Genomic DNA, 56,712 nt, shown 5'->3' with positions numbered 1-56,712 from the left:
CGCAGGCCGTGAAGGTTCTCGACACCTATTGCGGCCAGGGCGGGTTTCACATGAACCTCAATGTCCTCAACCGCGATACCCTGCTCGACGCGATGGCGCATCCGGACAAATACCCGCAACTGACGATCCGGGTTTCGGGCTATGCGGTCAATTTCGTCCGTTTGACGCGAGAACAGCAGATGGACGTGATCAGCCGGACGTTCCACGGTGAGTGAGGTCTGACGTCATGGCCGACGAGCCCTGGGCCCACAGCCGGTACGATTTACAGCAGGCGCGATCTCCGGACGCGCCTGAGACGGCAGCCTTCAAAGACCCTCGGGGCGACTTCGGATGGATTCACTCGTACGAGACGGGTTCAACTGTCGACGGGCCTGGTATTCGTGTGACCATCTTCATGAGCGGATGCCTGCTGCGGTGCCTCTATTGCCACAACCCGGATACATGGCACCTCAAGGACGGCACCCGCGTCTCGTTCGAGCGTGCCAGGACTGCGCTCGAGGCCTACGCCGCGCCGCTGCGTGCCATGGACGGCGGACTGACGATCTCCGGTGGAGAACCGCTAGTTCAGGTGCATTTCACCAAACGGCTTTTTGAGGCTGCCAAGGGGATGGGACTTCACACGGCTTTGGATACGTCGGGCTTTCTCGGTGACCGCGCTGACGACGACTATTTGCGCCAGGTCGATCTCGTGGTGCTCGACATCAAATCCTGGGATCCGGAAACCTATCGGCGAACCACCGGGCAGGATATCCGTCCGACCATTCAGTTCGCGGAACGGCTGGCCGCCCTCGGCAAGCCTGTCTGGGTACGATTCGTCCTGGTCCCCGGCCTGACCGACGATCCGGCCAATGTGGAGGGGATCGCTCGCTTCGTCGCGCCGATGCGCAACGTGGAATGGGTTGAGGTCCTGCCGTTCCATCAGATGGGCGTCTTCAAATGGAAGGCGTTGGGCCTCAACTACGAGCTTTCCGAGACTCTATCCCCTTCACCTGACCTTGTGGCGCGCGTCTTAGGTCAATTTCGTGAGGCCGGCTGTCGCGCAAGATGAGGTGAAACCATGCTCGATATCGTTCGTACGTTGCTTGAAGCCTCACCCCTGCTGGCGTTGTTCCTTGCCATCGCCACCGGCTATGCGGTCGGACAGATCTCGATTGCCGGCGTTTCCTTCGGCGCAGGCGCCGTGCTGTTCACCGGCCTGATCATCGGCGCCATTGCGCCGAAGGCGGCACCGCCCGGATTGGTCGGTACGCTCGGCCTCGTGATGTTCGTTTATGGCGTCGGCATCCAATATGGGCCGCAGTTCTTCGCGAGCCTGAAAGGGCCCGGCCTCAAGTATATCGCCCTTTCAACTGTGGCCGTGATCGCTTCGCTTCTCGTCGCGATGTCGCTTGCTTCTCCCCTCGGAATCTCGATGGCGACGGCGGCTGGGTTGTTCGCGGGTTCCGGCACGAGCACGCCGACCTTGCAGGCGGCACTAGGGGCGGCGGGCAACCAGGATCCCGCCATCGGCTACTCAGTGTCCTATCCCTTCGGCGTCATCGGCCCGATTGTCCTGATGACCATCATGACCGCCATGATCAAACCTACGTTCAAGACACCGTCCCAGAACGTGCGAGTGGCGGAGTTGACGCTCGAGTCGAATTGCGAGGATCGAACGGTCGAGCAAGTCGCTGCGATCCTGCCAGCCGATATCAAGATCGTCGCCGTTCGCCAGCACCATGTGAATGCGCCGCCCCTGGCGGACACGCAATTGCACGGAGGAGATGGGTTGCTGCTCGTCGGTAGTCCAACCAGCATCGAGCAGGCCAAGATCGCCGTGGGGCGCGAGGATCCCGGGCGTATAAGCCGTGACCGCTCCAATTTCGACGTGGTGCGGGTCTATGTTTCGAAGGCCACTTTCGTCGGCAAGACGATTCAGGAGATCCCGCTTCCTGATTTTCCTGTCGTCATCTCGCATATCCGCCGGGGAGACGCCGATATCATCGCATCGTCCGACCTGACGCTCGAATTCGGCGATTTGCTGGTAGCGGCCGTGCCATCCGACCGGAAGGCTGACGTCCAGCGTCATTTCGGCGACAGCATCAAGGGCAATGCCGAGTTATCCTTCGTCTCGATCGGCGTCGGGATCGCGTTTGGCCTTCTGCTCGGCATGATCCCGGTTCCCCTGCCGGGGGGCGGCAGCTTCAGCCTGGGCGTTGCCGGCGGGCCCCTCGCCATGGCTCTTGTCCTCGGTTGGCTCGGCCGGACAGGCCCCTTGGGCTGGCGGATACCGGTGGTCGCCAACCTGGTTCTGCGAAATCTCGGCCTGGCGGTGTTCATCGGCTCGGTCGCCATTGGGGCAGGCAGCCCCTTCGTTCAGACCGTCGCCACCAATGGGGTTCAGATCCTCCTCGGCGGCGCCGCCGTTCTTCTCACCCTGGTCCTGGTCGTGCTGGCGGTCGGATATCTGCTGCGTATCCCGTTCGACGACCTGCTCGGTGTCTGTGCGGGTTCGACCGGCAACCCTGCTATTGCCGTTGCTGCCGGGCGTCTGGCTCCAACCGAGAGAACGGATGTCGGTTATGCAATCTGCTTTCCAAGCATGACCGTCGTCAAAATCATCGCCGTTCAGGTTCTGCTGAGTTGAGAATCCTTTACATGATGCTGCCCGGCAACACCCTGTAAGATTTCAAGCATATCGACCATCCGTCTGTTAGGGGCTGCTTGACCGTTATCCGCTGGTCTGCACATTCTTTCATCAACACGGCTGGGATTTGTCTTGGAGTTTGTACCATGGCGTCTGTCCGAATTCTGTTGCTGGGATGTGCGGCGATCATCGCCAGTGGAGCACAGGCCGCCGACCTGCCAGCCAAGACCGCAAGCCCGGTCGATTATGTCCGGATCTGCTCTACACACGGAAACGGCTTCTTCTACATCCCCGGCACCGAGACCTGCCTCCGGGTCAGCGGCCGCGTTCGCGCCGAATACCTCTATCTCGAACCGGTGGACCGCTCGCAGGACTCGATCGGGTTCCGTGCACGTGGTCGCATCAACCTCGACGCGCGCACTGCCACCGCATACGGCTTGCTGCGGACCTATATCCGCATGGAAATGACCCGCAACACCGGGGCCTACGGCTTCAGCTCCACGACGCCTGAGATCTCTCAGGCCTTTGTCCAGTTCGGCGGACTGACCGCCGGTCGCGCAGTGTCCTTTTTCACGAGCCCGGACTTGCCGGCCCCGAATTTCGGCGACCTGCGCTTCGACGACCCCGCGAACGCCGAGGTGAACCTCTTCGCCTATACCTTCTCGTTCGGCAACGGGTTCTCCGCGACCCTGTCGTTCGAGGATGGCACGGAGCGCCAGATCAACAACGATCTCGACTTTCCTCTTTTCGGAGTGGGGAGTCCCACCGCGGTTTTTGCGCCGATTGCCTCCACCTATGGCGGCGAGCGCATGCCTGATGTCGTCGCTAACATCCGGTACAAAGGCACCTGGGGCGAGGTGCAGTTGTCCGGCGCCCTGCACCAGATCCGCGACGTTGCCGCAGGGCTCACGACCGTCAACGGTGTGACAGTCCCGGTGCTCAACCCAATCACGGGCCTGCCCAATCCAGCCTACGCAGATACAGATTACGGTTTTGCCGTTGCCGCCCTCGGCTATGCCAATGTGCCCGCTCTCGGGGTTGGCGATACCGTATGGATGATGGCGACCTATACGGACGGCGCGATCGGATACCTCAATGCCGGCCAAGCGGGCCCGATCAGCAACGGGTTCATCGGCGCCGGTGCGCTCTCCATGCCCTTCACTGATGCTTTCGTCGATCCCTTCACCGGTGAGTTCAAGACGAACAAAGCCTATTCCATTGCGGGCGGCCTCAATCACAATTGGACGTCTGAGATCCAGACGAATGTCTTCGGCTCCTGGATGCGCTTCGATGCTCCGGGCATTGCCCAGTACACGGTACCCGCAACGGCCGCGACGATTGCGGCCGGGACGGCAGGGACGACCACGGGCCTCGTCAACTTCGACGAAGTTCGCGTCGGCGCCAACGTCATCTGGACGCCGGTGAAGGATTTCCTCATCGGTGTCGAGGCGCTCTATATCAGGGTGGACCCGCGCGAGCGCGTCGCCGTTCCGCTCACGACAGCAAACGGCGATCCGACCGGCGCCTTCCGGTCAAAGGGCTCGGAAGATACATGGGAAGGCCGCCTGCGCGTCCAGCGTGACTTCTGAATGGCCTGAGAGGGCCGCAGGAGCGTTAACGCCGCCCCCCGCCTCTGGAGCCTCCGCCACGCCCGCCTCCACCCCCACCGAAGCCTCCGCGTGCGCCCATGCCCTGCGAAGGCGCGAAGGATCCCGAGCGGGAGAATTGGGCCGGAGGCCGAATGGACTGCCGGCTTGCCATCTGCCGCTGATTGCCGATATGGCGGGCTTGGGCGTCGCGCATGACGTTCGACGGAAGCTGCTGACTAGGAGCCGGACGCTGCGCGGCAGGCCGTTGCGGCTGAGTTGGGCGTTGTCGTGTTGCCGGCCGCTCCTGCGAGGATTGTCGTTGCTGGGCAGCCGGGCGATCCTGTGCCGCAGGGCGCTGTTGCGAGACTTGACGCTGCTGCGTTGCAGGACGCTGCTGAGGCGTTTGGCGCTGCTGCGACCGTTCACGGCTGGCATTGCGATCGGCAACGTCCCGCTGGGCCTGCTCACCGCCGCTCAGGCGTTGGCCGAGCGCCGCGCCTGCAGCGCCCGCAGCACCGGCCCCGGCGAGACCTTTGAGCGCCTCGCCGTCGCCCCGCTGCTGCAACCGCTCCCGTGCATCGGGTGAGAGGCCTTCGCCACGCTGGAGCAGATCTCCGGCCTCCGGACGTCTCACGTCCTGCCAGCCGCCCTCGAAGCGCTGCCAGCCTTCACCGGTGTTGCGGTAGGCGTTACCGTCGCGACCGGCGTAGATGTCTCCGCGCCGGCCCTCGCGGATAAAGCCCTGTCCGTTCGACGTATTCCACCGAAGTGCTGCCCCGCCGCCGGCGGTGTCGCGCCCTGTCACCCGCGCCCATTCGGATCCTCGCTTGACTCCGGCCGATGTCCACGCGCCGTAGACGTTGCGCCCGCCCGCAAGGTAGCCGCCCGCATCCCTGCGCGGATTGTAGGCCCCGACAAAGCCAGCCGTTCCGCGGAGCCCCCAAGCTGCGCCTGCTCGGCCATAGGTGCCGGTCGCCGGGTTCCAGGTCCGCGCCCCGGCGATGCCGCGAAAAGGCCCGTACGCGTAGCCATAGCGGCCGTACATGCCGCGGACAGGGTTGTAGTAGGCTCCAATTCCCCATGTGGCTGGCCGTGGATAATAGATCGGGTATGCAGAGCCCGCCCAGTTGTACCAATACGGGGGGTAATACCAGCCGGTGCCGTAGACATAGGTGCCCCAGGCCAGGAAGCCGGACAGGTAGCCCATGGTGTAGCCGTACCAGACCGCATTCGGCTCCGTGTCGTACACGCGAACGTAGGCCGCGTCGTAAACCGGCGAAGATGGCGGGATCGCGTAGATTGCGTCAGGCACCTCGCGGGCGAGTTGCCATGGGCCAGTCGGATTGTCGGATACGAACCAGACGCCATCCTGAAGCAGGAAATACTGCCCGCCGACCTTGATCACGGTGTCCGTCGTGTTGGTCGCGTAGGAAAGATCCGTTGTCTCGATGGGGGCGAATTGGGCCTCGCCCGCATAGGCGAGGGTTGGGGTGATCGAGCCCGCCTCGACCCGTGCCGTCGTAGGGATGCTGGCCTTGAGCCGCGCCTCGGCGGCTTCCGACGTCCCCGGCACGGATGCGCTTACGGCATAATACGGCGCGTCCTCGGGAATGTTCCTGAAATCGGCGGGCAGGTCGGGCGTGGCGAAGGTCCAGGGTCCTGCCAGCGACGGCGCGCGGAACCATCGGCCTGACAGGAGCACGTACCATTGTTTGCCGGCCTTGTCGAAGAAGACGTCCGACTCGGTGTTGGAGGCCCATTGCAGCGAAGTCTTCGGCACGTCCTGAAGCTTGGGCTCGCCTTGGAACACGATCATCTCGGCCGGGCTGTCCGTGGACAGGACCTTTGGTGCCTTGCCGTCCTGATACGGCTCAGGCGGAACGGCTCCACGGGCATCGGCCCAGTTGCCGTCATCAGGCAACTCCATCAGCAGCGCGGGCAGCTCCATCGCAGGCGTCCAGGGACCATTGATCGCGGGCGCCGTCAGCCAATGGGCATCGTCGCGCAGATAGAGGGCGCCGCCCTCGTCGATCCGGAAGAGATCCCAGTTCGTGTTGACCACGAACGAGAGACCCGTCTTGCCTTTTATGGGCGCATAAGCGGGCCCGCCATCGGTCTGCACGAGGATCGCCGGAGTGCTCGAGACGAGGATCCGCGGTGGATCCGTCTTGAGCCCTGTCACGTCGGTCATGCGCTTCTGCTCGGCGAGGCTCGCCGTTACCCGCGCTTCCGGGACCGTGATCGGTCCTGTCGGCAGGAGCTTGCCGGTCTCCATCGAGAGCGCTTTCAGGGTATCCCGATCAAGCCCTGAGAAGTTGAGCTCGGTGACGGTGATGTCGCTGATGACGACCTCGCCCGCGTCCTCGTCGTAGGACGTTGCGCCCTTGAGCCCGATCACGCCGAAGACCGGGTTGGCATTGGGCACTTTCACGTATTCGGCCGCGACCAGGGCCTCGATGGTTTTGAAATCGGTCCACTCGGTGAATTGCGGCTGGAAGAGCACCATCCGGCTCTCCCCGATCTCATAGGAGCGAGGCCAGCCCTCGGTATTCTTGTGCTCATCCAGGTAGCGCCCGCTAATGAAGCCACTCTGCCCCTTCACTACGACGGCGCACCAGCTTCCGGATTCCTCACACTCGCCGATATCGACCGCCGTGCCGGCCGGCAGGGTCCTGATGGAGGAAAAGCCGGTTCCGGGACCTGAGCGGAAATTGACGCTAGTAGTGGTCTCGCCTGGAGCGGCAAGCGCCGTCGTGGTGGCAAAGATCGGGACGAGGGCGAACGCGATCACCTGGCGCATCGGACATCACTCCAGCATGTTCCGGCAATGGGATGTTCCAGATGCCGGCTGTCTCTACGGTCCGAACCCAGCGGCAGCGGCCCACAGCGAAGAGCGCTCCCCGCAAGTGTGCAGAGAGCCAAGAGAGTTCTCACTCCCGTCCCCGCCTGGGGCACAGCAAAGGGCAGACCATCATCAACAAAGCACGCTACAGTTCCGCTGGAAGAGTTGCTTGACCGTTCGGGACAGGCACTTGGCAGTTGGGGCCAGCCAAGCGGCGGCTGAACGAACGCGCCGCGGATGCGCTTTCGGCGCTTGGCCGAGCCGATGTGGAGCCCAGGCTGCCAAGAGGTGGTCCCTAGGCGTCTGGCACGCCCAGTTCGGTGAGGCTTGCCAACTGAGCTGAGTGACGGCAATCTGAAGCTCAGCAAAAAACGTTCAGCGGGTGGATGCCTGAGTATTCTCTCGTCAGGCAACAGGACATAGGGAACGGCCAAGTCATGATCATAAACGGTGTGAATTCCGGTACCGGCGAGACGGATGATGCAGCCTTGCTCGGAAGGCGGACGGGGCTTCTCAGCCGCCGGTCGTTTCTGGTCGGCTCGGCTGCCGGTGTCGGCGCGCTGGGGCTTGCCGGTTGCGCGACATCCGACGGCATGAGCCTCGCCGAGGCGGCGAGAGTCTACGGGCCGGTGCCGGAGGAGAAATTCCCGATCCCGGCGATCGATGTCAGCAAGGTCGATCCGAAATATTATCGCCGGACCGTTCGCTACGACACCAAAGAGGCGCCCGGTACGATCGTCGTCGATCCCGGCAATTACTACGTTTACCGCATCGAGAATGACGGAATGGCCACCCGGTATGGTGCCAATGTCGGCCGCGACGGGTTCCGGTGGAGCGGTGATGCTTATGTCGGGCGCAAGGGCGAATGGGCGACCTGGACCCCGCCCAAGGAAATGATCAAGCGCCAGCCGGAGGCGGCCAAATATGCCGGCGGCATGCCGGGTGGTCTCGACAATCCACTGGGCGCCCGCACGCTTTATCTCTATCAGAACGGCGCCTACACGCTCTATACGATCTACGCCAGCCTCGACGCCGAATCCATCGGCAATGGCATCACCAGCGGCTGCGTCGGCCTCCTCACTCAGGACATGATGCACCTGTACTCACAAACGCCGGTCAAGACGAAAGTGGTCGTCCTGCCGGCATAGCAACGGCGCGAGTCCCAGGCGGAGCGCTGCTAAAGATCGTTGCTGAGAGGAAGGATCACGAGGTCGCGGATCACGACGTTCCGCGGCCGCGTCAACATGAACAGCACAGCTTCAGCCACTTCCACCGGTTCCATCAGGCCACCGGCGGCGAGTTCTGCTTCCAGCTTGTCCTTCGGCCAGTCCTTGATCAGCGCAGTTACCACCGGGCCGGGCAGAACCGCGCCAACCCGTACCTTGTGCTTCGCCACCTGCCGTCTCACCGTATGGGTGAAAGCCTGAACCGCGTGCTTCGAAGCCGTGTAGATGGGCTCGTGCACGACAGGCACCGCGCCCGCGATGGAGCTGGTCAGCACAATGTCGCCGGTCTGTCGGGCGATCATGTGAGGAAGGACCGCATGAACGCTCCGGAATGCCGCGTTGATGTTGAGGTTGAGCATGCGATCCCATGCGTCGGGATCGCCCTCCGCCACCTGACCACCGACATAGGAGCCGGCATTGGCGTGGAAGATGTCGAGCTGGCCACAGCTCCGGATGATGGCCGGAAGCATGCCCGCCACGCTTGCCGGGTCCGTCACGTCGACGACGAGTGGGCTGGCTCCATCCCCCAGCTCGTCGCAGGCGGTGTGGAGCGCTTCCTCGGCCCGGTCAATCAGAACGACGCGTGCGCCTGCCTTCAGCATCGCACGGGCGCATTCCAGCCCGATCCCGGACGCAGCGCCGGTGATGGCGGCCACCTTGCCCTGAAGTTGCAGGCTCATATGAAATCTCCAGGTGTGTGTTAGGCCGCGAAAAGATGGGCCGCGGACGGATCGAAGTGGAATGCCACCGTACTGCCCGGCTCGAATGTTTCATCCTGTGGGATGACTGCGAGTACGCGCTCGCCGGACGGCGTTTCGAGGCTGACGATGGTCTCCGAACCCAAGCGTTCAACAAGCGAGACATTGCCACCGATCGAACCGATGCCAGCGTCCCGCTTGAGCAATTGAGGGCGTAGCGCGAGCATTGCGCGGCTGCCTTTGGAGAGGCCGGCAGCATCGATCTGAACCGGAGCGACAGTCGGAGAACGCACGGTGGCTACGCCGTTCGCAACATCAGCCACTTCTACTTCGAGGAAGTTCATCCTCGGCGAGCCGATGAAACCCGCAACGAAGCGATTGGCAGGCTTTTTGTAGAGATCGATCGGCGCGCCGATCTGCTGGACGATACCGCCATCGAGCACGACGATGCGGTCGGCGAGGGTCATCGCCTCGACCTGGTCGTGCGTGACATAGATCATCGTTGCGCCGATTTCCTTGTGGAGCCTCGCGATCTCCATGCGCATCTCCATGCGAAGCGCCGCGTCGAGGTTCGACAGCGGCTCATCGAACAGGAAGACGGTCGGCTTGCGAACGATGGCGCGGCCGATTGCAACGCGCTGGCGCTGGCCGCCTGAGAGATGCGCTGGTTTGCGGTCGAGCAGGTGCTCCAGTTTCAGGATGCGCGCGGCTTCACGCACCCGCGTCTCGATCTCGGCCTTGGGCGTGCGATTCAGCGTAAGCCCGAAGCTCATATTGTCGTAGACGGTGAGATGCGGGTAGAGCGCATAGGATTGGAACACCATGGCGATGCCGCGCTCGCGCGGCTCCACGTCGTTGCAGCGCTTTCCGTCGATGAAGAGGTCTCCGCCGGAGATATCCTCCAACCCGGCGATCATACGAAGCAGAGTGGACTTGCCGCAGCCCGAAGGGCCTACGAAGACCACGAACTCGCCATCCTTGATGTCGAGATCGACGCCCTTGATGACGTCCACCGCGCCGAAGCTCTTCTTGAGTTTTTCAAGCCGAAGTCCGGCCATGTCAGGTCTCCCGAGTTCCAATACCGGCGAGCGAATGCGCCACCTTCTGGACAGCTTCGAAGGCATTGAAGCGGCGCAGGTGCATCGCGGCGATTCTGCCGCTGGCGGGTGTATGAAGGTCGGCTTCGCCGGTCATGCCGACCATTGCTTCCTGCAGCGACGGATAGATGCCCGATGCGCTTGCGCCCAGCATCGCGGCGCCCAGCAAAACCGGCTCGGCCTGTCGCGAAACGGAAACAGGAACGCCCGTACAATCCGCCAGCAGCTGGCGCACGAGAGGGTGACGGCCCGCTCCTCCAGAGAGGGCGATCCTGTCGATGCGCATGCCGCGAGCACGGCTGACCCCGATGATCTGGCGCAGCCCGTAGCCGACGCCCAAGACCGCAGCCACGTACAGCGCGACGAGGCTTTGCATGTCGCGCTCCATCCCCAGACCAGCGATTGCGGCGCGGGCGTCGGCGCGCGCGAAGGGCGCGCGATTGCCGAGGAAGTCGGGAACGACGACGAGTTCGCCGGCGAGGTCGGCGGATTGCGACGCACCGGCGGCCTGCTCCATGGCCATGTCGGCCAGGAAATCCTGCGGCGACAGGCGTTTGTCAGCTGCAAGTTTACGAGCATCCACGGCGGCCGGGTGAAGCGCGACCGCCTGGTCGATGGCGGCGCCAGCGCTCGACTGTCCGCCCTCGCTGAGCCAAAGGCCGGGCACCATCGCCGAGTGATAGGGGCCCCATACGCCCGGGATGAAGAGCGGTTCGTCGCTGCTCGCCATGGTACAGGCCGAGGTTCCGAACACGTAGGCCATGGTGGACGTCGCCGCGCCGCCGACCGTGCCGACACCGCCGGCATGGGCATCGATCAGTCCCGCTCCGACAGGAGTTCCCGCTGCGAGGCCGAGTTCGGCGGCGGCGTCAGTGGAAAGACCCTGGCCGAGCGGCTCGCCTGCCGAAACGATTTCCGTGCCAATGCGCGCAAAATTCTCTTCGGCGAGTTCGCCGAGCCCGACCGCGTGGAAGTAATCCGCATCCCAGCGCTTCTCATGCGCGAGGTAAGTCCATTTGCAGGTGACGGTGCAAACAGACCGGGACAGACTGCCTGTCGCGCGCCAGGTGAGGAAGTCGGCGAGGTCGAGGAACTGCCAGGCCTTCTTATAAGCGGTCGGCAGGTTCTCCTTCAGCCAAAGCACTTTCGGTGTCTGCATCTCCGGGGAGATCACGCCGCCGACATAGTCGAGAACCCGGTGTCGGCCGGTATTGATGCGCTCCGCCTGCGCGGTTGCGCGATGGTCCATCCAGACGATGATGTTGCGCTTGTCATCGCCATGATCGCCAATGGCGAGCGGCTGGCCGCCTTCACCCAGCACCACCAGGGAGCAGGTCGCATCGAAGCCGATTCCGGCAATCCTGTTTGGCGAAACGCCAGCCTCTGCTGTCGCCTCGCGCACGCTGGCGCAAACGGCTGCCCAGATGTCATCGCTCGATTGTTCGGCAATGTCGGCTCCATCGTGCCACAGCGCGATATCGCGCTTGGCCGTTGCCAGCAGATTGCCGTTGCGGTCGAAAAGGCCGGCACGGGCGCTGCCCGTACCGACGTCGATGCCGATGAAGATGTCTTTGGACATGGAGGTTACCCTTCGCCGCGCCGTTAGCGCCTGCGTCTGGCGATTAGGCGGCCGGCGCGAAGCCGGCCGGCGACGCACGGGTGCCGTCGGGATTGCGCAGATAGACGCCCCGTTCAAGCTGCTGCCGGCGCAGCTCCTGGACGTCGATGTCGGCGGGCGCACGGTTGCCGCGCACGGACATCTTGGCAGCGCGGCCAGCCGCTTCGCCCATCGCCATGCAGGTAGCCATCACGCGGATCGCGCCCATTGCCTCGTGGGTGGTCGAGATTGCCCGGCCCGCGACAAGCAGATTCGTCACCTTCTGCGGAACCAGCGAGCGATAGGGGATGTCGTAGCAATCGCCGCACCAGATGAGTGTGCAGCCATCATCCGACGGACGGTGGATGTCGATCGGATAGCTTGCGACCGCAATCGAATCGTCGAAGTGGCGGCAGGCGAGCACATCCTCCTGAGTCATCACGTATTGCCCGATGATGCGGCGCGTCTCGCGTATGCCGATGAAAGGGGCTGTCTTGGTGAAATAGGCGCTCTCGAAACCCGGCACGTAATTCACGAGATAGGTGACGATATCGTCGATCTGGGCGCGGCCGACGATTTCGCCATTGGTCAGGCTGCGTGCATCGGTTCCATCCGTCCCTTTCACACGCGTCATGTTGATCCAGACCTCGCCCTTCTTGAGGCCGGTGATGATGATCGTGCGGTCGTTGGGAATCGCGAGATTGCGTTCCTGCTTGGCCCGGGCGAGCTGCTCGCGCAGGCCGACGACGATGAATTGGTGGTTCTGGCCGAAATACTCGGCCGGAATGAAGTCGGTCAGATAGGTTCGCGCCTGCGGCGGAGAGTTTGCGATGAACAGGCGCAGCTTGTCGGTGTCCACACCGGCCAGACAGAACATCAGCGTCGGCGGCTGCATGCCGCCATGCTCGTTGCCCTTTTCGCAAGGCACCCCGGCGCTAAAGGCGACGTCGGCATCGCCCGTGCAGTCGATCACCACCTTGGCGAGAATGGCCTGCCGGCCGCTCTTGCTCTCGGTGATGATGCCGCGGATCATGTCCCCTTCCATGATCGGGCCTGCATAGAACGTGTAGAACAGCACATCCACGCCGGCTTCTTGGAGCATTTCGAGGGCGACCGTCTTCACCGCTTCCGGCTCGACGAGAGTAATGCCCATGTGAAGCGGGCAGGGACGGTGCTCGCTCGCCCCGTCGCGCTCCTCGCGCAGCCGCTTGATGAACTTTTCCGGCAGCCCGTCGATGATCTGGTTGCCCTTTTGACCGAGGAAGCCGAGCACGGGGAGGCCGATCGTCATATTGCCGCCGACGAAGCTGCGGCTCTCCACCAGTCCGACGCGCAGACCATCTTCCGCCGCGGCGATGGCCGCCGTCAGGCCCGATGGGCCACCGCCGACGACGAGAACGTCGTATTCGGCGGAGACAGGAATGTTGCGGGCCGGTTCTTGGATCGTACGCGTAGAGGGCATCTCTCTATTCCTCACGTGACCGGCGGCAGGCCGGCAATGCGTTGTGTCTTCTTGTGGGGGTGAAAGGTCGCGGCCATGAGCCGCTACCACTCAGTCTTGTGAAACGTTTAACTTGCGCCTGAGCTGCTGGCAAGCCGTGATGTAGATGGCGATGCCCGATTGAGCTGCGAAGCTTGGGCTGCGATCCATCTCGCAGCGTCGCGGAAGGCTTGGTCCGCAATGCTGACGCGACCCACCGCCCGCAGGAATCCATGAGTTACACCGGGATAGACGGAGCATTCCACCTCGACACCCACTTCCTGCGCGGTACGCGCGACGGCCAGATTCTCATCATGCAGAACATCGAGCCGCGCCACTTGAAGCCGCATCGGCGGCAGCCCGTCGAATGGGCCCAGCAGAGGCTCGCTCCTCCACCCGCAATCGGTGCGTTCGCCCTGGTAATTTCGCCAGAACCATTTGATATGCCCGGTCTTCGGGGAAAGTGAGCTTGCGTCGATCCAGCGGTACGAATCCCGGTCGAAATCGCGCGCATAAGCTCCGTAATTGAGCAAAAGCGCCTTGGGCATGGCGGGGTTGCCGCGAAGGCTCATGGCGGCCGAAAGCGCCAGATTGGCGCCAGCCGAGTCGCCTATGGCCAGAATCCCGGCCTCCGCACCCCAATCCGGAGCATTGAGATGGACCTCCTGGAGCAGGTCGATGCATTCATCGAGGGCGGCGGGGAAGGGGTTCTCCGGAGCTAGGGAGTAATCAGGCGCGACGACGGCAAGCCCTGTCAGGGCCGCATATTCGCGCGCCATGCGGTCATGAGTCTCGATGCTCTCCCAGGTCCAGCCGCCGCCATGAATATATAGGATCAGCGGCCCGCAGGCGTTCTCTGGGCGGTAATGTCGAAGACGAATCGTTCTCCCGCCAAGAGCGAGTTCGCGATCAATGCTCGATGCCATTGCCGGACCGCCCATCGCGAAGGGGCGCAACGTCTTTTCGATTGCCGCCCGGGCGAGTTGGATGGGGCTATGAAAGGGGTTAGGGAGTTCGGCCGCCGATGCGGCGACCTCTTCGAGAAACGCGCGCATCTGCGGATCGAGCTTCTCGTCGGGCGTTTGCGGCCCTGTAAATTCGGTCGACTTTTCCAGCGGCACTTGATTTGCCCAACGGCGCGGGTTAAACGTTTCACCGTAAAACGTTTTATAGGGGTTCCAGTTGGCGCGCAAGCGAGTGACGATCCGAGATGTGGCGGCGCAGGCCGGCGTTTCGATCGCGACCGTTTCCAACGTGTTCAATGGCGGTAAGTCGGTCAACCCGGCGATCCGTCAGCGCGTCGAACAGGCCGCAAAGGACTTGTCCTATAGTCCCGACAGGGCCGCTTCGCTGCTGCGGTCAGGGCAGGCGCGCGTGGTTGGCGTGCTGGTCCCTGATCTCGACGACGTGTTCTTTACGGGACTCATTTCGCGGCTTGAAGTGATGGCCCGGAAGGACGGCTACGACGTCATCGTGGCGTCGTCGCGCGATGACGCGGAACTCGAACAGTCCCGGCTGCGTGCGTTGCTCAGCTGGCGCCCTTCCGGCCTCATCGCCGTGCCCTGCACCGATGTCGTTCCGGAGTTGCTGCGTGAGGAAGCCGGTGATCTTCCCATGGTGCTGGCTGACCGCCTCTCGGTCGGTAACACCTTCACTGACACCGTGACCATCGATAACTGCCTTGCCGGCGAAATTGCCGCGCGATACTTGGCGGAAGCCGGTCACAGACAAATTCTCGTCGCGGCGTCCAACCTTTCGATTTCCCCAATTCGGGAGCGCGTGCGCGGTGTGCGCAATGTTTCGGAGCGATCGGGCCTCGAAGAGCCGATCGTGCTTGAACTCGGATCCAATGCGGAGCGTGGCGCCGATACGCTCATCCATTGGCTGGAACGCAATGCGACCCCATCCGCGATCTTTGCGCTGACAAACGTCACGACTCTAAGCGTGCTTTCGGCGCTCGCGCGGCGTCGCATCGACATCCCTGAACGGACCTCGCTGATCGGCTTCGACGATTATCCCTGGATGTCGGCGCGCAAGACGCCGCTGACGGCAATCTATCAGCCGGTAGACGAAATGGCGGAGTGCATTTGGCGCAGGCTCAAGGCACGCATGGATGGCGATGCCTCGACGCCGCTCGGCACGGTCCTGAGCGCTAGCCTTCACGTGCGCGATTCCGCCGCGCCGCCCGCTGCACCTTCAACCGAGCATCACCTGCTGCCGGAATACAAGGTCGAGCACAAGCCGACCAAGCTGAACTGAAGCCTGCCGCGAGCAGGCGCCAAATGGGAGGAATGCAATTGCGGTCTAGAAGCATAGCCGGAGCGCTCCCGCTTATCGCGCCCGTGCACCTGCTGATTCTGAGCGTGATCGTCATTCCGGCGATTTACGTCGCGTGGTTGAGCCTGAACGAGTCGAGCTTCGGACGCGCGCCGGAATTTGTGGGCTTGGCGAACTATGTTCGCACGCTGACGGATCCGGCCTTCCATTCGGCGCTCTGGAACACGATCGTGCTGGTCGTCGTCGCGGTGCATATCGAACTGCTTGCCGCTCTCGGCATGGCGCTTCTCTTTGCCGGCGGTCTCCCGTTCCGTCGTATATTGCTGGTGGCGGTGCTTGCGCCTTACGCAGTCAGCGAAGTCGTCGCTGTGGCCATGTGGCGCTTCCTGTTCGATCCGGATATCGGACCCGTCAGCGTGGCACTCACTTCGCTTGGGCTTCCGATCCTGGATTGGTCGTTCGAGCCGCGCGATGCAATGCTGATGATCGGACTTCTGACGATCTGGATGCATCTGCCGTTCACGTTCATTATCCTCTATGCCGCACGCCTTGCAATTCCTCAGGATCTGTATGAAGCCGCCCGCATCGACGGCGGGACGCCGTGGCAGTTGTTCCGCCGTGTGACGGTTCCTCTGCTAGCGCCGGCCATTATCGTGGCGCTGCTGTTCCGCTATATCTTCGCCTTCCGCATGTTCTCGGAGGTGTGGCTGTTGACCCAGGGCGGGCCGGTGCGCTCGACCGAGGTGCTGGCCGTTTACCTCTACCGCGAGGCCTTCACCTACAACGCCTTCGGTACCGCTTCCGCCACCGCATGGATCATGGTCTTCGCCTCGCTGGTGCTTGGCCTCGGCTACGTTCTCATCCTTCGCAGGCAGGTGGCCGCCAATGCGCACTAATCGACTGATAACCAGTGCCGGGAAGACAGCGGCTGTCGTTACGATCCTCGTCTGGTCGCTATTTCCGATCGTCTTCATCGTCATGTCGTCGTTCAAACCGGGCCAGGACATCTTCGCCGTCCCGCCGAAATTCCTCTTCGAGCCGACGTTGCGGCATTACGAGACTCTCTGGACGAACTGGCGTGTCTTCTTCGAGGGGCTTTTCAATAGCACCGTCATCACGGCTGGCGCCACCGCGCTGTCGGTCATCGCCAGCACGTTCGCCGGCTATGCCTATTCGCGCAACAGTTCCCGCCTCCTCGAATCCAGCGTGTTCTTTCTCATTGCGGTTCGCCTCATCCCGCCGATCGTCGTCACCCTGCCGCTGTTCCCGATCGTCAATGCGCTCGGCCTCAACGACACGCATTTCATTCTCATCGTCCTCTACGCGACTTTCTTCGTCTCGCTCGGGACGGTGCTGATGCGCACCTTCATCGACCAGATTCCGCGTGAGCTGGACGAAGCCGCGCAGATCGACGGTGCCAAGCGTTTCACTATCCTGCGCAAGGTCATCATGCCGCTTGCCGCACCCGGCATCCTGGCAGTGGCGGTCTTCGTCGTGGTCTTCGCCTGGAACGAATACCTCTTTGCCTTCATCTTCACATCTACCAAGGCAAAGACCGCACCGCTTGTCATTTCCGAGATGATAGGCTCGATCGACGGTGTCGATTGGGGTGTGCTGTTCGCGGCCTCGACCGTGCAGCTTCTGCCGGTTCTGATCTTCGTTATTCTCATGAACCGCTATCTCGTGGCCGGCCTCACCGCAGGCGCGACCAAGGGTTAATACTGCAACCAAAACCAAACCGGGAGGAAACAAGAAATGTCATTCAACAATCTCACTCGCAGGCATTTTCTCGGCACTGCTGCCGCAGGCGCCGCGGTGCTGGCGGCGCGCCCATCTCTGGCCGCGTCGAAGACGCTGAACATTCTTAGCCACCGGGTTCACCAGACGGTATTGCAGCCGCAGGGCGGCGAAAACCTGCTGGCCGAATGGAGCAAGGCGCAGGACGCGGAGGCTGTGTTCTCCACTTTCGACTCCAACCCGCTTCAGGACCGCCTCTTCCGCGAGGCCGGCTTGTCTAAGACAGACTTCGGTGTCGGCTACATCATCGACAACCGGCCGACCTCGGACGTCGCCAAGCTGTTCACGCCGCTCGACGATCTGATGGCCAAGGATCCGATCGAGGATTACGAAGACATCGCAGCTGGCCTGCGCCAGGGCATGACCGTCGACGGCAAGCTGATCGGCATCCCGGTCCGTCACGCGACCGGCGGCCTTTTTTACAATGAAGCGCTGCTGGAGGAGGCGGGGATCTCGGCACCGGCCAAGACTCTCGAAGAGCTGGTGGAGCATACCAAGAAGCTCACCTTCACTTCGAAAAGCGGCACGCCGGTCGTGGGCATGATCATGGCGAGCGACCTCGCCATCTTCCCGGTCAGTTTCGCACGCGCTTTCGGCGGCGACTTCATCACCAGCGACTTCAAGCTTCTCCCGAACCCCGAGGCAATGGAGAAGGGACTCGCTGTTCTGAACGACATGTTCAAGGCTGGCGCTTTGCCGCGTTCTTACGCCACCACCAAGAACGACGACCAGGTGACATGGATGCAGCAGGGCCGCGCGGCCTACACGATGATCACCTTCGCCCGGTTCAAGCAGTTCAACGATCCGCAGCAGTCGCAATTCCCGGGCAAGATCAAGGCGGTGGCCTTCCCGGGTTCCGAAAGCCTGCCGGCCGGGAAGATGGCCGGCGTGACGGAATCCTGGGGTATGGCAATTCCGGCCAACTACCCGAACAAGGAACTGGCCTGGTCCTACATCAAAGAGGTCGCGTCCAAGCGCGTCACGCTCGGCATGGCGAAGAACGGGAATGGCCCGGTCCGTGTATCGACCTATGCCGATCCGGGCTTCGCCCAGTCGAACCCGCTGGCTGCCGTCGAGGCCGAAGTGCTGAAGTCCGCACGCGGCGCCTTCCCGCCTTTCCCGGAGGCCGCACGCGCTCAACAGTTCTTCCTTGAGGAGGTTCAACTCGCCGTCATCGGCCGCAAGCCCGTCAAGGAAGCTGTCGCTTCCATGCAGCAGCGCATCCAGCCGTTGCTGCCCAAGTAATCACTCAAATGGGAGGCCGGGCAATCGTCCCGCCTCCCATTTGGTAGGGATCGGCAACAAAGCCATGGATATCTTCGGAGGCTCCTCCTAAAATAAGGTCCGCTTACAAAGCCAAGCCAGGAGAGATCACGATGACGGCAGCCCACACATCAGCCCTACGGGATTATGTGAGCCGCTCGCCTGTCGTGCCGGTTGTCACCATTAACGATGCGCGGATCAGCATCGATCTCGCGCAGGCTATGGTCGAATCCGGGCTGTTCGTGATCGAGGTTACCTTGCGGACGCCCGCCGCGCTCGATGCCATCAACGCCATCGCCAAGGCAGTCCCTGATGCCATCGTGGCCGCCGGCACCATCCTTCATGCCAGTCAGATCGGCGAAGTGGCCGATGCCGGCGCCAAGTTCATCGTGACGCCCGGCACGCCTCCGAAACTGGCAGAGGCCTTGAGCCTCTCTCCCATCCCCGTGATGCCCGGCTGCGCCACCGTGTCGGAAGCCATGACGCTTTCGAGCCTGGGCTTTCAGATCCTAAAATTCTTCCCCGCAGCCGCTTCCGGCGGAACCGCTTGGCTCAAGGGCATTCAAGGACCTCTGCCGCAGCTCTCCTTCTGCCCGACCGGCGGCATCGACGTTGCCAATGCCGCATCTTATCTGGCGCTCCCGAATGTGGCCTGTGTCGGCGGGACCTGGGTCGCTCCGGCGGATGCGCTCAAGTCCGGCGATATGGCTGCTGTCAGGCGCCTTGCTTCTCAAGCGGCAGGCCTTCGCGCCCAAACCTGAACCATTCCCCGGCGCCTCCGTTGTGTACATGCGAACATGCAGGTGACAGGAGGAGTTCATGGTCGATTACCGGAAACTATTGGATGCGTTCGTCGGCGCCGTCAGCCGCTCCGAGCCGCATCAGGATCGACCTGAAGCCGCAGGCACGCCGACGGGTGGCCAGCCGAGCATGCGCGAGCAGCTTGAACAGAATGTCCGCCAGCTGAGCGGCCAATCGCCCGAGCAGCTGCTGCAGAAGGCCAAGGATCTCGCGGCTCAACATCCGGGCCTGACACAGGCCGCGCTGGTTGGCTTGGCGGGGCTGCTGTTCAAGGGGCGCAAGAAGGGCAAGATGACGGGCAACCTCGTGAAGCTCGGTGGCCTTGCGGTGATCGGTGGGCTTGCTTACCGAGCTTATCAGAGCCGCCAGGGCAGCCAGGAAATCGGAGGAACGCAAGGCTCTGTTCCGGCGCTGGCCGGCGGTGCATCTTCAAGTGAAGTTCTCAGCCCGCCTGAGCGGTCGCGGTTCCATCCGGTCTCGCAGACCGAGGATGATGCGCTTCTGTTCCTCAAGACCATGGTCGCGGCAGCTTCCGCCGATGGCCATATCGACGACGCTGAGCGGGCGCGCATCGTCAAAGGGATGACAGAGGCCGGCATCGATCCGGATTCGAGCCGCTGGCTCGATACGGAAATGGCTTCGCCTGCGGATGTCGAGGAGCTTGCGGGCAACGTCAACGATCCGGACAAGGCTGCTCAGGTCTATGCGGCCGCGCGGATCGCCATCGATCCCGACACGATTCAGGAGCGCGAATTCCTCAATCAGCTCGCCGGTGCTCTCGACATCGACCCCGCGACCCGTCGCCAGATCGATGATATGGCGGATTCCTTGGGCTGAGTGTCTAGAAAGGTGCGCGGGCGAGGGGCCTGATACTCTGGTACTTCACGAGCGTCTGCGCGCCGTTTCTCTCGTGGTAGCGCTTGCCGATCAGGAAGCCGAGCTCGGGCGAATAGAGATCCGTATGCTCCGACGTCGTCTTTCCGTCCGCGTTGAGATAGCGGTTGTGGACGGCATAGGCCTCGTATGTGCACGGCCCAAGCTCGACCTCCTCCATTCCGGTGACCGTCAGTTCCAGGGATATCAAAGCGCCTACTTTGCTGGGCGTGGCGGGAGCATAGGTTACTGCCCTGCGAGCCTTGAGAGCGAGCGGAAAAATGGTCCGCAGCTCTGAAACCGGAATCGATATGCTCTGCGTTGTCTCATCGAAGCGGCTGATGGGAAGCAGGCCCTTGTAATAGATGACATCCTGCTTCTTGCCGCCTGGATAATGATTCGTGACCTGGACGAAATGGTCGGAAGCTTGGCGCACCTCGGCCCGCGTGCCCTGCCGCTCCAGAACGAAGCCCTGCTTGGCCGTCTTGGCATCAGGGCACGTGCCGGCTAGGGCAGGGGCAGCGATGAGCGTGGCAAAAACGAAGAGAAATATCTGTTTGAACATATCCGGCCGGAGCTCTTTCGAAGTTCGCGCAATCATAGCCGGGAGCATGACTTGAAACAAGATTACAGATCTATTTGTATGATTTATTCGAAAGTCGGCTTGCGCGCGACGGCGTTTCGCATTCGAGTGCTGACGAAGGACGCTTGCGACAGGAACAGATGCTAACCCATGCCGGTTTTCCGGCTCCTGTTCCGCCCCAGATGAAGGCCGGAAGGCCTTGAGATTTCAAGAGGAGCACAGAATGGCTGGAAAGCCTCACCGCCTCACCCCCGATCAGCTCCGCTCGCGGCTCTGGTTCGACAACCCGGACAATCCGGGCATGACAGCGCTCTACCTCGAGCGTTACCTGAATTTCGGCCTGACGGGTAAGGAGCTTCAGGGCAAGAAGCCGATCATCGGCATCGCCCAGACCGGCTCGGATCTCTCCCCCTGCAACCGGCACCACCTCGAGCTTGCCAAGCGTGTGCGCGATGGCATCACAGCTGCGGGCGGCATCGCTTTCGAGTTTCCGTGCCACCCTATTCAGGAGACCGGCAAACGGCCCACCGCCTGCCTTGACCGCAACTTGGCCTATCTCTCCCTGGTCGAGGTTCTTTACGGCTATCCGCTCGACGGCGTCGTGCTGCTGACCGGCTGCGACAAGACCATGCCCGCCTGCCTCATGGCGGCGGCTACCGTGAACATTCCGGCGATCTCGCTCAATGTCGGCCCCATGCTCAACGGCTGGCACCATGGCGAGCGCACGGGCTCCGGCACCATCGTGTGGAAGGCGCGTGAGCGCCATGCCGCTGGCGATATCGACTACCAGCAGTTCATGGACATCGTGGGATCGAGCGCACCTTCCGTCGGTCATTGCAACACAATGGGCACTGCCTCGACCATGAATGCGCTGGCCGAGGCGCTCGGCATGGCGCTGCCGGGTTCTGCCGCCGTTCCGGCGCCGTATCGTGAGCGCGGCCAGATGGCTTATGAGACGGGCCTGCGCATCGTCGACATGGTGTGGGAGGATCTGAAGCCTTCCGACATCATGACCCGCGAAGCGTTCGAGAACGTGATCGTCGCCAACGCGGCCATCGGCGGTTCCACCAACGCGCCCATCCACATCAACGCCATCGCCAAGCATATCGGCGTGCCGCTCGATTGCGACGATTGGGAGCGCATCGGCTTCGAGATTCCGCTGCTGGTCAATGTGCAGCCGGCAGGCGAATATCTCGGCGAGGAATATTACCGCGCGGGCGGCCTGCCTGCGGTGATGGCCGAGCTGATCGGCGCGGGCAAGATTCACGAGAATGCCCCCACCTGCACCGGCACCACCATCGGCGAAAACTGCAAGGGCAAGTTCACCTGGGATCATGAGGTGATCCGCTCCTACGACAATCCGCTGAAGGAGAAGGCGGGCTTCCTGAACCTCAAGGGCACGCTGTTCGATTCCGCGATCATGAAGACGAGCGTGATCAGCCAGGAATTCCAGGAGCGCTACCTCAACAATCCTGACGATCCCAATGCGTTCGAAGGCCGTGTCGTCGTGTTCGACGGGCCTGAGGATTATCACCACCGCATCGACGATCCGTCACTCGACATCGACGAGCACACCATTCTTATCATGCGCGGCGCAGGACCCATCGGCTATCCGGGCGCGGCGGAGGTGGTGAACATGCAGCCGCCCGGCTCACTCATCCGGCGTGGCGTGCGGTCTCTGCCCTGTATCGGTGACGGTCGCCAATCCGGCACGTCGGGCACGCCGTCGATCCTCAACGCATCGCCTGAAGCTGCGGTCGGTGGCGGTCTCGCGTTGCTGCAATCAGGTGACCGCGTGCGCATCGATCTCAACAAGCGCAGCGCCGATATTCTGCTCTCCGCGGAAGAGTTGCAGAAGCGGCGCGCGGATCTCGAAGCACGTGGTGGTTATGCCTACCCGGCAAGCCAGACGCCGTGGCAGGAGATCCAGCGCTCGATGGTCGATCAGCTCTCGGAGGGCATGACGCTCAAGCCCGCCGTGAAATACCAGAAGGTCGCACAGACCTTCGGCGTACCGCGCGACAACCACTAGCGCGGCATAAGCCATGGCGGATCGGCTCAAAGGCAAGAAGGCGCTCGTGACGGCGGCGGGCCAAGGTATTGGCCGCGCCATCGCAGAGGCTTTTCTGCGTGAGGGTGCGAAGGTCTGGGCGGCGGATCTCGACGATGCGAAACTGCAAGGACTTGAGGGAGCAGAGCGCCGCAGGCTCGATGCTCTCTCAAGTGCGGATATAGCGTCGCTCGTCACAGATGCTGGATCGTTCGATGTGCTCGTCAACGCAGCGGGCTTTGTCCAGCACGGCAGCATTCTTGAATGCTCCGACGCGGATTGGGATTTCTCGTTCGACCTGAACGTGAAATCCATGCACCGCACGATCAAGGCGGTGCTGCCCGGCATGCTGGAGAAGGGCGCAGGCTCGATCGTCAACATCGCCTCCGGCGCGTCGTCCGTCCGCGGCATCCCGAACCGCTATGCCTATGGCGCGTCGAAGGCGGCGGTGATCGGCCTGACCAAGGCTGTCGCCGCCGATTTCATCAGACGCGGCATCCGCGCCAACGCCATCTGCCCCGGCACCGTCCAATCCCCGTCGCTCGACGAGCGCATCGCCGCGCAGGCCGAGAGTTCGGGCCAGAGCATCGATGCCGTTCGTCAGGCTTTCATCGACAGGCAGCCCATGGGGCGCCTCGGCACGCCGGAAGAAGTGGCGGCGCTTGCCGTTTATCTCGCATCCGATGAAGCGAGCTACACGACAGGGCAGATCCACTTAGTCGATGGCGGCTTTGCGCTTTAGGCCGGCGAGTACGGCGTTTCCGGCACAGGCGTGAGTGGTCCCTTGCCTTCGAACCACGACACCAGATTGTCAGCGACGAGCTGACCCATGGCGTTGCGGGTGTGGACGGAAGCGGAAGCGATGTGGGGCAGGAGAACGACCTGCTCCAAGTCGATCAGTTCCTGTCGGACGCGGGGCTCGTCCGGATAGACGTCGAGGCCTGCCGCCAGGATCGTGCCGGATTGCAGGGCGTCGATCAGCGCCTGTTCGTCCACAACGCTGCCGCGCGCCACGTTGATGAGCACTCCGTTGGGGCCGAGCGCCTTCAGGATATCGGCATTGATGAGATTTTGCGTCGCGGTGCCGCCCGGCGTGATCGCGATGAGGACATCGCAATCTTCCGCCATGCCCAGAAGTGTCGGATGATAGGGATAGGCGACGTCAGTCTGACGGTTGCGGCCGTGATAGGCAATGGCGACGCCGAAACCCTCGATCCGCGTGGCGATGGCCTTGCCGATCCGTCCCAGGCCTATGATGCCGACCTTGCGGCCTCGCAGCGTCGGCGAAAGAGGAAACGGCGCTTTCAACCAGCGGCCCTCTCGCAGATAGCGATCGGCCTGCGGGATCCTGCGCAGGGTCGCAAGCAGAAGCCCGATGGTGAGATCGGCGACCTCGTCATTCAGAACGTCCGGCGTATTGGTGACGATGATGTTGCGGCCCGCGGCCTCAGCCACGTCCACATTGTCGTAGCCGACACCGAAGCTCGAAACGATTTCGAGGTTGGGCAGGCTTTCGAACAATCGGCTATCCATGCGCCCATAAAGCGTACTGGTCGCCACGCCGCGAATGCGCGTGCCGATGTCGCGCAGGTAAGCTTCGGGATCGTCATACTCCCAAAGACGGTGGAGGGTGGAGGCCTTGTCCAGCGCCTCGATGACGACAGGCATCATGGGGGCTGTCATCAGGATGTCGGCTTTACTCATCCGGCTCTCTCCCAGTTATTTCTGCTTCTAGCCTATAACGCAGCGGGAGGATGCCCCGCCTCGCATGGCCTCATTGATGGTTTTGGCTTCCCGCTGAAGCGCCGCCTTCACATCCTGGGGCAGGTCGAGCCAGTGGCAACCGCGCAAAGCCGCCTCCAGTGCGTAGAGAGCATTCAGGTTTACCTGGCGCGGCATCATGAACTTGATGCGGCGGTAGGCTTCCACCGGGCCGATGGCGCGAAGCTCCTGAACCGTGCGGATACCGGCTTCCGCAAGCCAGCCCTCGGTCACGGGACCGAGGCCGGGGAGGCTGCTGACAGGTGCATCGTTCATGGACTCAGGCTACTTTTCGGGCGCGTTCACGGGAGAGCAAGTAAAGCCCCGATGCGATGACGATGCCAGCCCCGACGAAGGTCCATAGATCGGGCCAGTCGCCGAAGATGAGGTAGCCGAGCGCCAGCATCCAAATGATCTGGGTGTAGATGAAGGGTGCGAGGATTGCCGCCGGCGCCCGGGAGTGAGCCAGCACGAGCATCCATTGTCCGAAGGTTGCCCCCGCGCCGATGGAGATCAAGCCGATCCAGGTGGCAAGCGTCGGGGGCGCTGTCCAGAAGAAGGGGATGGCGGGGGCCAGGAGAATAACCCCGGCGACTGAGGAATAGAGCATCGTGGTCGCCGTGGAATCGCGCGAGGCGAGCATACGGGTCACGATGATGAAGAGCGCATAGCAGATGGCGTTCGCGATGGAGAGCAGCACGGCCGGGTGCATCAGGCCCATGCCGGGCCGCGTGATGATGAGAACCCCGATAAAACCGACACCGATGGCGATGAGACGGCGCTTGCCCACCCATTCCCCGAGAAACGGCCCGGCCAGAAGGGCCACGATGAGGGGAGTCGCGAAAGTGATCGAGGTCGTCTCGACGAGCTGCAGATATTTCAGGGCGATGAAATTACAGATGGTCGAGCCGAGCAGCAGGAGCGACCGCAGGAGCTGCAGGGGAAGCCTTCTGGACCGCAGCACGCCGGGCGTGTTGTGCGGATTGATGACGAGAGCCGTCATGAAGGCGCCGGACAGATAGCGCGCCCAGACAGTCACGACCGGGTCCATGGATTGGTTGACCCATTTCGCTATCGTGTCCGTGCAGGAAAAGCAGAAGATCGTCGCGCACATGAGCGCGATGCCTGTCCAGCGGCGCTGGTCGGACAGGGTTCTGTCGGTGGGCGAGGAGATTGCAGGATTGGCCATTACGGCAATGCTAGCCGCTCGCCCTGTTCAGGACGAGTGCCAAAGCCGCACGGCCCTCCTGCGTTCAGGGCAGAGGTTCAGGGGGGATTGTCAGGCGGTCGCGACCATGACGGGCTCTTCGCTGCCGAGGTCTTCCAGGTCGTCGTCTGCCTCGAAGCCGGTCTGGTCGGCGCCCGTGAGGCCGGCGAGGTTCTTTGCGGCCTTGCGCAACAGCTTGCGAAGACGCTTGCGGTCCTTGTTGTCGAAGCCCGCAAGAAGCTCTCCTTCGACCTCAGCCCAAAGGGCGTCGATGGAGGCGGCCTTGCGTTTGCCTTCCTTGGTGAGCTTCACGCGCACGACGCGCGCATCGCCCGGCTCCGTATGACGCTCGACGAGTTTCAGGGTGGAAAGGCGGGAAACCGTCTTCGAAGCGGTGGGGGGACGCACGCGCAGGATGGCGGCGAGGTCGCCCATGGTCATGGGGCCGGAGCTTGCGAGAGCCTGGAGAACCTGCTCCTGGCCCGCGAAAAGACCCAGTTCCGAGAGCTTGTCGCCCGTGCGGCTGCGATGCAGGCGCGAGGTTTGGACCAGGGCCCAGCCGACGCTTTTGATGCCCGGATGCACGATGTCCTTGTCCATGTCTTCCCCCATTATGAGCGACCGTGCAGGAACCATGTGCCGGAACTCGTGACGTTTCGATGACAGAAAGATAACAAATCGGAGAACCCACAGGCACGCCTGCCGATCATGTGCTCCGGGACACAGCGCTCTCATGCCACCGCCGCAAAAGAAACTGCGTCAGGGCACTTAAGCAAAGAAATAGAGTAACGCCCAAAACCGCCAAAAGGACAAGGGCTGCGAAAAGACGGGGGATATTGAGACGGTACTGGCTTTCGATGATGCGATAGGCGAGGCCCGAGCCGGCCCCTGCGGAGCCTGCCGCCATTTCGGCCACCACGGCGCCGACGAGGGACAGGCCGCCCGCGATCCGCAACCCCGCAAGGAAAGCGGGCAGGGCGGCAGGGCGGCGCAGATACCAGAGCGCTTTCAGACGCGCCTGAAGGCGGGCGATCCGATCCTGGCGTGCGGGAGCGCCATAAAGTTGAAACAGCTCCAGAAGATTCCTGTCGACGGATTGCAGGCCCAGCATGGTGTTGGACAGCATGGGAAAGAAGGCGACGAGCCAGGCGCAGGCCAGCACCGCCAGATCCTGCCGTATATAAATGAGAAGCAGGGGTGCGATGGCGATGACGGGCGTCACCTGCAGCACGACGGCGAAAGGGTAGAGCGAATATTCGACGACGCGCGAGAGACTTAAGGTGACAGCGAGCGCTACGCCGCCGATGACCGCGAGGGCAAGCGCAATGAGCGTGGTCTCGACGGTGACGAGAAGCGATGCGGACAGAAGCGCCCGGTCGCTCCACATCGTTGCGGCGATCAGGCTCGGTGCGGGGAGGATATAGGGCGGAATTTCCTGAAGCCGCACGGCTGCCTCCCAGGCAGCGATGGCCAGCAGAATGACGGCGATTGGCAGAATGATCCTGAGCGTTTTCCAGGTACGGATCATCGCAAATCCTCCCCGTGCATCGCCGTCATGAGCGCATGAGAAACATCGCGGCAGAGTTCCGCATAAAGCAGGCTGGTGCGAAACTCGTCACCACGCGTTCGTTGCGGCTCGCCTGCGATCTCCGTGACGATGCGACCGGGGCGCGGCGACAGGATGGCGATGCGGTTCGAGAGATAGGCGCTCTCGTAAACCGAATGCGTTACGAACACGATGGTGCAGCGGAGCGTGTTCTGAAGCGCGAGAAGATCGTCGTTCAGCTTGAAGCGCGTGATCTCGTCGAGAGCCGCGAACGGCTCATCCATCAAGAGTAATTTCGGATCGACGATCAGTGCGCGGGCAATCGACACCCGCATCTTCATGCCGCCGGAGAGTTCACGCGGATAGGCTTTCGCGAAATCCTGCAAGCCGACGAGGGACAGGCATTCCGCAATCCGGTCCCTCGCGTCGCGCTTTGGGATACCGCGCAGGCGTAAGGGGAGCCATACATTGTCGGCCACATTGGCCCATGGCATCAGGGTCGGTTCCTGAAAGACGAAACCGATCTCGCCGCGATGATCCGCATGCGATGCTCCCGGCCAAACGATGCTGCCGGATGTCGGATCGGCAAGTCCTGCGATCAGGCGAAGCACCGTCGATTTCCCGCAGCCGGAGGGACCCAGAAGAGAGATGAAATCTCCGATGCGTATATCGAGGCCGAGACCTTCAAGCGCCGTCACGCCATTGGCGAATGTCTTCGAGACGCCGTGCAGGGACACGAGCGTGGAAGCGGTCTCAGTCATGGCACGTGCAGCGCTGCACAAGGCGCGATCCTTATTGCTTCTTGAGATCGAGGCCGACGCCCTTGTTCACGAATTGCAGCGTGTATGCCTTCGTGTAATCGAGATCGGCCTTGAAGAGTCCGGCCTTCACCATCTTCTCGAAGAAGTCCTTCATGCGTGCATCCGACATGGCGCCGATGCCGAGGCTCAACGCATCGCCTGAATCGACGATGCCGTATTCCTTCATTTTGGCGCGCGAATAGGCGAGAAGTTCATCGGTCATTTCCGGGTTGTCGCGCTTGATGAGCGCGTTCGCCTTGGAATTGTCACTATTGAGATAATTGTACCAGCCGATGGTCGAGGCGTCGACGAAGCGCTGCACCAGATCCGGGTCCTTCTCCACGATCTCGCGGCGCGTCTCGACCGTGGTCGAGTAGGTACTGAAGCCGTGATCCGCGAGCAGGAACACATTCGGCTTGAAGCCGGCGGCCTGCTCGATCACGAGCGGCTCGGAGGTTGCATAGCCCTGTTGGACGGCCTGCTTGTTCGCGATGAAGGGCGCGGGGTTGAAACCGTAGGGCTTCATCTGCTCGTCCTTGAAGCCGAACTCGACCTTCATCCACTGATAGAAGGTGGCAAAGCCGTCCTTCGACAGGAGAATGTCGTTCGATTTTTTCAAGTCCTCGAACGTGTCGAGGCCCTGTCCCGGATGACTGAGAAGGACCTGCGGCTCCTTCTGGAAATGGGCTGCGACGACGACCGTCGGGATATTCTTCTCGACCGCCGAAAAGCCCTGAATGAGGCTGCCGCCCATATAGAAGTCGAGCTTGCCGACGCTCATGAGCATGCGGTTGTTGGCGCGCGGGCCGCCGGGAACGATGGAGACCTTCAGACCGTACTTTTCGTAAGTGCCGTCGGCGAGGGCTTGGTAATAGCCGCCATGCTCTCCCTGAGCGAGCCAGTTGGTGCCGAAGGTCACCTCACGCAACGGCTGCTGCGCCACGGCGGAGCCGCCAAGGCAGATCGCCAGAAAACCGGCCAACCAAGCGTTCAGCTTCATCACTTAACCTCATGACACCGGCAGGCATGGGCCTGCCCTCAAGGCAGAGCTTCTGCGCGGTTCAGGCGTGCTTGGCAAGGTCACAATGCAAGGTCAGTGGAGGGGACGGGAATCCAGAGTGCTGTGCTTGTGGGTGGATCCCCTTCCCTCGCTTCGCTGGGCCTAAGGATGACACGGATTTGTCTGTCAAAGAACATGTGGGAACGGCCTCGCGGCGTGTTTCGCCCGAGGGTTATTGGGTCGAGGGAGGGCGCGAGGAGGCGTCCGGCTCGTGTGTGTGTTTGTGTTGAGAACCTGACGGCTCCCCGCGCACGGTTTTTTTAGGCGTACACCGCGTCTTGCAGCGGAGGGCCTCCTGTCAACGGGCTTGCGACACCCACAGCAGGACCGTGCCCGATCCCACAATCACGACGCCTCGCGAGCGCGCCCCTCGGTGGATCAGGCTGTGCCAACCATAGCCAAGGTTAGGAGGATTGTCAAGAACAAATGCAGAACATGACGGTGCGCCTACCTCACCTCAAGCCGTCATCCCGGACGGAGCGCAGCGCAGATCCGGGATCGTCATCAGAAAAGAGCGCTGTCATTCCGGGGCCGCGCCGTAGGCGTGGAAACCCATAACCACGGCGTTGCAAGAAAAGCGCTTCGATCTGCACAGCCTTATCCTGTACCTGCGGTGGTTATGGGTTCCGGGCTCTCGCTCATGCTCGCCCCGGAATGACAGAGAGGCGTGCTCGGTTCTGCACCCGATCCCGGATCGGCTTGCGCCGTCCGGGATGACTGCTTGGTGTCATTCGCGCGTCATCGCCGGCCTTGGGTCGGTGATCGCGATGATCTGAAGCACTGCGCCCTTCCGAACGCTATTGCCGGGACAAGCTCCGTCATGGTGTGGGGAACGTCAGCCTCACTCCACCGACCAAGGATAGGTCCAGGTTTCCGTCAGCGTCCGGTTGCCGGCCTTCAGGAAGGCGCGCAGGTCGGTGGATTGGCCGGCCTCCAGCTTCACGTCGATGGCGGCGCGGAAGCCCCCGGTGTGGTCGTTGGGCATGAGGAAGGTGTTGGTGATCTGGCCGACCGAGGTGGAGGGAACGATTTGCACCTGGTCCGGCGCGCTGAAGTAATAAGGCAGGTTGCCGCCGGCGAAATCGATGATGAAGCGCCGGTGCTTGGGATCGCTGGGCGCGTTCGAGCCGCTGGCGCGGGGCGGGGTCTGGAAGGTGTTGATCGCCTTGCCGCCGGGATGCATCGCGCCGATGGCGCCCGCCGCCCGCAGGCGATAGGAGAGGGTGACCTCCTGGCCCGGCTCGAAAGGACGCGAGGGCTGCCAATAGGCCACGATATTGTCGTGGGTCTCGTCCTGTGTCGGAAGCTCAACAAGCTCCACGAAGCCCTCGCCCCATTCGCCGATGGGCTCCACCCAATAACCGGGGCGCTGGTGATAGCTGGCTTCCAGGTCCTGGTAGTTTTCGAACACCCGGTCCCGCTGCATGAGGCCGAAGCCGCGCGGATTGTTGTCGCTGAAGGAAGAGATCGCCTTCTTGCCCGGGTTGCGAAGGGGCCGCCAGATCCACTCACCCTGCCCGGACTGCATCAGCAAGCCATCCGAATCGTGGATCTCCTGACGGTAATCGTCCGTGGGTTTCTTGTCGTTCTCGCCCTCGAAATACATGGAGGTGAGGGGGGCCACGCCTACATTCTCGAGCCGCTGGCGCGGGAACAGCGTGGCCGTGACGTTGAGCGTCGTTTCCTTGGACGGATAGATCACGAAGCGATAGGCGCCGGTCACCGAGGGGCTGTCGAGCAGGGCGAAGATCGTGGCCCGGTCATCCTCGGGCTTGGGCATTTCGACCCAGAATTCGCGGAAATGCGGAAACTCCTCCGTCTCCCCGCCTTCCACGTTGAGGGCAAGACCACGGGCCGAGAGGCCGTATTTCTGGCCCTGGCCGAGGAAGCGGAAGTAGCTCGCGCCGAGGAAGGCGATCAGCTCGTCGAACACTTTCGGGTTGTTGAGCGGGTAATGCAGGCGGAAGCCCGCAAAGCCCAGATTCACCGGCAGGGGACGCTCGATCTTGTTGCGGCCGTAATCGAACAGCTCGCGCTGATAGGGGATCGGCGTCGGTACGCCGTCGCGGATGATATTGACCGTGACCGGGCGCTGATAAAGGAAGCCGAGATGGAACAGCTGCATGCGGAACGGCCCGTTGCCGGAGGCAAGCAGGGCTTTATCCGTGCGGAAGCGGATGTCCCGGTAATCGTCGAAGCTGAGCCGGTTCAGGGGCTCCGGCAGCTGCGTGGGCACGGGATCGAACGGAGCCGCCGACAATTCCCGCGCGCGGCGCACCACTTCCTCGAACCGGAACGGATTGGGCGCCGGTGCGCCGTTCTGCTGCTGCGCGTGAGCCTGCTGTGCCCAAGCCGGCAGGGCGGTGGCGGCGAGCAGGCTTTGCAGAAGGCGTCGGCGGGACAGATGCATCATGGTCGCGGAACTGTTCTCTATATAAGGAAAATGACGAGCTTGGCTTGAGCCGGAATATGGGCGTCAACCCTCATCCCGTGGACCTGTTCCGCTTAATGGAAGCTGAATGGTGATGCGATCAAGACACAGGCGCGGACAGGGTTAAAAAAATGTCCCGGATACCCCGAATAGCTATTGTGATCAGGGGCGAATGCGCTTATTTCACTCTTGCCCAATTTCGCACGTGCCTGTGGTCGTGTGTCGGTTGGTGGGCATCCGGACAAGAGGCCGGACAGCCGCCCGAGAGCATCCTAGCTCTCGACTACCCCTAACCGGCAGCCGGAGGCGAAAACCGGCGCACCCCGTTCTCAACGGGGGACGCGACTTAAAGCAACGACGAACGGGCTTTTTTGGTCTCGTTGGCCCTCCAAAGGTCAACACCGAAGAGGCTTGTTTATCATTGCCAGGCGTGCGGACGGGAACTCCCCATCCAATCCACGGCAGCATCGTCGGGTGAAGAGCCCATCGCCGCTACGCGTGTCTCCATCGCACGAAGCGGGATGCATCTTCTCTCGCTGACGCCGGACGGCAGAATGTTCTGACCGTTCAGATTTCAATCCGGAGGCTGGACAAGACCTCCATTGAACCTGTGGTGGGGAGAGCGCCATGACTGAGCGTATTCGCGAATTCCTGCGTAACCGACGTGAGGACGGCCCGTGCGTGGTCGTCGACCTCGAAGTCGTGCGCGAAAATTACTCCAAGTTTGCCCGTGCGCTCCCGGACACGCGTGTCTTCTACGCTGTGAAGGCTAATCCGGAGCCGCAGGTGCTCAAGCTCCTGGCCGAGCTCGGCTCGTGCTTCGATACGGCGTCCGTGGTCGAAATCCAGCTTGCGCTGGATGCCGGCGCGACGCCCGAGCGCATCTCCTTTGGCAACACGATCAAGAAGGAGCGCGACATCGCTCGTGCGCTTGAGCTTGGCGTTCGCCTCTATGCGGTCGATTGCGAAGTCGAAGTCGAGAAGATCGCCCGCGCTGCCGCCGTTGCCGGTGTTGCTGCCTCTGACGTGAAGGTGTTCTGCCGCATTCTGTGCGACGGCGCCGGCGCCGAGTGGCCGCTCTCCCGCAAGTTCGGCTGCGTGCCGGAGATGGCGGTGGACGTGCTCGAGCATGCGGTTCGTCAGGGCCTGGAGGCTTACGGCGTATCGTTCCACGTGGGTTCGCAGCAGCGCAACACGGAAGCCTGGGATCAGGCTCTCGGTTCCGCTTCCGCAATCTTCCGTGAATGCGCGCATCGCGGCATCCACCTGTCGATGGTCAACCTCGGCGGCGGCTTCCCGACGAAGTATCTGAAGTCGGTGCCTCAGGTGAAAGCCTACGGCGAGTCGATCTTCCGCGCGCTGTCGAAGCATTTCGGCAACCGCATTCCGGAGACGATCATCGAGCCGGGCCGCGGCATGGTCGGCAATGCGGGCATCATCGAGGCCGAGGTCGTTCTCGTCTCGAAGAAGAGCCGTGATGAGGACGAGGTGCGTTGGGTCTATCTCGACATCGGCAAGTTCGGCGGTCTCGCCGAGACGATGGACGAGTCGATCCGCTACCCGATCCGCAGCGAGCGCGACGGCGACCGCACGGTGCCTTGCGTGCTGGCTGGCCCGACCTGCGACTCTGCCGACGTTCTCTACGAGAAGGAGCCCTACATGCTCCCCGTCTCGCTGGAGATCGGCGACAAGGTGCTGATCGAAGGCACGGGCGCCTACACGACCACCTATTCGGCGGTCGCGTTCAACGGCTTCCCGCCGCTGAAGTCCTACGTGATCTAAAGCATTTTCCGCAAAAGTGGTCTTCCGGTTTTGCGAAAGAAAATGCGACTTTAGAAAGTCACGTCCCGCCTGCCTCGTGAAATGAGGCAGGCACCAACCTCAACGAAGTTGTCCCGGACGGCTTGCTCAGTTTGAGCAAGTGCGAGGGCTGTCGCTCACCCCACGTGTATTGGGAGGCCACGGCCATGATCACGATTCGCGAAGAATCCTTCCACGATGTCGAAGCGCGCGAGGCGCTTCTCGATGCCTGCTTCGGGCCTGCCCGATTCCAGAAGACCTGCGAGCGCTTGCGCGAAGGCCGCAAGGCGGCCGACGGTCTGTCGCTGGTGATCGAGCAGAACGATGAGATCGTCGGCACGGTGCGCCTGTGGCACATCTGTACCGGTCCAAATCGTCCGGCGCTGATGCTCGGCCCGCTCGCCGTCGATCCGTCGCTCCAGAGCCTCGGCCTTGGGGCTAAGCTCATGCGCGAATCGCTGAAGCGTGCAACTGACCTCGGCCACAAGGCGGTGCTGCTGGTGGGCGATGCGCCTTACTACGAGCGCTTCGGCTTCTCGACCGAGAAGACCGGTGCGCTCTGGCTGCCGGGTCCTTACGAGCGCGACCGCTTCCTGGCGTTGGAGCTCGATGGCGGATACCTCGACAACACGCGCGGTCTCGTTGCGGCCACGGGCGCCTTCGAGGAGAAGCCGGATCTCGCGGCGTTGGTCGCTGCTGCGGCGCAGGGTGCGCTCAGCAAATACCGTCCGGCTGCTTAACTTTCCTGCGATCTGCCCGAGAGCCTCTTACTTGGCTCTCGGGTTCGGCAGCACGAAGGTCACGCCCGCAGCCACGATCATGTAGGCGGCAAAGCCGAGCACTATCGACTCAAGACTGACTCCCGCATCGATCAGAAGCCCGATGGCGCCCGGCGTTGCGGCGGAGGCGACGACCATCATCGCGCCTGCGATGGCGCGGATTTTTCCCAGATGCGTCGTGCCGAACAACTCGGCGAGAACAGCAGCGATCACCACGTTGGTGCAGCCGGATGTGAGGCCGATCAGGCCGAAAAACAGAAGCGGCAGGAACGGGTGCTCAAGCGTTGCGAGACAGATGGAGGCCGCCGTCATCCCGGCGAGATAAAAATGGCTGAGGCGCACCGCGCCGAAACGGTCGACGAAGCTGCCTGCGCTCATGGCGACGACGACGGACACCAGGGCGAATGTGGTGATGCTGCTGGCGAGCAGTTCCAGCGACCAGCCTTTCACCTCGGCGATGAAGCGCTGATGGAAGAAATAAGCGGTCATGATGGCGGGATAGCCGATCATGGTCGGCACGAGGGCGAGGAAGCGCCAATCCTTCACGATCTCGAGCCATGACGGTCCCGGCGCACTCGATGCTTTGAGATGTGTGCCTCCCTGAAGGTCGGGATCCTTCCGCCGGAGCAGGAATCCGAGAAGCCAGCCGATGCACAAGGCGGCCACGAGGATAAGCGCGGCGATGCGCCAGGTCCCCGTCCATCCAAAGCCCGCGATGAGCAGGAGCGCGACGCCCGGCAACGTGGCTTCGCCCGCCGGAAAGCCGAGAGCCGCCACGCCGAGCGCGCGGCCGCGTATGCCCTCATGAAGGCGCGCCGTGCTCATGACGCCCGCATGGCTCAGCATGCCCTGCCCGAAGAGGCGTAAGCCGAACAGGCTTAAACCCAGCACAAGCAGATTGGGCGCGAAGGACAGGCTCAGCGCGGCGCAGGCGATGCCGATGAAGGCGATGGTGGCATAGAGACGGATATTCACCCGGTCGATCATGCTGCCGACCCAGATCATCAGGAGGCCGGACGACAGGGTGGCAACGGAATAGATCGAGCCGAAAGTGCCGTTGGTAAGCCCGAACGCGTCGCGGATATTGGGGCCTGACAGGGAGATGAAGAAGGTCTGCCCGAAGGACGACAGGAATGTGAGGGCGAAGCCCAGGCCGATCACACGCCCGTGGCGTATGAGGAGTTCATGGAATTTCATCGGTCTTCGAGTCGGGCATCAACAAGGGAACCGTATCATGAAGCCTTGTTTCACAATGTCGAGGCCCCAAATGGGCATGGCAGGGCCTCATTCCGTCATCCGGCCTTCGCCGCCCGCAGGGAAATTGCCGAACAGACTGGCCGGATACAGCCAGGCATTGACCCCGAGGGTTCCTCAATCCTAGATGCGCCCGGAACCGTTCAACCCGGAGACATTTCTTCCCATTCCAGGCTTCCGAAGGAGAATCATAGATGACCACTTGGCCTGTCCACGCCCGCATCAGCGGCCCCATCGTGATGATCGGCTTCGGCTCGATCGGCCAGGGCACCCTGCCGCTCATCGAACGTCATTTCGAATATGACAAAAGCCGCTTCGTGGTCATCGATCCGCAGGAGAAGCACAAGGAACTCCTCGACGAGCGCGGCATCCGCTTCATCCAGCAGGCCGTAACCAAGGAGAATTACCGCGAGCTGCTCACGCCGCTGCTGACCGCAGGCGGCGGGCAGGGCTTCTGCGTCAACCTCTCGGTGGATACGGGCTCCGTGGACATCATGGAGCTGTGCCGCTCGCTCAACTGCTTCTACATCGACACCGTCAACGAGCCCTGGGCCGGTTTCTACTTCGACAAGAGCAAGGGCGCAGCCGCGCGCACGAACTTCGCGCTTCGTGAGATCACCATGGAGGCGCGCAGGCGCAATCCGGGCGGCACCACGGCAGTCTCCTGCTGCGGCGCCAATCCCGGCATGGTCTCCTGGTTCGTGAAGCAGGCGCTGGTGAATGTCGCGGGCGATCTCGGCATCTCCTATGACGAGCCGAAAAGCCGCGACGATTGGGCGAAGCTTGCGCAGCAAGTCGGCGTGAAGGGCATCCACATCGCCGAGCGCGACACACAGCGCGCCAAGTCCGAAAAGCCCATGGGCACCTTCGTGAACACATGGTCGGTGGATGGCTTCGTGTCGGAAGGTCTACAGCCGTCCGAACTCGGCTGGGGCACCCATGAGAAATGGATGCCGGATAATGCCAGCACGCTCGGCCCCGACGCGCAGGCGATCTACCTGCTTCAGCCGGGAGCTGCCACGCGCGTGCGCACCTGGTGCCCGACGCCCGGCTCGCAGCACGGCTTCCTCGTCACGCATAACGAGGCGATCTCGATTTCGGATTATTACACCGTGCGCGAAAACGGAAAGGCCGTGTACCGCCCGACCTGTCACTACGCCTATCATCCCTGCAACGAAGCGGTGCTCTCGCTGCACGAGATGTTCGGCAATGCCGGCGTAGCGCAGGAGAAGCAGCACATCCTCGACGAGAACGAGATCGTGGACGGCGTCGACGAGCTCGGCGTGCTGCTCTACGGCCATGACATGAACGCCTATTGGTACGGCTCGCAGCTCTCCATCGAAGAGACGCGCCGCATCGCGCCCTACCAGAACGCTACGGGCTTGCAGGTGACCTCGGCCGTGCTCGCGGGCATGGTGTGGGCGCTGGAAAATCCGGAAGCCGGCATCGTGGAAGCCGACGAGATGGATTATCGCCGCTGCCTCGAAGTGCAGATGCCCTATCTCGGCCCCGTGAGCGGGTTTTATACCGATTGGACCCCGCTCAAGGACCGCCCCGGCTTCTTCCCGGAGGACATCGACTCCTCCGATCCGTGGCAGTTCCGAAACGTGCTGGTGCGCTGACGCGCTGACGGCCATCCCCGGCGGTCCTGACGGATTGCCGGGGATGAAACTGGAGGGTTCTGGCATGCCTCATTTCGAGGAATTCTACGCCGACAAGCTGCGCGGCGGTCTCGGTGTCGTCGATGCCGGGGCCGTTCTCGACCTGCGTGGCGCGACCCGCGAGCAGGCTGCGGCTTCACTGCAGGACATGCTTGAGCGAAGCCGCTTCGCGCAAGCGAAGTCCGTTGCCGTGCGTCTTGACCCGCCGCCGGAAGGCGGCGGCGAAACGCTCTTCCAGCCCATCGGCAAGGCGCTCCTGGAAGCTAAGAAACGCGGCTGGATCGACCGCTTGCAGACGCTGCCTGCGGGTGATGGTCTTGGGTTTTACGTGGTGCTGTCCGGAAAGCCGGAGCGCGAGTCTTAGGCGCGCGCAACATCGCGCGTACGCGGCCGTCGTCTCAGGCTGCGCAAGAAACCCGCAAGCAGCAGAACGCCGCCCCATACCATGATGAAGCCGATGGCCGTGGAGAGAAGGCCTTCCTCCGTCACCGGCATCGCCGGCTCGAAATCGTGATAGGCGGCTTCCATCACGTCCTGGTCGCCATCGCGCAGCATTAGGGCGACGCGGGCGAAGGGGCCTGCTTGCATCATGGCTTCGCGATGGGTCTGCAATCGGCCAAGACGCTCCACATTGGCCTGCATCGCCACGCCCTGGCGGCTGATGAGATCGTCGGGGCTCGAACGTAATCGTGCGATGGCAGTGCCTTGCGTCTCGTTGTTGACGCTCGCATCCGCATCGAAGCGCGCGATCACGCGCTGCAATTCGTCGATGGCGCCGCCGAGGCGCTGGCGGTATTGCTGCGAATATTCCGGCCCCTGCGAGGCGACGATGCCGCCGAAGATGCCGAGACCGAAAGCAATGATGCGGACAACTCGTGGCAAGCTTTTACCTCCTTAAAGGTCAAGAGCCTCGCGGATATCTTGTTCCGTTATCTCATCCAGCGTCTTCTGCACCTTGAGGGCGCGGGTCTTCTGTCCAGGCTCCATAACCAGGATGACCGTCTCAAGTCCCGGGCAGCCGGGATCGTTGCAGACGATCTCGTTCACGGCAAAGGCCGTGTCGGGGGAGGCCTGAAGAACCGTGCGCGCCAGTTCCTTCACCCGCTCCACGGCCTCCCGGTCGGGCTTGGGCAGGCCGAAGGTCCCTCTCAGAAAACCGCCGAACAGGGCCACGGGCGACCTCATGTGGGCAAGGTCAGGATACCGGCCTGACCGTCCTCGCAGCCGAAGGCGAGGCGCTTTCCGCCCTTGTCCCAGGCAAGCGCGGTGACGCCGCTTCCCTTCACGGCGGGGCGCACCAGAAGCTCTGAGGCGTCGTTCAGGCGGATCAGCAGGATGCAGCCGTCCTCATAGGCCACGGCGAGCACCAGGGTGTTGGGGTGGAAAGCCACGCGGCTCACCTTGGCCGGGCGCACGCCGCATTCGCGCGGGGCCTTGCCCATGGGGCCTTCCTTCGACTCGAAAGGCCAGATGATCGCCGCTTCCGCGCCCGAGGTGGCCAGCCACTTGCCGTCATGCGACCACGTAAGCGAGCGCGTCTTCGACGGGTAGCCGCTCATGCGCATGTGACCCTTGTCGGGAATCAGCCGCCAGCCGTGCAGGGCGTTCTCCTGCATGGAGGTGACGATGAAGCGCGCATCGGGGGACCAGGTCACGTCGATATGCGAGCCTTTCCAGTCGAGCGCTTCGGGCTTGGTCTCGGTATTCGGGAACCACAATGTCGCGCCGTTATAGTGCGAAATAGCCAGGCGATAGCCCTTGGGTGCGAAGGCGAGGCCGCGCGCGGTGGAGGGCACTTCGAGGACCTTTTCCTTGCCCTTGTCGTCGCGGGCGAACACGCGCTTGCCGGCGGCATAGGCGAAGGCTCCGCCCGCGTTGAGCGCCAGCGCATCGATCCACGCGCCCTTGGTCTTGGCCAGGGTCTTCGTGGAGCCGTCGGCGCCTGTCACGGCCACGCGGCCATCGTCGCCACCCGTCACGAGGCGCTCGCCGTCGCTCGCGCCGACCAGGATGCCGGCATCGGGATGAGCGTCCACACGATGGCTTTCGCCGTCCTTCACCAACAGCACGCCTCCATCGGCGAGCCCGAAGGCGGCGGTGCCCTTCAACCAGCCGAGGGCGGTGACATGGGCGCCCGCATCGACGGGTGCGATGTTCTGGGTCAAGGACGGAGCAGTTTCAGGATTCATCGAGCGATCCCCTCAAAGGTGGCTCCCCATAGCATGGTTCGGGGGATGCAAGGCAAGGCGTGGGCTGAAGGCTGGCGGCTCTAGGGGAAGATAGAGCGGATGCCCCATCGCGGTAAGCCTTCTGGGTCATGGCATGCGGACAGAAGGCTCGTCATATGGTCTTCGATCTGGAGGAATTGCGGTATGCGGATTTTGCTGGCGCTCGCTTTTGTCATCACGGGGCTCGGCGTGACCGAGACCTCTGCGCAAACGGTGGAGGACGCTCTGCCTCAGCAGCGGGATGTACAGAAGGCAACCTGCCAGAAAGAGGCGCGGCTGATCTATCGGAACGGCCGCAACACATCCAGCCAATGGCTGATCCAGGTGCAGGAAACCCGCAAGGCCTATGTCCAGGATTGCATGACGAAAGCCGGGTTCGCCATCGAGCCGCTCCACGCGATGGACCGCTCAGGAATTGTTGGGATTCCTGAGCGCAGATGATGTCAGGCCGCGCAGGCGAGGAAGCCTTCGCGGATCGCCTTCTCGTTCAGGTCGCGGCCGATGAAGACGACCTTCGAGGTATGTTTCTCGCCCGGCTTCCACTCGCCCTGCACGTCGCCGTCCAGGATCATGTGAACGCCCTGGAACACGAAGCGCTTCGGCTCATTCGGGAAAGCGACGATGCCCTTGCAGCGCAGGATGTTCGGGCCCTCGACCTGGGTCAGATTCGAGATCCACGGCATGAACTTTTCCGGGTCCACTTCGCCGTCGATCTTCACTGATACCGATTGCATATCCTCATCGTGATGATGGTGATGGCCTTCTTCCAGGAAGTCGGGCTCGATCTCGATGATGCGGTCGAGATCGAAGGCCTTGCGGTCGAGCACCTCGGAGATCGGGATGGCCGCGTTCTGCGTGCGGTGGATCTTCGCATAAGGGTTGATGGCGCGGATGCGCGCCTCGACCTCGCCCAGCTCCTGCTCGTTCACGAGATCGATCTTGTTGAGGATGATCACGTCGGCGAAGGCGATCTGGTTCTTGGCTTCGGGCGCATCCTTCAGGCGGTCGGAGAGCCACTTGGCATCGGCCACCGTCACCACGGCGTCGAGGCGCGCGGCGTCGGACACGTCCTGGTCCATGAAGAAGGTCTGCGCGACGGGGGCAGGGTCCGCAAGGCCCGTGGTCTCGACGATGATGGCGTCGAACTTGCCCTTGCGCTTCATCAACCCGTCGAGAATGCGGATCAGGTCTCCGCGCACGGTGCAGCAGATGCAGCCGTTGTTCATTTCGAACACTTCCTCGTCCGCGCCGACGACGAGCTCGTTGTCGATGCCGATCTCGCCGAATTCATTGACGATCACGGCGTATTTCTTGCCGTGCGGTTCGGTGAGGATGCGGTTGAGCAAGGTGGTCTTGCCGGCGCCGAGATAGCCGGTGAGGACGGTAACGGGGATCTTGTCGGTCATCGGATCAATCCAAAAGGCAGAATTACAAGTGTCATCCCCGGCGGTCCTTTAGGACCGGGAAGGGGATCCACCCACGCGTGCGGCGCCATGGATTCCCTTCCCTCGCTGCGCTCGCCGGGAATGACACTGGCGTGCGTACGAGAGAAAATGCTTCAGCTCGACAGAGCCGCGCTGAAAGCTCTTATATTGTGTCTCATCATGTCAATGTAAGTGCCGGCGGGGCCGTTCGCATCGGAGAGCGCGTCGGAATAGATCCTCTCGCCGATCTTAGCGCCCGTTTCCTTGGCGATACGCTCCATCAGGCGGGCATCCGAGACATTCTCCACGAAGACGGCGGAAATCTTCTCGCGCTTGATCTGCTGGATGATGCGGGCCACGTCCTTGGCCGAGGCCTCGGAATCCGTCGAGACGCCCTGGGGCGAGACGAAATCGATGCCGTAGGCCGCCTCGAAATAGCGGAAGGCGTCGTGCGAGGTGATGATCCGGCGCCTCTCCTGCGGGATCCGGGCGACGAGGTCCTTGAGCTCGGCCTCGAGGGCGTTGAGCTTGCCGAGATAGGCGGTGGCGTTGGCCTCGTACGCCGCCTTGCCGGGGGCGTCCGTTGCAATGAGGGCGTCGCGGATATTGGCCACGTAGATCTTGGCGTTGCCGATGCTCTGCCAGGCATGAGGGTCGAGGCTCCCATGGTCATGACCATGGCCGTGCTCTTCCTCCTCAAGTGCCTTGATGCCTTTTGAGACTTCGACCCTCGTGGCCTTGGTGCCGGAGGATTTCACCAGGCGGTCGATCCAGCCCTCGAACTTGAGGCCGTTGGAGAAGACGACCTTCGATTCGGTCAGCCGGCGGGCATCGGCGGGCGTCGGCGAATAGACATGGCCGTCGCCATTGGGGCCGACGAGGCTAATCACCTCCACGCGGTCGCCGCCCACATTGCGCACGAGATTGCCGAGGATCGAGAAGGTCGCCACAACCTTCATCTTTTCGGGCGCCTGGGCCATGGCGGGCAGGAGCGATGTGCCCAGCGCCAGAGAACCCGCAAGCAAGGACAGGGCGGTTCTTCTCGTCAGCATGATGAGATCCTTATGCGGTTTTTAAGCTTCGAGATGCTTGCCCGGCCATGCGAGCCACAGCACGCCGCCCGTCCGCCCCACCAACAGGGACGCCACATAGACGGCGCCTGCCGAGAGGATGATGGCGGGGCCGGCGGGCAGTTCCACATGGAAGGAGAGCAGAAGGCCCGCGATGCCCGACACGATTCCGATGACGATCGAAACGATCATCATCATGGTGATGTCGCTGGTCCAGAAACGCGCGGCGGCGGCGGGCAGCATCATCATGCCGACAGCAAGCAGCGTGCCGAGCGCATGAAATCCGCCGACGAGATTCAGGACCACGAGGCCGAGGAAGATGAGATGCGTCGGCGTGCCCGCGCGGCTGACCGAGCGCAGGAAGATCGGGTCCACGCATTCGAGAACGAGAGGGCGATAGAGAATTGCGAGCGCGAGCACCGTGATCGTGGAAATGGAGGCGAGCAGCAGCAGCGTGTCGTCATCAAGCGCGAGCACCGTGCCGAAGAGCACGTGGAGCAGGTCCACATTGGAGCCGCGTAAGGAAACGATGGTGACGCCGAGCGCCAGCGACAGCAGATAGAACGCGGCGAGCGAGGCGTCTTCCTTCAATGCCGTGAAGCGCGAGACGAGACCTGCAGCAACCGCAACGATCACGCCCGCCGCGAGGCCGCCGATGGTCATGGCGGGCAGCGACAATCCCGCAAGCAGATAGCCGACAGCCGCGCCGGGCAGGATGGCGTGCGCCATCGCATCGCCGGTCAGGCTCATGCGGCGCAGCATCAGGAACACGCCGATGGGGCCGCCGCCCAGCGCAATGGCGATCACGCCGACAAGCGCGCGCTGCATAAATTCGAATTCGGAGAAGGGGGTATAGAAAAGATCGAGCACGGTTGAACAATCACGCGACGTTGCGGTGGCAGACGTCCGCATGAGGATCATGCGCTTCTACCATGCGGCGGGCTTTCAAGAGATTTTCGGCGCTCAGCACATTCAGCGTATCGCCCCAGGCTACCGGCTCGCGGGCAATCAGCAGGGTCTGAGGAAACACGCGCTTGACCATGTCGAGATCGTGCAGCACCGCCACCACGGTGCGGGCTTCCGCATGCCAGCGGCGCACGATGTTCAGAAGATCGGCGGTGGTCTTGGCGTCAATGGCGGTAAACGGTTCGTCGAGCAGGATGACGGGCGCATCCTGCAAAAGCAGCCGCGCGAAGAGAGCGCGCTGCATCTGCCCGCCGGACAGAGTCGAGATCGGGCGGCGCTCGAAGCCGGTCAGGCCCACCGCTGCGAGCGCGTGCTCGATGCGGGTGCGGTCTTCGCGCGGAATACCGCCGAAGAGACCCGAGCGGGTCCACAGGCCCATGGCCACGAGATCATAGACGGAGAGCGGGAAGCTTCGGTCGATTTCCGCCGCTTGCGGCAGGTAGGCGATACCGGAAGAGGAGCCGTTCAGCCTGATACGGCCTTCGAGGGGTTTCAGCGTGCCGACGATGCCCTTGAGCAGGGTGGACTTGCCCGCCCCGTTCGGCCCCACGATGGCGGTCAGGCTGCCGGCCGGGATCTCACCGTCGAGGTGGTGAACGGCGGGCCTGCGGTCATATCCGAGGGTGACTCCATCGAAGCGGATATTGGTCAAGGGCGTTGCCATGGTCCTACCCCATCACCGCGAAGACCAGCAGCCACAGCACGCCTAAGGCAAGCCCAGCGCCTGCCATCCGCTGCCAGGCCGAGAGGCGCACCAGCGAGAAGGCCGGGGCTGCGGCAACGGCCCGGTGCTCATGGTGGTGATGATGGTGGTGGTCATGCGGCATGCCACACACATAGACCGGATCAGCGACGATTTCCAGAGGCGTATAGTATTTTATACGCCCCATCCAAAGCCATGGTTTACAAGCCTAAAATCAAAACGCCGGATGATATTGGTAGAGCCAGGTCTCGCTCAAAACCTCGTCCTCGTTGCGCAGGTAGCAGCGCATCTCGACAGGGTCTGTGCCGGTGACCGTCAGGTCGAACTGGGTTCGCCAGTGGCCGGGCACGTTGTCAGGCACAGCTTCGGTGATGACGTTCGTGAACTCGCCGCGCGATGCGGAAAGGACGGGCTTGGGGATCACACCGTTCGGCAGCTTGGTCAGAGGCTCGCCCAGGAACTCCACCATGAACTTGCGCACGCCCTTGGGGCGTGCCGTGCCGGCCTGCCCGCCATTGCCGAAGCGCGTGGCGACGACCCGGGCGAGCGGGGTGGGGTAGGGCTCCTCCGCCGACCAGTGCATGCGGTAGCGGAATTCGAGCGCCTGACCGGCGCGGGCCGGATCGGAGGGAACCCACATGACCACGATGTTGTCGTGGATCTCGTCGTCGGTGGGAATTTCCACGAGCTGGATGGAGCCTTTGCCCCAGCTGCCGTGCGGCTCGATCCAGAGCGAGGGGCGGCGGTCGTAATAGACGCCGTCGAGGTAATGGTCGAAGTTGCGGTCGCGCTGGAGCAGGCCGAAGCCACGCGGGTTCTCGTCGCCGAAGGCCGAGGTAATGATGCGCGGCGGATTGTTGAGCGGGCGCCAGATGCGCTCGCCCGCGCCGGTCCACATGGCAAGACCGTCGGAATCGTGGATCTCCGGGCGCCAGTCGATGGCAGTGGTCTTGGACTTCTCCGAGTACCAGTACATGGAGGTGAGCGGCGCAATGCCGAGGCGCGCCACGTCCTTGCGGAGATAGAGGGCCGTGTCGAGATCCATTGTCACGGAGGCTGCGCGCTTCATGTCGAAACGGTAGGCCCCGGCCACGCTGGGGCCGTCGAGCAGGGCATAGATCGTGACCGTGTCGGAGCCTTCTTTCGGGGTTTCGAAATAGACATGAGTGAAATCGGGGAATTCCTCGTTCACTCCATGAACCGCCACGTCCACGGCAAGGCCGCGGGCCGAGAGGCCATATTGATAGAGCTCGCCGATGGCGCGGAAATAGGAGGCGCCGAGGAAGGCGACCCAATCGTTCTTCCTCCAGTCGAGCTTACCGCTGCGGGCCTCCTGGAAGCGGAAGCCGGCAAAGCCCGAATTGTCGGGGAGCTTCCGGGCCGGCGAATCCGCCGGCATGTCGAAATACTGGGTATCGTAGATGATCTCGCGGGCCTGACCGTTCTCGATCACATGCATACGCACGGGCTTCTGGAAGAAGCGGCCCATGTGGAAGAAGGTGACCGGGAACTCGCTGGGGCCGTTGGCCCAGAGTGCGAGGTCGGTCTTGAACCTGATCTTGCCGTGGGCGTCGTAATCGATCTGGTAGAGGATGTCCGGCGCAGGGCTGGGCGGCGCCATATAGGCCTGGCGGGACATGGCCTCGGCCTGCTTCCTAAGACTTTCGAAGGAGAAGGGCTCGGCCGCCCCCATTTTCAGGCCTTGCTGCGCCAGAGCAGGGACGGAGAAGCCCTGGGCCGCCAAAGCGGCCGTGGCGGTGGCGGTTTGAAGAAACTGGCGGCGGTTGAACATGGCGGAATGCATCGTTTGTCTGTGGAAGAGCCGACCCCTACCGACCAAGGTGGCAGGATTAAGTCCCTCTTAGCCTCTTGAGAAAACTTCGTCAGCAGCCAAAACTAGGGCCACACACAGGCACTGTAACTTTGGTGCCAAAAATAAGGGAGTACGCCTATGCATCGTTCCTTCATGCGCCGCCTCATGGGCGCCGCCACCGCCCTGGCCCTTGCCGGTGCGAGCGTTCCGGCCCAGGCACAGGACTTCATCAACGTCCTGACCGGCGGCACATCGGGCGTCTATTATCCGCTCGGCGTGGCCCTCTCCAAGGTGTTCACGGAAAAGGTGCAGGGTTCGCGTCCGTCCGTCCAGGCCACCAAGGCTTCGGTTGAAAACCTCACCCTGCTGCAGCAGGGCAAGGGCGAGATCGGCTTTACCCTCGGGGACAGCCTAGCCATGGCCTGGGAGGGCAACGAGGAAGCCGGCTTCAAGGCGAAGCAGGACAAGCTGCGCGGCATCACCGCCATCTATCCCAACTACATTCAGATCGTCGCGACCAAGGAATCGGGCATCAAGTCGCTCGCGGACCTCAAGGGCAAGCGCCTGTCCGTCGGCGCGCCGAAATCCGGCACCGAGCTCAATGCCCGTGCGGTTCTCGAAGGTGCCGGCCTGACCTACAAGGATCTCGGCAAGGTCGAGTACCTACCCTTCGGCGAATCCGTCGAGCTCATGAAGAACCGCCAGCTCGATGCCACCCTGCAATCGGCAGGCCTCGGCGTGTCCTCGATCCGCGATCTCGCCACCTCCGTCCCGATCGTCGTGGTGGAAATCCCCGCCGCTGTCGTGGACAAGGTCGGAACGCCCTATGTGAAGGTCACGATTCCGGCGAATACCTATGATGGCCAGACCGCGCCCGTGCAGACCGCTGCCGTCGTGAACTATCTCGTCACCCATTCCGGCGTGAAGGACGAGACCGTCTATCAGATGACCAAGGCGATCTACGAGAGCCTGCCCGATCTAGCCGCCGCGCATGCCGCCGCCAAGGACATCAAGCTCGAGAGCGCGCTCTCGGGCATGCCGGTGCCGATGCATCCCGGCGCGCAGCGCTATTTCGACGAGAAGGGCGTGAAGAAGCAGGGCTCCTAAACCCTTCGGCCGATTTACTTTGAAGCCGGGGCAGGTGAACTGCTCCGGCTTCTTTTTTCAACGACAAGAACAACAAGCTTTGCCAGGACCAGCTTTGTCAGGAGATTCCGCGCCATGAGCCAGAGTGCGAACACATCCGAACTCGCCCAGATGGAAGCTCCATCCGAGAGCGTGAACCCGGAGCACGGCCTGCCGGAGAGCTTCGGCGAAGGGTTCTGGGGCAGGCTCCTGTTCTGGATCGCGGTATCGTTTTCCACCTTCCAGATCATCACCTCCTTCGGCATTCCGCTCGATCAGCCGTTCTTCCTGGGCGTCAGCCTTTTTCAGATTTTCTATGTCGTCATGGTGGCTTGGGCCGCTTGTCTGGTCGCGCTTGCCGTACGGCGCCGAGGCCTCCTCGATGGTCTTCTCGGCTGGATCGCGATTGCCGTGGCCTTCGGGCTCGTGTTCTGGTTCGGTGGCAGCGTGCCGAGCCAGGTCGTGCGGGCCATCCATGTGGGCTTCCTGTGCCTCGTCGCGGGCGCGATGGTCGCCAATCACCGCTCCGGTTCCTCAGTCATGCGCGTTGTTGGATGGCTCGTGGGCTTCGCGGGTTTCGCCGTCGGCCTTTATCAATGGGCCTTCTACAACGATCTCGTGATCCGTGCCGGCGACATGACGACGGGCGATCTCATCTCCGGCATCGCCGCGCTCGTGGTTCTCTTCTATCTGGTCTGGCGCGTGATGGGCGTTGCGCTTCCCATCGTGGCGGGCCTGTTCCTCGCCTATTGCCTGTTAGGGAATTATCTGCCCGCGCCGCTCGATCATCGCGGCTATTCGCTCGATCAGGTGATCGAGCACATGGCCTTCGGAACGGAGGGCATCTACGGCACGCCGACCCTGGTCTCCGCGACATACATCTTCCTGTTCATCCTGTTCGGCGCCTTCATGGAGAAGGCGGGCGTCATCGATTTCTTCAACGATATCTCGATGGCCGTGTTCGGTGACAAGCAGGGCGGGCCGGGCAAGGTCTGCGTGGCGTCCTCCGCGCTCATGGGCACGGTCTCCGGCTCGGGTGTCGCGAATGTGGTCGCCTCAGGCCAGTTCACGATTCCGTTGATGAAGCGCTTCGGTTTCCCTGCAGCCTTCGCCGGCGGTGTCGAGGCGACGTCGTCCATGGGTGGGCAGATCATGCCGCCGGTCATGGGCGCGGTCGCCTTCATCATGGCCGAGACCATCGACGTCCCCTATTCGGAGATCGTGAAGGCTGCGATCATTCCGGCGCTTCTTTACTTCGCGTCCTGCTATCTCGCGGTGCATCTGGAGGCCGGAAAGCTTCACCTGCGCGGGCTGCCCAAATCCGAGCTGCCGAATGCATGGACCGAGCTGAAGACGAAGTGGTTCCTCATCGCGCCGCTCGCCGTTCTCGTCTACCTGCTCTTTACCGGATACACGCCGCTCTTCGCCGGCGCGGTCGGTCTGTCGCTGACGGTGGCGCTCATTCTCGGCACAGCCATCGTGACGGGCCTCGGCACGCCGGCTCTGCGCGTTGCGTTCTGGATCGGCCTTGCCCTCGTCTCGGCCTATTCGCTCGCATCGAGCGTGACGCTCGTCGTGCTCGTCGTCGCCGCTTTGTCCATTTGGAATGCTTTTTTCGGCCGCGGGCGCCTGACGCTCCAGGCCTGCGTCGATGCCATGGCCGACGGCGCCCGTCAGGCGCTGCCGGTGGGCCTCGCCTGCGCAGTCGTCGGCATCGTGATCGGCACGATGACGCTCACGGGACTCGGCACCATCGTCGGCACATGGATGATCTCCATCGGCAAGGACAATATCTTCGCGGCCCTCGTGCTCACGATGATCTTCAGCCTGATCCTCGGCATGGGCATCCCGACGATCCCGAACTACATCATCACCTCGTCGCTCGCCGCACCCATCCTGCTGCAGCTCGATGTGCCGCTCATCGTCTCGCACATGTTCGTGTTCTACTTCGGCATCATGGCGGATCTCACGCCGCCGGTGGCGCTCGCGGCATTCGCTGCGGCTCCGATGGCGAAGGAATCGGGACTCAAGATCGGCGTGCAGGCGGTGAAGATCGCGCTGCCGGGCTTCGTCGTGCCCTACATGGCAGTCTACGATCCGAACCTGATGCTGCAGCCAGTGCCGGGTCTCGAGGGCGCGGGCTACTGGTTTGCGGTGGTCTACATCGTGCTCAAGGCGACGCTTGCCATGGCACTGTGGGGAATGGCAGCCATCGGATTCTTCCTGAAGCCTCTGGCTTGGTGGGAGCGGCTTTGGGCGACGGTGGCAGCAGCGCTGCTCGTCGCCGCGATCCCGATCACCGACGAGCTCGGCTTCGTGCTCTCAGCCCTCTTCATAGGCTACCACGTCTGGAAGACCCGCAAGGCAGCGGCGGCGCTCACGACCGTGCATTCATGATCTGCCTCGTTGCAGGCAAGGTCGTCGCGCCGCTGATGGTGAGCGCGATGACCCTGGCCTGGACGCACTCGGTCGAAAAGATCGCGTGGGAGGAGGATTGGCGCGTAACACCCGCCGGTCTCGAAATCGTGGAAGCGCGGGTGAAGGGCTCTGGCGCCGGCATGGAGCCGCCGCCGGAGGCGAGGCTCGTGAACGGGTCCTATGTCTGGAAACCGAAAGTGCCGCCTCAAGCCGAGGTGATCATGCGCCGCTCAGAGGCGACGGCGGATTGGCGGGTCTGCATCGCAGGGCAGTGCCGCCTCATGGAGGCCTATGTGCCGGCGGATGCCGACCCTATCGTGATGAGGGCGTGCCCGTGAACGCTCTCCCCCGGCCATGCCGATTCGTAGAGCGCCGCGCTTCAGACCATCAGCCTATCAGGCGCGACCGGTCAGGGGCTCCACCGCGACGCAGCGGCGCCACAGGTTCACGAGGAAATAGATTGCGAGCAGGCTGAACAGGCCCATGAGGACATAGCCGACCATGTGGCCCAGTTCGAGCAGGCCAGCGATGGCCCAGCCGGCTGCAATCGCCACGCCGAACACCTCGGCCCCGACCAGGATCATGATGCTGATCACGGTGATGAGGTTGCGCCAGTTGGTGCTTTTCGCCTGAGCCACGGTTCGGTTACTCCATTCTCTTCCAGAATGGGACTACCCTAAACGCCCCCTCCGGTGCAAGGTTTGCCGTAAACCTCATTCAATCGCATCGATTTCAAAGAATGCCCGAAACACCCGTCTTCTCCACAGCCGCCGTCGCGGCTCCCCACAGGCTCGCCTCCGAGACCGGCCAGATGATCCTGGCGTCCGGCGGCAATGCGGTGGAGGCCATGGTGGCCATGGCGGCGACCATGGCGGTCGTCTATCCCCACATGAACGGCCTTGGCGGGGATGGGTTCTGGCTGGTGCGGGAGCCGAAGGGGCGTGTCCACGCCCTCGATGCCTTGGGTGCGGCGGGGTCCCTGGCGACGATCAAGCGTTACCGGGATAAACACTACGATACCGTGCCGCCGCGCGGGCCGGATGCCGCCGTGACCGTCGCCGGAGCCGTGAGCGGCTGGGGGCTCGCCCTCGAGCTCGCCAAGGCGCTGGGCGGTCTGTTGCCGCGCGACATGCTTTTGGCCGACGCGATCCGCCTCGCCCGCGAGGGCTATGCCATCGGCGCGGCCGAGGGGCGCAATGCCCTGCTCGAGCAGGAGGCGCTTTTCACCGCTCCTGGCTTTGCCGAGGCGTTCCTGAGCGAGGGCAAGCTTCCGCCAGCCGGCGAGACCCGCCGCGCGCCCAAGCTTGCCGAAACCCTCGAACAGCTTTCCCATGCGGGCTTACGGGATTTCTATCGCGGCGACGTGGGCCGCGAGATCGCCGCCGACCTGGAGGAGATCGGCGCGCCCATCACCCGCAAGGACCTGGAGACCTGCCAGGCCCGCGTGGTGAAGCCGCTCTCCGTTACGCTCGATCACTCGACCGTCTACAATCTGCCGCCGCCGAGCCAGGGGCTGGCGACGCTGCTTCTTCTCGGCATCTTCCAGCGTCTCGGCGTCAAGCGCGGCGAGGCGCCCGAGCATCACCATGGCCTGATCGAGGCCGCCAAGCGGGCCTTCTCGATTCGGGACGCGGTCGTGACCGATCCTCGCGACCTTCCGCAGGACCCGATGTCCCTCCTCACGTCCAAGGTGTTCGAGCGGGAGGCGGCGATGATCGAGGCCCGCCGCGCGGGACCCTATCCGGCGCGTCCGGTGGAAGGCGATGCGGTCTGGATGGGCTGCATCGACAAGGATGGGCTTGCGGTCTCCTATATCCAATCCGTCTATTGGGCCTTCGGCTCCGGCTGCGTGCTGCCTTCGACCGGCATCCACTGGCACAATCGGGGCTTGAGCTTCTCGCTCGATCCCAAAAGCATCCGGGCGCTTGAGCCGGGCCGCAAGCCCTTCCACACCCTCAACTCTGCCATGGCCGCGTTCAACGATGGGCGCGTGCTCTCCTTCGGCACCATGGGCGGGGAGGGGCAGCCGCAGATCCTTGCCCAGATCTTCACACGCTATGCCGATTTCGGCATGGGCCTCGCCGACGCGGTCGATGCGCCGCGCTGGCTCTTCGGCAAGAGCTGGAGAGCGCCTTCCGCGACCTTGAAGATGGAGGATCGGTTCGACCCCAGTCTGCTGCGCGCGCTCTCGAGCTATGGCCATCCGGTCGAGGAATTGAACAAGCCCTACGCCGATCTGATGGGCCATGCGGGCATGCTCGTCAGGCATCCGCGCAATGGTCGTGTTGAAGCGGTGCACGATCCGCGCTCCGATGGCGAGGCGTTGGGACTTTAGGCGATAAGTTCGATACAGATCGATCCGAGGAGCCCATGCATGCCTGAAACATCGAGCCTTGTCGCCTTCGCCCTAGTGGCGCTTGGAATGGTGCTCACGCCCGGACCGAACATGATCTATCTCGTGTCGCGATCCATCTCGCAGGGGCGCGTGGCTGGCCTGATCTCGCTCGCAGGCGTCGCCCTCGGCTTCGTCGTCTACATGCTCTGCGCAGCCTTCGGCATCACGGCGCTCGTGCTGGCCGTGCCCTATGCCTACGATGCTCTGCGTTTTGGCGGTGCTGCCTATCTTCTCTATCTCGCGTGGCAGGCCGTGAGGCCGGGCGGACGCTCGCCCTTCCAGGTCAAGGGGCTGCCCAAGGACAGCCCGCGCAAGCTGTTCATGATGGGTCTCATCACGAACCTGCTCAACCCGAAGATCGCGGTGATGTATCTGTCGCTCCTGCCGCAATTCATCAGCCCGGAACACGGTAGTGTTCTCATGCAATCCATCGTGCTGGGATTCGCCCAGATCGTCATCAGCGTCAGCGTGAATTCGTTCATCGCCGTCATGGCCGGGTCTATCGCCATGTTCCTGACGACTCGCCCTCGATGGATGGTGATGCAGCGGTGGCTGATGGGCACGGTGCTCGGTGGTCTTGCCGTGCGGATGGCGTTCGAATCGCGGCGCTAACTGGTCGCCCAGAGACCGTAGAGCAGGCTTGCTCCCAGCACGAATACGAAGGCGGCGGCGAGAAGTTCGAGCCCCGCGATGGCAATCGCGCCCGATGCGCCGCGCCCGCCGGCAATTCTCAAAGCCATGGCCTTGAAGAAGACCGCGAGCGCCGCGATGGCGCTGGTGGTGAGCGCGGTGCCGAGCGCCATGGCGAAGGTCGCGGCGATGCCTGCCGCGAACAACCCTTGCGACAGAGAAAACACGAGCACGATCAGCGCCCCGGCGCAGGGCCGGATTCCAGCGGCGAGCGCCACCCCCGCCATGTCGCGCCATCGGGTAAGACGGCTCAATTCCTCGGGCGGAGGCATGTGGACGTGATCGCAGCCTTCCTCCTGTACGGTTGCGGAAGGATTGCGGGCGAGCGCCATGACGCCGAGCACCTTGCCCGCCTTGCGCCACGTGATCGCGAGGCCCAGAAGGGCGACTGCAATGAAGCTTGCAAGCTCCACATTCATCGCGAGCTTGTTCATGGTGGAGGCGGTCGCGCGCAGCGCGAGGCTCACCGTGCAGACGATGAGAATGGCAACAACGGCCTGCACCAGGGCTGCCGCAAGGCTCAGCAGCAGGCCTTTGCGCAAGGCCTTCTCATCGGCAACGAGGTAGGCGGAGATCACGCCCTTGCCGTGGCCGGGACCGGCGGCGTGAAACACGCCATAGGCAAAGCCGACGAACAGCAGGGACCAGAAGGCATCGCCACTGTCCTTCAGGCTCCGCACGCCCGCCTGCAGGCTGGCATAGAAGCCCGATTGCACGGAGAGGATCCAGGCGCCGATAGCGCCCGAGGGCGCGGCCTCACGGATGCCCATGCCGAACGGGCTGCGAGGCGCGGGCGTGCTGATCGGCCCGAGCCACAGGCCGAGCAGGGCCATCAGGCCGGCGATGATTGCAACAGCCGCAACCATCAGGCCAAGCCTCCGCCAAAGCCGCCCTTGCGTCGGGGCGGGGAGGTCGAGGGGTCGGGAACTCACGGACATGCGATGATGGCCTTGTTGGAATATTCCACGCCGAAATCGCCCGCCCGCGCCTGGAGCGCGCCCTCATCCTGCAGGATCTGCTGCATGGTGGCATCGAGCGCCTTGGCCTTGGCGATGGTGGTCAGGCAGCCCTCCGGCGCGCCCGCGAGAGTGACGGAGGATTGGCCCTCCGACAGGCTGAAATAGACGAACAGGGTCGGGTCCTCGATCTCGATGGCAACCGGGCCCGCGGAGGCCACGGGCGCCTTGAGGGGCAGTAGGAAGGACATGGTGACCCGGGTCTTGTCCATCACCATGCGCGCCTCGCGTGGCGGATCGAAAGTCTGGGGCTTCCCGCGCGCTTTCAAGGTGGTGAAATACTCGAACTCCTCCAGCGATCCGGCGTTTTCGTCGGCCAGTTCCTGAAGCTCGTCGGGCGAGAGCTTGCCATCGCCGTCCTTGTCCAGGCCTTGCGTCACATAGGCCGTGTAGGCCTCGTCGAAGGTCCAGTGATGGCGGATGCCCATCACCTTCTTGTCCGCCCCGAAGACGATTTCCGCCTTGGCGTTGACCCACACATGCGGATGGGCGGAAGCCGGCAGCGCGGCACCCGCCAGGAGGGCGGCAAGGCAGAATGTGAGACCCAGACGGCGTGACATCATCGACTTCAAAAGCTGTGCTTCAGGCGGGTGCCGGAAGCCTCGAAAGAACCCGGATCATGAGGGATCATGGTTAATGGAGGCAAAACGAAGGCCCTACTTTAGAATCGCTTGATTGACGGCCTGAGGCGGTTATGTCAGCATTACTGACATAATTTCAAAGCCAGTAAGAACCGGGAAAATCCGGCGGCGAGCTTGGGCTCCAAGGAGGAACGGCATGACTGACGGTCATGTGGCGCTTCGTAGCGTTACGCTGGACGACAAGTACGATCTGTCGAAGGATCACGTTTTTATTACCGGCACGCAGGCCGTCATCCGCATGCTGCTCATGCAGCGCGAGCGTGACAGGCTGGCGGGCCTGAACACGGCGGGCTTCGTCTCAGGATATCGCGGTTCGCCCCTCGGCGGGATGGACCAGAACCTCTGGCGCGCCCGGAAATGGCTCCAGCAATCCAACGTCGTCTTCCAGCCCGGCCTCAACGAGGAACTGGCGGCCACCGCCGTATGGGGCTCGCAGCAGGCCGAGATTCGCGGCGACGGCAAGTATGACGGCGTGTTCGGCCTCTGGTACGGCAAGGGCCCGGGCGTCGACCGCTCCGGCGACGTGTTCCGCCACGCCAACATGGCGGGCTCCTCCAAACATGGCGGCGTGCTGGCGCTGATGGGTGACGATCACACGGCGGAATCCTCCACCGTCGCTCACCAGTCCGAATTCCACTTCGTCGATGTGATGATCCCGATCCTGAACCCTGCAGGCGTTCAGGAGATCCTCGATTACGGCCTTTACGGCTACGCCATGAGCCGCTTCTGCGGCACCTGGGTAGCGTTCAAATGCGTGAAGGACAATATCGAATCCACGTCGTCCATCGATGGCTCCCTCGACCGCGTGAAGATCATCATGCCCGATGATTTCATCATGCCGCCGGGCGGCCTCAACATCCGCAACCGCGACGGCGTTCTCGATCAGGAAGCGCGGCTTCAGGATTTCAAGCGCGATGCGATGCTGTCCTTCGTGCGCGCCAACAATCTCAACCGCATCGTGCTCTCCGGCGGGCGCAACGCGAAGATCGGCATCATCACGGTCGGCAAGTCCTATCTCGATGTACGCCAAGCCCTCGACGAGCTCGGCCTCGACGAGGTGAAGGCGAACGACATGGGCCTTCGTCTTTACAAGGTCGCATGCCCCTGGCCGCTCTCGCAGCGCGAGCTTCTGGAATTCGCGCAAGGCCTCGACAAGGTCATCGTCGTCGAGGAGAAGCGTTCCCTCATCGAAGTGCAGCTGCGCGAGGAGCTTTACGGCACCGCGAACCAGCCGCTCTGCATCGGCAAGAAGGACGAGACCGGCAACTGGCTCTTCCCTGTGAAGGGCTCGCTCGACCCCAACGACATCGCCATCGTGCTCGGTGAGCGCCTGCTTGCCTACCACAACAACGACGATCTTCGCGGCCGCGTGGCCCGGCTCCGCCATGCGCAGGAAGTGTTGAAGATCACGAGCGACGTGGCGACCCGTGTGCCGCATTTCTGCTCCGGCTGCCCGCACAACTCATCCACCAAGGTGCCGGAAGGCATGCGCGCCTATGCGGGCATCGGCTGTCACTACATGGTGCAGTGGATGGACCGCTCCACCGACGGCTTTACGCAGATGGGCGGCGAGGGCGCGAACTGGATCGGCGAGTCGCCATTCTCCAATCGCGGTCACGTGTTCCAGAATCTCGGCGACGGCACCTACAACCATTCCGGCATCCTGGCGCTTCGCTGGTCGATCCACACCAAGACCAACGTCACCTACAAGATCCTCTTCAACGATGCGGTCGCCATGACCGGCGGGCAGCCGCATGAAGGCAGCCTCACCGTCGATATGATCGCCCGTCAGGTGCGTGAGGAAGGCGTGGAGCGCATCGCGCTCGTCACGGACGAGCCGCACAAATACCCGAAGGAAATCCGCTGGCCGTCCGGCTTATCGATCCATCACCGCGATGAACTCGACGCCGTGCAGCGCGATCTGGCGCAAATCCCCGGCGTGACGGTGATGATCTACGATCAGACCTGTGCGTCCGAGAAGCGCCGCCGCCGCAAGCGCGGCGAATTCCCCGATCCGGACAAACGCGTCATCATCAACGATCTCGTCTGCGAAGCCTGCGGCGATTGCTCCGTGCAGTCGAATTGCGTGGCCGTGCAGCCTGTGCAGACCGAGTTCGGCCGCAAGCGCCAGATCGACCAGTCGAACTGCAATAAGGACTTTTCCTGCGTGAAGGGTTTCTGCCCGTCCTTCGTGACGGTGCATGGCGCCAAGGTGAAGAAGGCGGTGCCGGAAACGCTCTCGACGGATGACGTCACCTTCAAGCCGCTGCCCGATCCGGTGATCCCCACTATTGACCGCACGTTCAACGTGATTGTGACAGGCGTGGGCGGCACGGGCGTCGTGACCATCGGCGCGATTCTCGGCATGGCGGCCCATCTCGAAGGCAAGGGCATGGGCATGATCGACATGGCCGGCCTCGCGCAGAAGGGCGGCGCGGTCTACAGCCATGTGCGCCTCGCTAACCACCAGGACGATATCCACGCCATCCGTGTGAGTGCGGAAGCAGCCCACCTCGTTCTCGGCTGCGACCTCGTGGTGACCGGCACCAAGAAGGTGCTGGCCGCCGTGAAGGAAGGGCAGACCGCGCTCGTGGTGAATACGGCGGAAGTCATGCCCGGCGAGTTCACGCGCAATGCCGACTTCTCGCTGCCCACCGAGCGCCTGAAGCGCGCGATCAAGGGAGCAGCGGGCACTGACGGCGTCTACTTCGTGGACGCGACGGCGATTGCCACAGCGCTTCTCGGCAATTCGATTGCGGCCAACATGTTCATGCTTGGCTATGCCTATCAGGCCGGCCGCGTGCCGCTCTCCGGCGCTGCCATCGAGAAGGCCATCGAGCTCAACGGCGAAGCGGTGAAGATGAACCTTTCAGCCTTCACCTGGGGCCGCCGCGCGGTTGCGGAACCGGGCGTTCTTGCCGCCATGATGAGCACACTGAAAGCGCCGAACGACGAGCTGAGGATTTCCGAAACGCTGGACGAGGTGATCGAGCGGCGCGTGCAGTTTCTCGCCGCGTACCAGAACAAGCGTTATGGCCAGCGTTACCGCACTCACGTTCAGCGCGTGCGGGAAGCGGAAGAAAAGGCTGTTCCGGGCTCGACCGCGCTTACCGATGCGGTGGCGC

The 56,712-nt window shown here is 62.9% G+C and carries 52 protein-coding genes (2 of these 52 cut by a window edge); 24 read left to right on the top strand and 28 right to left on the bottom strand.

The genetic code is table 11. The features are described from left to right. From pflB to AB4Y85_RS11985, 4 genes are all read left to right on the top strand, one after another. Positions 1-215: the final stretch of a formate C-acetyltransferase gene (pflB, locus tag AB4Y85_RS12000; RefSeq protein ID WP_441985125.1), read on the top strand. 2,119 nt of this gene lie to the left of the window's left edge; 215 of the gene's 2,334 nt are visible here — the last part of the coding sequence; its start codon lies beyond the left edge, outside the window; its stop codon occupies positions 213-215. An 11-nt stretch (positions 216-226) separates the two neighbouring features. Continuing rightward, positions 227-1,048: a pyruvate formate-lyase-activating protein gene (gene pflA / locus AB4Y85_RS11995; protein WP_441985124.1), complete on the top strand. Its 822-nt coding sequence runs from the start codon at positions 227-229 to the stop codon at positions 1,046-1,048. Between the two features lie 9 nt (positions 1,049-1,057). Further along, positions 1,058-2,626: an aspartate:alanine exchanger family transporter gene (locus AB4Y85_RS11990; protein ID WP_441985123.1), complete on the top strand. Its 1,569-nt coding sequence runs from the start codon at positions 1,058-1,060 to the stop codon at positions 2,624-2,626. A gap of 146 nt (positions 2,627-2,772) precedes the next feature. Beyond that, positions 2,773-4,215, top strand: a complete 1,443-nt coding sequence (locus tag AB4Y85_RS11985; protein ID WP_441985122.1) for a porin — start codon at positions 2,773-2,775, stop codon at positions 4,213-4,215. 25 nt (positions 4,216-4,240) lie between these two features. On the opposite strand, the gene AB4Y85_RS11980 is transcribed toward AB4Y85_RS11985, so the two are convergent. Beyond that, positions 4,241-7,015: an SH3 domain-containing protein gene (locus AB4Y85_RS11980; RefSeq protein ID WP_441985121.1), complete on the bottom strand. Its 2,775-nt coding sequence runs from the start codon at positions 7,013-7,015 to the stop codon at positions 4,241-4,243. 479 nt (positions 7,016-7,494) lie between these two features. On the opposite strand from AB4Y85_RS11980, the gene AB4Y85_RS11975 reads away from it, so the two are divergent. Continuing rightward, positions 7,495-8,205, top strand: a complete 711-nt coding sequence (locus AB4Y85_RS11975; protein ID WP_441985120.1) for a L,D-transpeptidase family protein — start codon at positions 7,495-7,497, stop codon at positions 8,203-8,205. A 29-nt stretch (positions 8,206-8,234) separates the two neighbouring features. On the opposite strand, the gene AB4Y85_RS11970 is transcribed toward AB4Y85_RS11975, so the two are convergent. From AB4Y85_RS11970 to AB4Y85_RS11950, 5 genes are all read right to left on the bottom strand, one after another. Next, a complete protein-coding gene (locus tag AB4Y85_RS11970; RefSeq protein ID WP_441985119.1) occupies positions 8,235-8,963 on the bottom strand; it encodes an SDR family oxidoreductase in 729 nt (242 codons plus the stop codon). A gap of 20 nt (positions 8,964-8,983) precedes the next feature. After that, on the bottom strand, positions 8,984-10,039 hold the full coding sequence (locus AB4Y85_RS11965; protein ID WP_441985118.1) for an ABC transporter ATP-binding protein: 1,056 nt from the start codon (positions 10,037-10,039) through the stop codon (positions 8,984-8,986). A 1-nt stretch (position 10,040) separates the two neighbouring features. Further along, the gene (locus AB4Y85_RS11960; protein WP_441985117.1) at positions 10,041-11,657 is read right to left on the bottom strand and encodes an FGGY-family carbohydrate kinase; all 1,617 of its coding nucleotides are present in this window, start codon (positions 11,655-11,657) and stop codon (positions 10,041-10,043) included. A 43-nt stretch (positions 11,658-11,700) separates the two neighbouring features. Further along, the gene (locus tag AB4Y85_RS11955) at positions 11,701-13,137 is read right to left on the bottom strand and encodes an FAD-dependent oxidoreductase (protein ID WP_441985116.1); all 1,437 of its coding nucleotides are present in this window, start codon (positions 13,135-13,137) and stop codon (positions 11,701-11,703) included. Between the two features lie 107 nt (positions 13,138-13,244). Continuing rightward, positions 13,245-14,276 (bottom strand): alpha/beta hydrolase, encoded by a 1,032-nt coding sequence (locus AB4Y85_RS11950; RefSeq protein ID WP_441985115.1) that lies wholly within the window; start codon positions 14,274-14,276, stop codon positions 13,245-13,247. 61 nt (positions 14,277-14,337) lie between these two features. Between AB4Y85_RS11950 and AB4Y85_RS11945 the strand changes: the two genes are divergently transcribed. The 6 genes from AB4Y85_RS11945 to AB4Y85_RS11920 all read left to right on the top strand — a co-directional run bounded on the left by AB4Y85_RS11945 (position 14,338) and on the right by AB4Y85_RS11920 (position 20,130). Next, positions 14,338-15,414 (top strand): LacI family DNA-binding transcriptional regulator, encoded by a 1,077-nt coding sequence (locus AB4Y85_RS11945; protein ID WP_441985114.1) that lies wholly within the window; start codon positions 14,338-14,340, stop codon positions 15,412-15,414. 38 nt (positions 15,415-15,452) lie between these two features. Continuing rightward, positions 15,453-16,328, top strand: a complete 876-nt coding sequence (locus AB4Y85_RS11940) for a carbohydrate ABC transporter permease (RefSeq protein WP_441985113.1) — start codon at positions 15,453-15,455, stop codon at positions 16,326-16,328. Further along, on the top strand, positions 16,318-17,151 hold the full coding sequence (locus tag AB4Y85_RS11935; RefSeq protein WP_441985112.1) for a carbohydrate ABC transporter permease: 834 nt from the start codon (positions 16,318-16,320) through the stop codon (positions 17,149-17,151). Before AB4Y85_RS11940 ends, AB4Y85_RS11935 begins: the two co-directional genes overlap by 11 nt. A 36-nt stretch (positions 17,152-17,187) precedes the next feature. After that, positions 17,188-18,474 (top strand): ABC transporter substrate-binding protein, encoded by a 1,287-nt coding sequence (locus AB4Y85_RS11930; protein ID WP_441985111.1) that lies wholly within the window; start codon positions 17,188-17,190, stop codon positions 18,472-18,474. A 131-nt stretch (positions 18,475-18,605) separates the two neighbouring features. Then, positions 18,606-19,253, top strand: a complete 648-nt coding sequence (gene eda / locus AB4Y85_RS11925) for a bifunctional 4-hydroxy-2-oxoglutarate aldolase/2-dehydro-3-deoxy-phosphogluconate aldolase (protein ID WP_441985110.1) — start codon at positions 18,606-18,608, stop codon at positions 19,251-19,253. A gap of 58 nt (positions 19,254-19,311) precedes the next feature. Beyond that, complete coding sequence (locus AB4Y85_RS11920; protein ID WP_441985109.1) at positions 19,312-20,130, top strand: tellurite resistance TerB family protein; 819 nt, start codon at positions 19,312-19,314, stop codon at positions 20,128-20,130. Between the two features lie 4 nt (positions 20,131-20,134). Here AB4Y85_RS11920 and AB4Y85_RS11915 read toward each other — a convergent pair whose 3' ends face one another. Then, positions 20,135-20,731 carry a hypothetical protein gene (locus tag AB4Y85_RS11915; RefSeq protein WP_441985108.1) on the bottom strand — a complete coding sequence of 199 codons (597 nt, stop codon included), beginning with the start codon at positions 20,729-20,731 and terminating at the stop codon, positions 20,135-20,137. Positions 20,732-20,972: 241 nt separating this feature from the next. Between AB4Y85_RS11915 and AB4Y85_RS11910 the strand changes: the two genes are divergently transcribed. Both AB4Y85_RS11910 and AB4Y85_RS11905 read left to right on the top strand, forming a co-directional pair. Further along, positions 20,973-22,781, top strand: a complete 1,809-nt coding sequence (locus AB4Y85_RS11910; protein ID WP_441985107.1) for an IlvD/Edd family dehydratase — start codon at positions 20,973-20,975, stop codon at positions 22,779-22,781. A gap of 13 nt (positions 22,782-22,794) precedes the next feature. Continuing rightward, positions 22,795-23,541 (top strand): SDR family oxidoreductase, encoded by a 747-nt coding sequence (locus tag AB4Y85_RS11905; RefSeq protein ID WP_441985106.1) that lies wholly within the window; start codon positions 22,795-22,797, stop codon positions 23,539-23,541. Here AB4Y85_RS11905 and AB4Y85_RS11900 read toward each other — a convergent pair. From AB4Y85_RS11900 to AB4Y85_RS11865, 8 genes are all read right to left on the bottom strand, one after another. Next, positions 23,538-24,503 carry a 2-hydroxyacid dehydrogenase gene (locus tag AB4Y85_RS11900; RefSeq protein WP_441985105.1) on the bottom strand — a complete coding sequence of 322 codons (966 nt, stop codon included), beginning with the start codon at positions 24,501-24,503 and terminating at the stop codon, positions 23,538-23,540. The genes AB4Y85_RS11905 and AB4Y85_RS11900 overlap by 4 nt on opposite strands. Positions 24,504-24,530: 27 nt before the next feature. Continuing rightward, positions 24,531-24,836 (bottom strand): TfoX/Sxy family protein, encoded by a 306-nt coding sequence (locus AB4Y85_RS11895; protein ID WP_441985104.1) that lies wholly within the window; start codon positions 24,834-24,836, stop codon positions 24,531-24,533. Positions 24,837-24,840: 4 nt separating this feature from the next. Continuing rightward, positions 24,841-25,749 (bottom strand): DMT family transporter, encoded by a 909-nt coding sequence (locus AB4Y85_RS11890; RefSeq protein ID WP_441985103.1) that lies wholly within the window; start codon positions 25,747-25,749, stop codon positions 24,841-24,843. Between the two features lie 90 nt (positions 25,750-25,839). After that, positions 25,840-26,367 carry a MarR family winged helix-turn-helix transcriptional regulator gene (locus AB4Y85_RS11885; RefSeq protein WP_441985102.1) on the bottom strand — a complete coding sequence of 176 codons (528 nt, stop codon included), beginning with the start codon at positions 26,365-26,367 and terminating at the stop codon, positions 25,840-25,842. A 106-nt stretch (positions 26,368-26,473) separates the two neighbouring features. Then, positions 26,474-27,295: an ABC transporter permease gene (locus AB4Y85_RS11880; RefSeq protein WP_441985101.1), complete on the bottom strand. Its 822-nt coding sequence runs from the start codon at positions 27,293-27,295 to the stop codon at positions 26,474-26,476. Next, the gene (locus AB4Y85_RS11875) at positions 27,292-28,074 is read right to left on the bottom strand and encodes an ABC transporter ATP-binding protein (RefSeq protein WP_441985100.1); all 783 of its coding nucleotides are present in this window, start codon (positions 28,072-28,074) and stop codon (positions 27,292-27,294) included. The genes AB4Y85_RS11880 and AB4Y85_RS11875 overlap by 4 nt, the downstream gene beginning before the upstream one ends. A gap of 31 nt (positions 28,075-28,105) precedes the next feature. After that, a complete protein-coding gene (locus AB4Y85_RS11870) occupies positions 28,106-29,113 on the bottom strand; it encodes an ABC transporter substrate-binding protein (RefSeq protein ID WP_441985099.1) in 1,008 nt (335 codons plus the stop codon). A gap of 901 nt (positions 29,114-30,014) precedes the next feature. Further along, complete coding sequence (locus AB4Y85_RS11865) at positions 30,015-31,586, bottom strand: glucan biosynthesis protein (RefSeq protein WP_441985098.1); 1,572 nt, start codon at positions 31,584-31,586, stop codon at positions 30,015-30,017. 645 nt (positions 31,587-32,231) lie between these two features. Between AB4Y85_RS11865 and AB4Y85_RS11860 the strand changes: the two genes are divergently transcribed. Beyond that, on the top strand, positions 32,232-33,386 hold the full coding sequence (locus AB4Y85_RS11860) for a type III PLP-dependent enzyme (protein WP_441985097.1): 1,155 nt from the start codon (positions 32,232-32,234) through the stop codon (positions 33,384-33,386). A gap of 185 nt (positions 33,387-33,571) precedes the next feature. Then, positions 33,572-34,144, top strand: a complete 573-nt coding sequence (locus tag AB4Y85_RS11855; protein WP_441985096.1) for a GNAT family N-acetyltransferase — start codon at positions 33,572-33,574, stop codon at positions 34,142-34,144. Between the two features lie 27 nt (positions 34,145-34,171). Here the strand turns inward: AB4Y85_RS11855 and AB4Y85_RS11850 are convergent, their stop codons facing one another. Continuing rightward, positions 34,172-35,380 carry an MFS transporter gene (locus AB4Y85_RS11850; RefSeq protein WP_441985095.1) on the bottom strand — a complete coding sequence of 403 codons (1,209 nt, stop codon included), beginning with the start codon at positions 35,378-35,380 and terminating at the stop codon, positions 34,172-34,174. 251 nt (positions 35,381-35,631) lie between these two features. Between AB4Y85_RS11850 and AB4Y85_RS11845 the strand changes: the two genes are divergently transcribed. Both AB4Y85_RS11845 and AB4Y85_RS11840 read left to right on the top strand, forming a co-directional pair. Then, positions 35,632-37,059 (top strand): homospermidine synthase, encoded by a 1,428-nt coding sequence (locus AB4Y85_RS11845; protein WP_441985094.1) that lies wholly within the window; start codon positions 35,632-35,634, stop codon positions 37,057-37,059. 64 nt (positions 37,060-37,123) lie between these two features. Beyond that, positions 37,124-37,462 carry a hypothetical protein gene (locus AB4Y85_RS11840; protein ID WP_441985093.1) on the top strand — a complete coding sequence of 113 codons (339 nt, stop codon included), beginning with the start codon at positions 37,124-37,126 and terminating at the stop codon, positions 37,460-37,462. Here AB4Y85_RS11840 and AB4Y85_RS11835 read toward each other — a convergent pair. The 3 genes from AB4Y85_RS11835 to AB4Y85_RS11825 are packed head-to-tail and all read right to left on the bottom strand — an operon-like array spanning position 37,459 to position 39,287. Then, positions 37,459-37,980 carry a DUF2937 family protein gene (locus AB4Y85_RS11835; protein WP_441985092.1) on the bottom strand — a complete coding sequence of 174 codons (522 nt, stop codon included), beginning with the start codon at positions 37,978-37,980 and terminating at the stop codon, positions 37,459-37,461. The genes AB4Y85_RS11840 and AB4Y85_RS11835 overlap by 4 nt on opposite strands. 12 nt (positions 37,981-37,992) lie before the next feature. After that, the gene (locus tag AB4Y85_RS11830) at positions 37,993-38,271 is read right to left on the bottom strand and encodes a hypothetical protein (RefSeq protein ID WP_441985091.1); all 279 of its coding nucleotides are present in this window, start codon (positions 38,269-38,271) and stop codon (positions 37,993-37,995) included. 8 nt (positions 38,272-38,279) lie between these two features. After that, positions 38,280-39,287: a WD40 repeat domain-containing protein gene (locus AB4Y85_RS11825; RefSeq protein WP_441985090.1), complete on the bottom strand. Its 1,008-nt coding sequence runs from the start codon at positions 39,285-39,287 to the stop codon at positions 38,280-38,282. Between the two features lie 183 nt (positions 39,288-39,470). Here AB4Y85_RS11825 and AB4Y85_RS11820 point away from each other — a divergent pair, with 183 nt between their 5' ends. Continuing rightward, positions 39,471-39,767 carry a hypothetical protein gene (locus AB4Y85_RS11820; protein WP_441985089.1) on the top strand — a complete coding sequence of 99 codons (297 nt, stop codon included), beginning with the start codon at positions 39,471-39,473 and terminating at the stop codon, positions 39,765-39,767. Between the two features lie 2 nt (positions 39,768-39,769). Here AB4Y85_RS11820 and AB4Y85_RS11815 read toward each other — a convergent pair whose 3' ends face one another. The 6 genes from AB4Y85_RS11815 to AB4Y85_RS11790 all read right to left on the bottom strand — a co-directional run bounded on the left by AB4Y85_RS11815 (position 39,770) and on the right by AB4Y85_RS11790 (position 45,281). Then, positions 39,770-40,732, bottom strand: coding sequence for a CobW family GTP-binding protein (locus AB4Y85_RS11815; RefSeq protein ID WP_441985088.1), 963 nt, complete (start codon positions 40,730-40,732; stop codon positions 39,770-39,772). 152 nt (positions 40,733-40,884) lie between these two features. Further along, positions 40,885-41,802, bottom strand: coding sequence for a metal ABC transporter substrate-binding protein (locus tag AB4Y85_RS11810; protein ID WP_441985087.1), 918 nt, complete (start codon positions 41,800-41,802; stop codon positions 40,885-40,887). 21 nt (positions 41,803-41,823) lie between these two features. Continuing rightward, positions 41,824-42,732 (bottom strand): zinc ABC transporter permease AztB, encoded by a 909-nt coding sequence (aztB, locus tag AB4Y85_RS11805; RefSeq protein ID WP_441985086.1) that lies wholly within the window; start codon positions 42,730-42,732, stop codon positions 41,824-41,826. Beyond that, positions 42,701-43,450: a zinc ABC transporter ATP-binding protein AztA gene (gene aztA, locus AB4Y85_RS11800; protein WP_441985085.1), complete on the bottom strand. Its 750-nt coding sequence runs from the start codon at positions 43,448-43,450 to the stop codon at positions 42,701-42,703. The genes aztB and aztA overlap by 32 nt, the downstream gene beginning before the upstream one ends. A 4-nt stretch (positions 43,451-43,454) precedes the next feature. Continuing rightward, positions 43,455-43,676, bottom strand: coding sequence for a hypothetical protein (locus tag AB4Y85_RS11795; protein WP_441985084.1), 222 nt, complete (start codon positions 43,674-43,676; stop codon positions 43,455-43,457). Between the two features lie 27 nt (positions 43,677-43,703). Then, positions 43,704-45,281, bottom strand: a complete 1,578-nt coding sequence (locus AB4Y85_RS11790) for a glucan biosynthesis protein (protein WP_441985083.1) — start codon at positions 45,279-45,281, stop codon at positions 43,704-43,706. A gap of 159 nt (positions 45,282-45,440) precedes the next feature. Here AB4Y85_RS11790 and AB4Y85_RS11785 point away from each other — a divergent pair, with 159 nt between their 5' ends. The 3 genes from AB4Y85_RS11785 to AB4Y85_RS11775 all read left to right on the top strand — a co-directional run bounded on the left by AB4Y85_RS11785 (position 45,441) and on the right by AB4Y85_RS11775 (position 49,183). Beyond that, entirely contained in the window at positions 45,441-46,409 is a 969-nt protein-coding gene (locus AB4Y85_RS11785; protein ID WP_441985082.1) for a TAXI family TRAP transporter solute-binding subunit, read from the top strand. Positions 46,410-46,523: 114 nt separating this feature from the next. Then, positions 46,524-48,824 (top strand): TRAP transporter permease, encoded by a 2,301-nt coding sequence (locus tag AB4Y85_RS11780; RefSeq protein WP_441985081.1) that lies wholly within the window; start codon positions 46,524-46,526, stop codon positions 48,822-48,824. Further along, positions 48,821-49,183: a DUF1850 domain-containing protein gene (locus AB4Y85_RS11775; protein WP_441985080.1), complete on the top strand. Its 363-nt coding sequence runs from the start codon at positions 48,821-48,823 to the stop codon at positions 49,181-49,183. The genes AB4Y85_RS11780 and AB4Y85_RS11775 overlap by 4 nt, the downstream gene beginning before the upstream one ends. Positions 49,184-49,240: 57 nt before the next feature. Here AB4Y85_RS11775 and AB4Y85_RS11770 read toward each other — a convergent pair whose 3' ends face one another. After that, positions 49,241-49,429 carry a hypothetical protein gene (locus tag AB4Y85_RS11770; RefSeq protein WP_441985147.1) on the bottom strand — a complete coding sequence of 63 codons (189 nt, stop codon included), beginning with the start codon at positions 49,427-49,429 and terminating at the stop codon, positions 49,241-49,243. Between the two features lie 155 nt (positions 49,430-49,584). Here AB4Y85_RS11770 and AB4Y85_RS11765 point away from each other — a divergent pair, with 155 nt between their 5' ends. Continuing rightward, positions 49,585-51,180 carry a gamma-glutamyltransferase family protein gene (locus tag AB4Y85_RS11765; RefSeq protein WP_441985079.1) on the top strand — a complete coding sequence of 532 codons (1,596 nt, stop codon included), beginning with the start codon at positions 49,585-49,587 and terminating at the stop codon, positions 51,178-51,180. A gap of 39 nt (positions 51,181-51,219) precedes the next feature. Next, a complete protein-coding gene (locus AB4Y85_RS11760; RefSeq protein ID WP_441985078.1) occupies positions 51,220-51,852 on the top strand; it encodes a LysE family translocator in 633 nt (210 codons plus the stop codon). Here the strand turns inward: AB4Y85_RS11760 and AB4Y85_RS11755 are convergent. Next, positions 51,849-52,796: a nickel/cobalt transporter gene (locus tag AB4Y85_RS11755; protein WP_441985077.1), complete on the bottom strand. Its 948-nt coding sequence runs from the start codon at positions 52,794-52,796 to the stop codon at positions 51,849-51,851. The genes AB4Y85_RS11760 and AB4Y85_RS11755 overlap by 4 nt on opposite strands. Positions 52,797-52,858: 62 nt before the next feature. Next, on the bottom strand, positions 52,859-53,506 hold the full coding sequence (locus AB4Y85_RS11750) for a DUF1007 family protein (RefSeq protein ID WP_441985076.1): 648 nt from the start codon (positions 53,504-53,506) through the stop codon (positions 52,859-52,861). Between the two features lie 217 nt (positions 53,507-53,723). Between AB4Y85_RS11750 and AB4Y85_RS11745 the strand changes: the two genes are divergently transcribed. Next, positions 53,724-56,712, top strand: the 5' portion of a protein-coding gene (locus AB4Y85_RS11745; protein ID WP_441985075.1) for an indolepyruvate ferredoxin oxidoreductase family protein. The gene runs 512 nt beyond the window's last position; 2,989 of the gene's 3,501 nt are visible here — the first part of the coding sequence; its start codon is at positions 53,724-53,726; the stop codon falls past the right edge of the window.

It is taken from the genome of Microvirga sp. 2YAF29, assembly GCF_052114605.1.
Taxonomy (GTDB): domain Bacteria; phylum Pseudomonadota; class Alphaproteobacteria; order Rhizobiales; family Beijerinckiaceae; genus Microvirga.
This window is presented reverse-complemented; position numbering and strand designations above follow the sequence as displayed.

Coding starts and splice junctions, on each gene's coding strand:
- pflA (WP_441985124.1), top strand. CDS start 227: ATGGCCGACGAGCCCTGGGCCCACAGCCGGTACGATTTACAGCAGGCG.
- AB4Y85_RS11990 (WP_441985123.1), top strand. CDS start 1,058: ATGCTCGATATCGTTCGTACGTTGCTTGAAGCCTCACCCCTGCTGGCG.
- AB4Y85_RS11985 (WP_441985122.1), top strand. CDS start 2,773: ATGGCGTCTGTCCGAATTCTGTTGCTGGGATGTGCGGCGATCATCGCC.
- AB4Y85_RS11980 (WP_441985121.1), bottom strand. CDS start 7,015: ATGCGCCAGGTGATCGCGTTCGCCCTCGTCCCGATCTTTGCCACCACG.
- AB4Y85_RS11975 (WP_441985120.1), top strand. CDS start 7,495: ATGATCATAAACGGTGTGAATTCCGGTACCGGCGAGACGGATGATGCA.
- AB4Y85_RS11970 (WP_441985119.1), bottom strand. CDS start 8,963: ATGAGCCTGCAACTTCAGGGCAAGGTGGCCGCCATCACCGGCGCTGCG.
- AB4Y85_RS11965 (WP_441985118.1), bottom strand. CDS start 10,039: ATGGCCGGACTTCGGCTTGAAAAACTCAAGAAGAGCTTCGGCGCGGTG.
- AB4Y85_RS11960 (WP_441985117.1), bottom strand. CDS start 11,657: ATGTCCAAAGACATCTTCATCGGCATCGACGTCGGTACGGGCAGCGCC.
- AB4Y85_RS11955 (WP_441985116.1), bottom strand. CDS start 13,137: ATGCCCTCTACGCGTACGATCCAAGAACCGGCCCGCAACATTCCTGTC.
- AB4Y85_RS11935 (WP_441985112.1), top strand. CDS start 16,318: ATGCGCACTAATCGACTGATAACCAGTGCCGGGAAGACAGCGGCTGTC.
- AB4Y85_RS11930 (WP_441985111.1), top strand. CDS start 17,188: ATGTCATTCAACAATCTCACTCGCAGGCATTTTCTCGGCACTGCTGCC.
- eda (WP_441985110.1), top strand. CDS start 18,606: ATGACGGCAGCCCACACATCAGCCCTACGGGATTATGTGAGCCGCTCG.
- AB4Y85_RS11920 (WP_441985109.1), top strand. CDS start 19,312: ATGGTCGATTACCGGAAACTATTGGATGCGTTCGTCGGCGCCGTCAGC.
- AB4Y85_RS11915 (WP_441985108.1), bottom strand. CDS start 20,731: ATGTTCAAACAGATATTTCTCTTCGTTTTTGCCACGCTCATCGCTGCC.
- AB4Y85_RS11910 (WP_441985107.1), top strand. CDS start 20,973: ATGGCTGGAAAGCCTCACCGCCTCACCCCCGATCAGCTCCGCTCGCGG.
- AB4Y85_RS11905 (WP_441985106.1), top strand. CDS start 22,795: ATGGCGGATCGGCTCAAAGGCAAGAAGGCGCTCGTGACGGCGGCGGGC.
- AB4Y85_RS11900 (WP_441985105.1), bottom strand. CDS start 24,503: ATGAGTAAAGCCGACATCCTGATGACAGCCCCCATGATGCCTGTCGTC.
- AB4Y85_RS11895 (WP_441985104.1), bottom strand. CDS start 24,836: ATGAACGATGCACCTGTCAGCAGCCTCCCCGGCCTCGGTCCCGTGACC.
- AB4Y85_RS11890 (WP_441985103.1), bottom strand. CDS start 25,749: ATGGCCAATCCTGCAATCTCCTCGCCCACCGACAGAACCCTGTCCGAC.
- AB4Y85_RS11885 (WP_441985102.1), bottom strand. CDS start 26,367: ATGGACAAGGACATCGTGCATCCGGGCATCAAAAGCGTCGGCTGGGCC.
- AB4Y85_RS11880 (WP_441985101.1), bottom strand. CDS start 27,295: ATGATCCGTACCTGGAAAACGCTCAGGATCATTCTGCCAATCGCCGTC.
- AB4Y85_RS11875 (WP_441985100.1), bottom strand. CDS start 28,074: ATGACTGAGACCGCTTCCACGCTCGTGTCCCTGCACGGCGTCTCGAAG.
- AB4Y85_RS11870 (WP_441985099.1), bottom strand. CDS start 29,113: ATGAAGCTGAACGCTTGGTTGGCCGGTTTTCTGGCGATCTGCCTTGGC.
- AB4Y85_RS11865 (WP_441985098.1), bottom strand. CDS start 31,586: ATGATGCATCTGTCCCGCCGACGCCTTCTGCAAAGCCTGCTCGCCGCC.
- AB4Y85_RS11860 (WP_441985097.1), top strand. CDS start 32,232: ATGACTGAGCGTATTCGCGAATTCCTGCGTAACCGACGTGAGGACGGC.
- AB4Y85_RS11855 (WP_441985096.1), top strand. CDS start 33,572: ATGATCACGATTCGCGAAGAATCCTTCCACGATGTCGAAGCGCGCGAG.
- AB4Y85_RS11850 (WP_441985095.1), bottom strand. CDS start 35,380: ATGAAATTCCATGAACTCCTCATACGCCACGGGCGTGTGATCGGCCTG.
- AB4Y85_RS11845 (WP_441985094.1), top strand. CDS start 35,632: ATGACCACTTGGCCTGTCCACGCCCGCATCAGCGGCCCCATCGTGATG.
- AB4Y85_RS11840 (WP_441985093.1), top strand. CDS start 37,124: ATGCCTCATTTCGAGGAATTCTACGCCGACAAGCTGCGCGGCGGTCTC.
- AB4Y85_RS11825 (WP_441985090.1), bottom strand. CDS start 39,287: ATGAATCCTGAAACTGCTCCGTCCTTGACCCAGAACATCGCACCCGTC.
- AB4Y85_RS11820 (WP_441985089.1), top strand. CDS start 39,471: ATGCGGATTTTGCTGGCGCTCGCTTTTGTCATCACGGGGCTCGGCGTG.
- AB4Y85_RS11815 (WP_441985088.1), bottom strand. CDS start 40,732: ATGACCGACAAGATCCCCGTTACCGTCCTCACCGGCTATCTCGGCGCC.
- AB4Y85_RS11810 (WP_441985087.1), bottom strand. CDS start 41,802: ATGCTGACGAGAAGAACCGCCCTGTCCTTGCTTGCGGGTTCTCTGGCG.
- aztB (WP_441985086.1), bottom strand. CDS start 42,732: ATGCGGACGTCTGCCACCGCAACGTCGCGTGATTGTTCAACCGTGCTC.
- aztA (WP_441985085.1), bottom strand. CDS start 43,450: ATGGCAACGCCCTTGACCAATATCCGCTTCGATGGAGTCACCCTCGGA.
- AB4Y85_RS11795 (WP_441985084.1), bottom strand. CDS start 43,676: ATGGGGCGTATAAAATACTATACGCCTCTGGAAATCGTCGCTGATCCG.
- AB4Y85_RS11790 (WP_441985083.1), bottom strand. CDS start 45,281: ATGTTCAACCGCCGCCAGTTTCTTCAAACCGCCACCGCCACGGCCGCT.
- AB4Y85_RS11785 (WP_441985082.1), top strand. CDS start 45,441: ATGCATCGTTCCTTCATGCGCCGCCTCATGGGCGCCGCCACCGCCCTG.
- AB4Y85_RS11780 (WP_441985081.1), top strand. CDS start 46,524: ATGAGCCAGAGTGCGAACACATCCGAACTCGCCCAGATGGAAGCTCCA.
- AB4Y85_RS11775 (WP_441985080.1), top strand. CDS start 48,821: ATGATCTGCCTCGTTGCAGGCAAGGTCGTCGCGCCGCTGATGGTGAGC.
- AB4Y85_RS11770 (WP_441985147.1), bottom strand. CDS start 49,429: ATGATCCTGGTCGGGGCCGAGGTGTTCGGCGTGGCGATTGCAGCCGGC.
- AB4Y85_RS11765 (WP_441985079.1), top strand. CDS start 49,585: ATGCCCGAAACACCCGTCTTCTCCACAGCCGCCGTCGCGGCTCCCCAC.
- AB4Y85_RS11760 (WP_441985078.1), top strand. CDS start 51,220: ATGCCTGAAACATCGAGCCTTGTCGCCTTCGCCCTAGTGGCGCTTGGA.
- AB4Y85_RS11755 (WP_441985077.1), bottom strand. CDS start 52,796: ATGGTTGCGGCTGTTGCAATCATCGCCGGCCTGATGGCCCTGCTCGGC.
- AB4Y85_RS11750 (WP_441985076.1), bottom strand. CDS start 53,506: ATGTCACGCCGTCTGGGTCTCACATTCTGCCTTGCCGCCCTCCTGGCG.